This window comes from Amycolatopsis keratiniphila subsp. keratiniphila (assembly GCF_001620365.2).
GTDB lineage: Bacteria > Actinomycetota > Actinomycetes > Mycobacteriales > Pseudonocardiaceae > Amycolatopsis > Amycolatopsis keratiniphila.
On sequence record NZ_LQMT02000022.1, the window covers coordinates 232,186 to 288,877 of the forward strand.

Annotated in this window: 53 protein-coding genes and 1 tRNA gene (1 of these 54 cut by a window edge); 22 read left to right on the forward strand and 32 right to left on the reverse strand. The window is 68.0% G+C overall.

What is annotated here, in order from left to right; genetic code table 11:
• The 4 genes from AVR91_RS23605 to AVR91_RS23620 all read left to right on the forward strand — a co-directional run.
• On the forward strand, positions 1-528 hold the 3' portion of the coding sequence (locus tag AVR91_RS23605; protein WP_063277252.1) for a pYEATS domain-containing protein. Its footprint begins 42 nt before the window's first position; the window shows 528 of its 570 coding nt (coding positions 43-570); the start codon falls outside the window, past its left edge; its stop codon occupies positions 526-528.
• 73 nt (positions 529-601) lie between these two features.
• Entirely contained in the window at positions 602-940 is a 339-nt protein-coding gene (locus AVR91_RS23610) for a hypothetical protein (protein ID WP_037333240.1), read from the forward strand.
• A gap of 202 nt (positions 941-1,142) precedes the next feature.
• On the forward strand, positions 1,143-2,075 hold the full coding sequence (locus AVR91_RS23615; RefSeq protein ID WP_063277251.1) for a TauD/TfdA dioxygenase family protein: 933 nt from the start codon (positions 1,143-1,145) through the stop codon (positions 2,073-2,075).
• 61 nt (positions 2,076-2,136) lie between these two features.
• Positions 2,137-2,364, forward strand: a complete 228-nt coding sequence (locus AVR91_RS23620) for an antitoxin (protein WP_016330787.1) — start codon at positions 2,137-2,139, stop codon at positions 2,362-2,364.
• A 72-nt stretch (positions 2,365-2,436) separates the two neighbouring features.
• Here AVR91_RS23620 and AVR91_RS23625 read toward each other — a convergent pair whose 3' ends face one another.
• The 5 genes from AVR91_RS23625 to AVR91_RS23645 form a co-directional block, all read right to left on the reverse strand.
• Positions 2,437-3,414, reverse strand: coding sequence for a prephenate dehydrogenase (locus tag AVR91_RS23625; RefSeq protein ID WP_267284131.1), 978 nt, complete (start codon positions 3,412-3,414; stop codon positions 2,437-2,439).
• Positions 3,415-3,613: 199 nt separating this feature from the next.
• Complete coding sequence (locus tag AVR91_RS23630) at positions 3,614-5,632, reverse strand: NADPH-dependent 2,4-dienoyl-CoA reductase (protein WP_063277249.1); 2,019 nt, start codon at positions 5,630-5,632, stop codon at positions 3,614-3,616.
• 9 nt (positions 5,633-5,641) lie between these two features.
• On the reverse strand, positions 5,642-6,178 hold the full coding sequence (locus tag AVR91_RS23635) for a PadR family transcriptional regulator (protein WP_063277248.1): 537 nt from the start codon (positions 6,176-6,178) through the stop codon (positions 5,642-5,644).
• A 116-nt stretch (positions 6,179-6,294) separates the two neighbouring features.
• Complete coding sequence (locus AVR91_RS23640) at positions 6,295-7,143, reverse strand: SAM-dependent methyltransferase (protein ID WP_172843546.1); 849 nt, start codon at positions 7,141-7,143, stop codon at positions 6,295-6,297.
• Positions 7,144-7,170: 27 nt separating this feature from the next.
• The gene (locus AVR91_RS23645; protein WP_037333227.1) at positions 7,171-7,638 is read right to left on the reverse strand and encodes a MarR family winged helix-turn-helix transcriptional regulator; all 468 of its coding nucleotides are present in this window, start codon (positions 7,636-7,638) and stop codon (positions 7,171-7,173) included.
• Between the two features lie 144 nt (positions 7,639-7,782).
• Between AVR91_RS23645 and AVR91_RS23650 the strand changes: the two genes are divergently transcribed.
• Positions 7,783-8,733: an alpha/beta hydrolase gene (locus tag AVR91_RS23650; RefSeq protein WP_063277247.1), complete on the forward strand. Its 951-nt coding sequence runs from the start codon at positions 7,783-7,785 to the stop codon at positions 8,731-8,733.
• A 131-nt stretch (positions 8,734-8,864) separates the two neighbouring features.
• Positions 8,865-10,082, forward strand: a complete 1,218-nt coding sequence (locus AVR91_RS23655) for an alpha/beta hydrolase (protein ID WP_063277246.1) — start codon at positions 8,865-8,867, stop codon at positions 10,080-10,082.
• Here the strand turns inward: AVR91_RS23655 and AVR91_RS23660 are convergent.
• Positions 10,062-10,913 (reverse strand): oxygenase MpaB family protein, encoded by an 852-nt coding sequence (locus AVR91_RS23660; protein WP_063277245.1) that lies wholly within the window; start codon positions 10,911-10,913, stop codon positions 10,062-10,064. The two genes, AVR91_RS23655 and AVR91_RS23660, sit on opposite strands and share 21 nt — an antisense overlap.
• 44 nt (positions 10,914-10,957) lie before the next feature.
• Positions 10,958-11,857, reverse strand: a complete 900-nt coding sequence (locus tag AVR91_RS23665; protein WP_063277244.1) for a serine hydrolase — start codon at positions 11,855-11,857, stop codon at positions 10,958-10,960.
• 132 nt (positions 11,858-11,989) lie between these two features.
• Between AVR91_RS23665 and AVR91_RS23670 the strand changes: the two genes are divergently transcribed.
• Positions 11,990-12,586, forward strand: a complete 597-nt coding sequence (locus AVR91_RS23670) for a DUF4383 domain-containing protein (protein ID WP_063277243.1) — start codon at positions 11,990-11,992, stop codon at positions 12,584-12,586.
• A 3-nt stretch (positions 12,587-12,589) separates the two neighbouring features.
• Here the strand turns inward: AVR91_RS23670 and AVR91_RS23675 are convergent, their stop codons facing one another.
• The 3 genes from AVR91_RS23675 to AVR91_RS23685 form a co-directional block, all read right to left on the reverse strand.
• On the reverse strand, positions 12,590-13,570 hold the full coding sequence (locus tag AVR91_RS23675) for an SCO0930 family lipoprotein (RefSeq protein WP_063277242.1): 981 nt from the start codon (positions 13,568-13,570) through the stop codon (positions 12,590-12,592).
• A gap of 82 nt (positions 13,571-13,652) precedes the next feature.
• Positions 13,653-15,026 carry a 3-carboxy-cis,cis-muconate cycloisomerase gene (pcaB, locus tag AVR91_RS23680; protein WP_063277241.1) on the reverse strand — a complete coding sequence of 458 codons (1,374 nt, stop codon included), beginning with the start codon at positions 15,024-15,026 and terminating at the stop codon, positions 13,653-13,655.
• 25 nt (positions 15,027-15,051) lie between these two features.
• Positions 15,052-15,591: a DinB family protein gene (locus AVR91_RS23685; protein WP_063277335.1), complete on the reverse strand. Its 540-nt coding sequence runs from the start codon at positions 15,589-15,591 to the stop codon at positions 15,052-15,054.
• A 99-nt stretch (positions 15,592-15,690) separates the two neighbouring features.
• On the opposite strand from AVR91_RS23685, the gene AVR91_RS23690 reads away from it, so the two are divergent.
• Positions 15,691-15,763: transfer RNA gene (locus tag AVR91_RS23690), tRNA-Lys, on the forward strand.
• A 56-nt stretch (positions 15,764-15,819) separates the two neighbouring features.
• Here the strand turns inward: AVR91_RS23690 and AVR91_RS23695 are convergent.
• The 13 genes from AVR91_RS23695 to AVR91_RS42860 form a co-directional block, all read right to left on the reverse strand.
• Positions 15,820-16,977, reverse strand: a complete 1,158-nt coding sequence (locus tag AVR91_RS23695; protein WP_063277240.1) for a tyrosine-type recombinase/integrase — start codon at positions 16,975-16,977, stop codon at positions 15,820-15,822.
• Positions 16,977-17,174, reverse strand: coding sequence for a helix-turn-helix transcriptional regulator (locus AVR91_RS23700; protein WP_063277239.1), 198 nt, complete (start codon positions 17,172-17,174; stop codon positions 16,977-16,979). Before AVR91_RS23700 ends, AVR91_RS23695 begins: the two co-directional genes overlap by 1 nt.
• 10 nt (positions 17,175-17,184) lie before the next feature.
• Positions 17,185-18,750 (reverse strand): replication initiator, encoded by a 1,566-nt coding sequence (locus AVR91_RS23705; protein WP_063277334.1) that lies wholly within the window; start codon positions 18,748-18,750, stop codon positions 17,185-17,187.
• A gap of 53 nt (positions 18,751-18,803) precedes the next feature.
• Positions 18,804-19,190: a hypothetical protein gene (locus tag AVR91_RS23710; protein WP_063277238.1), complete on the reverse strand. Its 387-nt coding sequence runs from the start codon at positions 19,188-19,190 to the stop codon at positions 18,804-18,806.
• Complete coding sequence (locus AVR91_RS23715; protein ID WP_063277237.1) at positions 19,187-20,749, reverse strand: FtsK/SpoIIIE domain-containing protein; 1,563 nt, start codon at positions 20,747-20,749, stop codon at positions 19,187-19,189. The genes AVR91_RS23710 and AVR91_RS23715 overlap by 4 nt, the downstream gene beginning before the upstream one ends.
• A gap of 308 nt (positions 20,750-21,057) precedes the next feature.
• Entirely contained in the window at positions 21,058-21,312 is a 255-nt protein-coding gene (locus AVR91_RS23720) for an AMED_5909 family protein (RefSeq protein WP_063277333.1), read from the reverse strand.
• Entirely contained in the window at positions 21,290-21,538 is a 249-nt protein-coding gene (locus AVR91_RS23725; RefSeq protein ID WP_063277236.1) for a hypothetical protein, read from the reverse strand. The genes AVR91_RS23720 and AVR91_RS23725 overlap by 23 nt, the downstream gene beginning before the upstream one ends.
• A 294-nt stretch (positions 21,539-21,832) precedes the next feature.
• A complete protein-coding gene (locus AVR91_RS23730; RefSeq protein ID WP_063277235.1) occupies positions 21,833-22,294 on the reverse strand; it encodes a hypothetical protein in 462 nt (153 codons plus the stop codon).
• A gap of 23 nt (positions 22,295-22,317) precedes the next feature.
• Positions 22,318-22,614, reverse strand: a complete 297-nt coding sequence (locus AVR91_RS23735; protein WP_044854568.1) for a hypothetical protein — start codon at positions 22,612-22,614, stop codon at positions 22,318-22,320.
• A 105-nt stretch (positions 22,615-22,719) separates the two neighbouring features.
• Positions 22,720-23,280, reverse strand: coding sequence for a flavoprotein (locus tag AVR91_RS23740; protein WP_063277234.1), 561 nt, complete (start codon positions 23,278-23,280; stop codon positions 22,720-22,722).
• Positions 23,281-23,285: 5 nt separating this feature from the next.
• On the reverse strand, positions 23,286-24,524 hold the full coding sequence (locus AVR91_RS23745) for a helix-turn-helix domain-containing protein (protein WP_063277233.1): 1,239 nt from the start codon (positions 24,522-24,524) through the stop codon (positions 23,286-23,288).
• Between the two features lie 67 nt (positions 24,525-24,591).
• Entirely contained in the window at positions 24,592-25,965 is a 1,374-nt protein-coding gene (locus AVR91_RS23750; RefSeq protein ID WP_211282762.1) for an ATP-binding protein, read from the reverse strand.
• 210 nt (positions 25,966-26,175) lie between these two features.
• A complete protein-coding gene (locus AVR91_RS42860) occupies positions 26,176-26,901 on the reverse strand; it encodes a hypothetical protein (RefSeq protein WP_143254073.1) in 726 nt (241 codons plus the stop codon).
• Positions 26,902-27,745: 844 nt separating this feature from the next.
• Here AVR91_RS42860 and AVR91_RS23755 point away from each other — a divergent pair.
• The 6 genes from AVR91_RS23755 to AVR91_RS23780 all read left to right on the forward strand — a co-directional run bounded on the left by AVR91_RS23755 (position 27,746) and on the right by AVR91_RS23780 (position 35,086).
• The gene (locus AVR91_RS23755) at positions 27,746-28,948 is read left to right on the forward strand and encodes an efflux RND transporter periplasmic adaptor subunit (protein WP_063277231.1); all 1,203 of its coding nucleotides are present in this window, start codon (positions 27,746-27,748) and stop codon (positions 28,946-28,948) included.
• The gene (locus tag AVR91_RS23760) at positions 28,945-29,634 is read left to right on the forward strand and encodes an ABC transporter ATP-binding protein (protein WP_063277230.1); all 690 of its coding nucleotides are present in this window, start codon (positions 28,945-28,947) and stop codon (positions 29,632-29,634) included. Before AVR91_RS23755 ends, AVR91_RS23760 begins: the two co-directional genes overlap by 4 nt.
• The gene (locus AVR91_RS23765) at positions 29,631-30,857 is read left to right on the forward strand and encodes an ABC transporter permease (RefSeq protein ID WP_063277229.1); all 1,227 of its coding nucleotides are present in this window, start codon (positions 29,631-29,633) and stop codon (positions 30,855-30,857) included. The genes AVR91_RS23760 and AVR91_RS23765 overlap by 4 nt, the downstream gene beginning before the upstream one ends.
• A gap of 31 nt (positions 30,858-30,888) precedes the next feature.
• Complete coding sequence (locus AVR91_RS23770) at positions 30,889-31,701, forward strand: DUF5666 domain-containing protein (RefSeq protein ID WP_143254074.1); 813 nt, start codon at positions 30,889-30,891, stop codon at positions 31,699-31,701.
• 2 nt (positions 31,702-31,703) lie between these two features.
• Entirely contained in the window at positions 31,704-33,365 is a 1,662-nt protein-coding gene (locus tag AVR91_RS23775; RefSeq protein ID WP_063277227.1) for an efflux RND transporter periplasmic adaptor subunit, read from the forward strand.
• Positions 33,366-34,288: 923 nt separating this feature from the next.
• A complete protein-coding gene (locus AVR91_RS23780) occupies positions 34,289-35,086 on the forward strand; it encodes a hypothetical protein (protein WP_063823227.1) in 798 nt (265 codons plus the stop codon).
• Positions 35,087-35,185: 99 nt separating this feature from the next.
• Here the strand turns inward: AVR91_RS23780 and AVR91_RS23785 are convergent, their stop codons facing one another.
• The 4 genes from AVR91_RS23785 to AVR91_RS23805 form a co-directional block, all read right to left on the reverse strand.
• Positions 35,186-36,154: a variant leucine-rich repeat-containing protein gene (locus tag AVR91_RS23785; RefSeq protein ID WP_143254075.1), complete on the reverse strand. Its 969-nt coding sequence runs from the start codon at positions 36,152-36,154 to the stop codon at positions 35,186-35,188.
• Positions 36,155-36,275: 121 nt separating this feature from the next.
• Entirely contained in the window at positions 36,276-37,004 is a 729-nt protein-coding gene (locus AVR91_RS23790; protein ID WP_063277224.1) for a dienelactone hydrolase family protein, read from the reverse strand.
• 411 nt (positions 37,005-37,415) lie between these two features.
• Positions 37,416-38,627, reverse strand: coding sequence for an amidohydrolase family protein (locus AVR91_RS23800; RefSeq protein ID WP_063277223.1), 1,212 nt, complete (start codon positions 38,625-38,627; stop codon positions 37,416-37,418).
• Positions 38,628-38,687: 60 nt separating this feature from the next.
• Entirely contained in the window at positions 38,688-43,121 is a 4,434-nt protein-coding gene (locus AVR91_RS23805; RefSeq protein WP_063277222.1) for a DUF6531 domain-containing protein, read from the reverse strand.
• A gap of 212 nt (positions 43,122-43,333) precedes the next feature.
• On the opposite strand from AVR91_RS23805, the gene AVR91_RS23810 reads away from it, so the two are divergent.
• The 4 genes from AVR91_RS23810 (at position 43,334) to AVR91_RS23825 (ending at position 47,351) form a co-directional block, all read left to right on the forward strand.
• Positions 43,334-44,860 (forward strand): nucleobase:cation symporter-2 family protein, encoded by a 1,527-nt coding sequence (locus AVR91_RS23810; RefSeq protein ID WP_063277221.1) that lies wholly within the window; start codon positions 43,334-43,336, stop codon positions 44,858-44,860.
• Positions 44,861-44,898: 38 nt separating this feature from the next.
• Positions 44,899-45,807: a trypsin-like serine peptidase gene (locus tag AVR91_RS23815; RefSeq protein ID WP_063277220.1), complete on the forward strand. Its 909-nt coding sequence runs from the start codon at positions 44,899-44,901 to the stop codon at positions 45,805-45,807.
• A 592-nt stretch (positions 45,808-46,399) separates the two neighbouring features.
• Positions 46,400-46,603, forward strand: coding sequence for a cold-shock protein (locus AVR91_RS23820; RefSeq protein ID WP_016330817.1), 204 nt, complete (start codon positions 46,400-46,402; stop codon positions 46,601-46,603).
• A 103-nt stretch (positions 46,604-46,706) separates the two neighbouring features.
• Positions 46,707-47,351 (forward strand): GNAT family N-acetyltransferase, encoded by a 645-nt coding sequence (locus AVR91_RS23825; protein ID WP_063277219.1) that lies wholly within the window; start codon positions 46,707-46,709, stop codon positions 47,349-47,351.
• On the opposite strand, the gene AVR91_RS23830 is transcribed toward AVR91_RS23825, so the two are convergent.
• Both AVR91_RS23830 and AVR91_RS23835 read right to left on the reverse strand, forming a co-directional pair.
• Positions 47,341-47,988, reverse strand: coding sequence for a response regulator (locus AVR91_RS23830; protein WP_063277218.1), 648 nt, complete (start codon positions 47,986-47,988; stop codon positions 47,341-47,343). The genes AVR91_RS23825 and AVR91_RS23830 overlap by 11 nt on opposite strands.
• Positions 47,985-49,181, reverse strand: coding sequence for a sensor histidine kinase (locus AVR91_RS23835; RefSeq protein ID WP_063277217.1), 1,197 nt, complete (start codon positions 49,179-49,181; stop codon positions 47,985-47,987). Before AVR91_RS23835 ends, AVR91_RS23830 begins: the two co-directional genes overlap by 4 nt.
• A 141-nt stretch (positions 49,182-49,322) precedes the next feature.
• Here AVR91_RS23835 and AVR91_RS23840 point away from each other — a divergent pair, with 141 nt between their 5' ends.
• The gene (locus tag AVR91_RS23840) at positions 49,323-50,411 is read left to right on the forward strand and encodes an alpha/beta hydrolase family protein (protein ID WP_063277216.1); all 1,089 of its coding nucleotides are present in this window, start codon (positions 49,323-49,325) and stop codon (positions 50,409-50,411) included.
• Here AVR91_RS23840 and AVR91_RS23845 read toward each other — a convergent pair.
• Positions 50,408-51,364: an SDR family NAD(P)-dependent oxidoreductase gene (locus AVR91_RS23845; protein WP_063277215.1), complete on the reverse strand. Its 957-nt coding sequence runs from the start codon at positions 51,362-51,364 to the stop codon at positions 50,408-50,410. The two genes, AVR91_RS23840 and AVR91_RS23845, sit on opposite strands and share 4 nt — an antisense overlap.
• Positions 51,365-51,420: 56 nt before the next feature.
• Between AVR91_RS23845 and AVR91_RS23850 the strand changes: the two genes are divergently transcribed.
• The gene (locus AVR91_RS23850) at positions 51,421-51,813 is read left to right on the forward strand and encodes a MerR family transcriptional regulator (protein ID WP_063277214.1); all 393 of its coding nucleotides are present in this window, start codon (positions 51,421-51,423) and stop codon (positions 51,811-51,813) included.
• Between the two features lie 106 nt (positions 51,814-51,919).
• A complete protein-coding gene (locus AVR91_RS23855; protein ID WP_063277213.1) occupies positions 51,920-52,906 on the forward strand; it encodes an MCE family protein in 987 nt (328 codons plus the stop codon).
• Positions 52,907-52,916: 10 nt separating this feature from the next.
• Here AVR91_RS23855 and AVR91_RS23860 read toward each other — a convergent pair whose 3' ends face one another.
• A complete protein-coding gene (locus tag AVR91_RS23860) occupies positions 52,917-53,339 on the reverse strand; it encodes a hypothetical protein (RefSeq protein WP_172843542.1) in 423 nt (140 codons plus the stop codon).
• Positions 53,332-53,697, reverse strand: coding sequence for a hypothetical protein (locus tag AVR91_RS23865; RefSeq protein ID WP_016330826.1), 366 nt, complete (start codon positions 53,695-53,697; stop codon positions 53,332-53,334). Before AVR91_RS23865 ends, AVR91_RS23860 begins: the two co-directional genes overlap by 8 nt.
• Before the next feature lie 426 nt (positions 53,698-54,123).
• On the opposite strand from AVR91_RS23865, the gene lanKC reads away from it, so the two are divergent.
• The gene (lanKC, locus tag AVR91_RS23870) at positions 54,124-56,664 is read left to right on the forward strand and encodes a class III lanthionine synthetase LanKC (RefSeq protein WP_063277212.1); all 2,541 of its coding nucleotides are present in this window, start codon (positions 54,124-54,126) and stop codon (positions 56,662-56,664) included.
• The last annotated feature ends 28 nt before the right edge of the window (positions 56,665-56,692 follow it).

The window sequence follows — 56,692 nt, forward strand, 5'->3', positions numbered from 1 at the left end:
GTGCTCATCGTGGGCCTGGTGATCAAGTTCCGGTCGTCGCTCCACCGGCTCGCCGACACGATCACGAGCCGGGTGAGCCAGGGCGCTTCCTTCGAGGCCGGCGCCTCGGGGGTCAGGCTCGGACCCGCCTCGCCGCAGACTCCCTCCGGCCCCGAACCGGAACCCGGCGCGCAGCCGTTGCTGGACGCGGCGTCCGCGTCGGCCGAACCCCGGCCGGACACGACCAGGGCCAACACGATCCACCTCGTCCACACGGCGCGCCGGGAGAAGCAGCTGGACCGGGGCAACTACCAGTACCACGGCATCCACGCCTTCCTCGTGGGAGACGACGACCGCGATCTCGACCGCGTCACCAAGGTCGTCTACCACCTCCATCCGACCTTCTACGAGCCGAACCGGATCGTCACGGACCGGAAGACGGACTTCGCGTTGAGGACCGCGGGCTGGGGGATGTTCAACCTCACGGCCGACGTCCACCTCGAAGACCGGGCGACGCCGCTACGGCTCGAGCGGTACATCAACTTCTGACCACCCCACCCGAACGGGGGATGGGTGAGCATCATCTCGAACTAATGTTCGAGTTTTCACGCATAATCGACGCATGCTCGACACTGGTGACACGCTGCCGCCGGGGCCGCGTCACCTGCACATGGTCCGGCCCAACCAGCCCGTTTGGGTCGATCTCACGCTGGTGTACCCCGTCGGCGCGGTGAAGACCCGCCTGCCCGACGGCCTGGACCTGACCGCCACCGTCCCCGGACTGCTGGGGATGTGGCGGGCCACGACGACGGGGCATTGGGTCGGCTGGGTCACCTTCCAGCTCGGCCCGGTCGGCCGGGGCGGCACGACGCATTCGCAGTGGGTGCTGGCCGAGGCACTGCGGCCACGCGAGCACCGGAACACGTGGTCGGGCAGCTTCCCCTCCGAGCGGAGACGATGACCGTCCCGGCCCGTGGACGGTATTGACCGCATGCCAAAACACGCCCACGATGGCCACGTGTCCGCCATCCTGGAGTCCTCGCCGATCCGCTCGGTGGGCGAAGGTGCCGTCGCGCTGTTCCTGCGCCGTGGACGTTTGGGCTCTCCGCCCGCGTAGCTCCTCATCTCGCCAAGTCGTCCGACGGTGAATCAAGGGAGCCCCCATGTCCATCGAACTGCCCGACCGTGTCCGTCTCCGCCCCGCGACCGTCCCCGACGGCGGAATCCTCGAAGGGCCGCGCCTGCTGCGGCGCTTGCCGGAAGGTGCCGAGGAGCGCCCGTACGAACTTTTCCCGCTACGCCCGCTGGGAAGGGTGATCGGCGCCGAGATCGGCGGCGTCGACCTCGCCCGGCCGCTGACGCCGGAGCTCCACGCCGAGCTGAACCGCGCGCTGCTGGAGTGGAAGGTGCTGTTCTTCCGCGATCAGGACATCACTTCGGCGCACCAGCGCGCGTTCGCCGCCAACTGGGGCGAACTGGAGACGAACCCGTTCATCCCGACGGGGGAGACCGAGGACACCACGCGGTTCGCCCGGTCCGCCACCATGCCCGCGTTCGAGAACATCTGGCACGTGGACGTCACGTTCCGGCCCGCGCCGGCGCTCGGTTCGGTCCTGCGGCTGATCGAGGTCCCGCCGGTGGGCGGCGACACGATGTGGGCCGACATGGCCGCCGCCTACGACAACCTGCCCGAAGACGTCCGCGAACGCGTCGACGGGTTGACCGCGGTGCACGACTTCATCCCCGGCTTCGACCGCTTCTCCGATCCGGAACTCCTGCTGTGCCACCAAGACGCGTTCCCGCCGGTCGAGCATCCGGTCGTCCGCACGCATCCGGAGACCGGACGCCGCACCCTCTTCGTGAACCAGGCCTTCACGACGCACATCGTCGGCATCGACCGCGACGAGAGCGACAGGCTCCTGCGGTACCTGTTCAGTCGGGCGCATATCCCGGAGTTCCAGGTGCGCTTCGCCTGGCGGCCGGGTTCGGTGGCCTTCTGGGACAACCGCGCCACCCAGCATTACGCCGTCAACGACTACCACCCGTACGCGCGGGTGGCCGAACGCGTCGCCATCGCGGGCGACCGGCCGTTCTGAGCGTCCCCATGACGGGTGATCGTCGAGGCGTGTTCACTCGTACCTGTGTGACGATGTGGCCATGGGCATCAACTTCGATGAATTGAAGAACAAGGCCACCGACGCTCTCCGCGAGCACAACGACAAGATCGAGGGCGGCCTGGACAAGGCGGCCGACTTCGCCAAGTCGAAGTTCTCCGGTCACGACTCCCAGATCGACTCGGGTGTCGAGAAGGCGAAGGGGTTCATCAACAAGTTCGACGACACCCCCGACAACCCCCAGCCCCAGAACCCGCCGCAGGGCCAGTAACCCCCTCCCGCATTTCGTCCTCTGAACGCGGTACTTGCACACGCAAGGACCGCATTCAGAGGACGAAACGCGTCAGGAGACCTCGCCGATCGCGGTGTCACCCTCGATGGCCGTGATCCGGCCGCCGCGCTCGCCGAGCGCGATCAGGCCGTCGCGCGCGTCCGGGGCGCTCAGGCTGACCCGCACCCCCGCGCGTTCCGCGTCCTTGCTGGCCGCAAACGCTTGCGCGCCCTCGTGACCCGCGTTGACCGTCACCGCGAGACCACCTGTCGACGCCAGCGAACCCCGCGCGGCGCCCAGCCGCCCGAGCGCCTCGTCGACGATCGGCAGCAGCGCGTCCCGGTTGCCCTCGGTCATCGCCCGCACCAGCGCCGGGCTCGACCCGGCCACCCGCGTGCCGTCCGTATAGGACCCGGCGGCCAGCGACATCGCCAGCGGCCCGCCCTGCGCGCCGATCGTGGCCAGGATGGCCGCGAAGATATGCGGCAGATGCGAGATCCGCGCGACCGTCTCGTCGTGCGAGTCCGCGGGCAGCGGCACGACGTGCGCGCCGACGTCCAACACGAGCTGGGCGACCTCCGCCCACGCGGTCAGATCGGTGTCGTGTTCGACGCCCAGCACCCACGCCGCGCCGCCGAACAACGCCGGATTGCTCGCCTTCCAGCCGGAGTTCGCCGTCCCGGCCATCGGATGCCCGCCGACGAACTTCGCGTACGGCGCGCGGCGCCGGACCGAGTCGAGCACCGGCCCCTTCACGCTGGTCACGTCGGTGAGCACGCAATGCCCGGCGACCCGCGAAACGGTACGAAGCACCTCTTCGACCGCGGGCAGCGGCACCGCGAGCACGATCATCGCGTCCCGCTCAGCCGCCTTGCTCAGCGCCGCTTCGACCTGCGTGGTGACGTCGAAACCCGCTCTGCTGGCGGCGTCCGCGTCAGCTTCGGAGGTCGTCGCCCCGAACGTGGTGCGGCCGATCGAATGCGCCGCGCGCAGCAGCGAACCACCGATCAACCCGAGCCCGATCACGCATACGTCCCGCACAAGGCTCATCCTGCCATCTAGGTGGCCACTCGTCAGAGCTTGTGGGCGGAGCTGGAGCCGCATGTCCAACGCACACGACGCGTGAACCCGCCCTGGCCGAAGGCCTCGCTATCGCGGCGGCAGGGCGCCCTGTCCACCTTCGTGAGGGTGGTTGATCAGGGAGCGCCCTGTCGACGTCGATCGCGAACGCGGGTTCACCGCCGGAAATTCAGAGAGCGGCGGCCAGGCGGGTTCCCTGATCGATCGCCCGTTTGGCGTCCAGTTCGGCCGCGACGTCCGCGCCGCCGATCAGGTGCACCGGCAATCCGGCCGCCCGTAGGTCGTCGACGAGGTCGCGCACCGGCTCCTGTCCCGCGCAGACGACGACGGTGTCGACGTCGAGCACACGCGGCTTGTCACCGACGGTGATGTGCAGGCCGTCGTCGTCGATACGCTCGTAGGCGACCCCGGTGAGCTGCTCGACGCGTTTGGCCTTCAGCGCGGCCCGGTGGACCCAGCCGCTGGTCTTGCCCAGCCCCGCGCCGATCCCGGACTTCTTGCGCTGCAGGAGGAACACCTGCCGTGGTGACGGCTCGACCTTCCGCTCGGTCAGCCCGCCCGCGGCCCGCTCGGGATCGGTGACGCCCCATTCGGCCATCCACGCGTCCAGATCGAGCGCGGGGGAGGTGGCGTGCGTCAGGAACTCGCTGACGTCCACGCCGATCCCGCCCGCGCCGATCACGGCGACCTTGCCGCCCACCGGTTTCCCGTGCCGGACGACGTCCACATAGGACAGAACCTTGGGGTGGTCGATGCCGGGGAGCGACGGCACCCGCGGTTTCACGCCGGTGGCCAGCACGACCTCGTCGAACCCGGCGTCGATCAGGTCGGCGGCGGCGACGCGCGTGCCGAGACGCACCTTGACACCGGTGACCTCCAGTCGCCGCGTGTAGTACCGGATGGTCTCCGCGAACTCTTCCTTGCCCGGGATCTTGCGCGCGATCCCGAACTGGCCGCCGATCTCGTCGTCGGCTTCGAAGAGTTCGACCGCGTGCCCGCGTTCGGCGAGGCCGGTCGCGGCCGCGAGCCCGGCAGGACCGGCGCCGACGACGGCGACGCGTTTGGTCTTGCGGGTGGGCGAAAGCGTCAGCGTGGTCTCGTGGCCCGCGCGGGGATTCACCATGCAGGACACCAGCTTCCGCTTGAAAGCGTGATCGAGGCAGGCCTGGTTGCACGCGATGCAGGTGTTGATCTCGTCCTCGCGCCCGGTCTCGGCCTTGCGGATCCACTCCGGGTCGGCGAGGAACGGCCGCGCCATCGACACCAGGTCGGCGTCGCCGCTCGCCAGCGCCTCCTCGGCGACCTCGGGCATGTTGATCCGGTTCGACGTGACCACCGGGATCCCGACGTGCGGCTTGAGCTTCCCGGTCACCCAGGTGAAGGCCGCGCGCGGCACGGACGTCACGATCGTCGGCACCCGCGCCTCGTGCCAGCCGATACCGGTGTTGATGATCGTCGCGCCCGCCTCTTCGACCTCCTTGGCCAAAGCGACGACGTCTTCCCAGCTTTGCCCGCCCTCGACGAGGTCCAACATGGACAACCGATAGATGATGATGAAGTCCTCGCCAACCGCTTCCCGCGTGCGGCGCACGATCTCGACCGCGATCCGCCGCCGGTTTTCCGCGCTGCCGCCCCATTTGTCGGTGCGTTTGTTGGTCCGCTCGGCGAGGAACTGGTTGATGAAATAACCCTCCGAGCCCATGATTTCGACGCCGTCGTAACCCGCTTCCTTGGCCAGGAAGGCACAATCGGCGAACGCGCGGATCTGGCGCAGCACACCGTATCCGGAAAGGGCCCGCGGTTTGAAGGGGTTGATCGGCGCCTTGATGCCGGACGCGGAAACGCTCAGCGGGTGATAGGAATACCGGCCGGCGTGCAGGATCTGGAGCGCGATCTTGCCGCCCGCCTCGTGCACCGGATCGGTGAGTTGCTTGTGCGCCTTGGCTTCCGCGCGCGTCGACAGCTTCGACGCCAGCGGCAGGAGCCAGCCCGTCCGGTTCGGCGCGAAGCCACCGGTGACGATCAGCCCGACGCCGCCGCGGGCGCGTTCGGCGTAGTACTCGGCCAGTTGCGGGAAGTGTGCTTCCTTGTCCTCGAGGCCGGTGTGCATCGAGCCCATGATCACCCTGTTGCGCAGGGTGGTGAAGCCGAGATCGAGGGGGGACAGCAGGTTCGGGTACGGGCTCATCGCTGGTCCTTACGCATCGTGGTGGAATGCCCGGAGTACTTCCTCGAGCCACTCGACGTGGCCTTGTTCGGTTCGGATTCCTCCGCGCAGCACGAGGAACTGGTGCAACGACTGTCCACTGAGGACGCTGGGGTCGGGGAAGTCGCGCTTCTCGATCAGCAGGTACGCGTCGAGCTGTGCCGCGTGCGCGTCGCGATGCCGGGTGACCTCGGCGGCGACGGCGGCCGGATCGCCGAGGGTCGCGCCGCGGATCTTCACGGCGAGCTCCCTGGCGGTGGCCGACGGATCGGGTTCGGCGAGCCAGCGGGCGAGCTCGGTCCGCCCCGCGTCGCCGACGGTGTACACCTTCTTGTCGGGTTTCCCGGACTGCGCGACCTGGTCGACGGTGACCCAGCCCGCGTCCTCCATTCGCTTGAGGACGCGGTAGATCTGCTGGTGGGTGGCGCTCCACCACAGCCCGATGGACTTCTCGAAGCGGCGCGTCAGCTCGTAGCCCGAGCCGGACCGCTCGGACAGGGAGACCAGGATCGCGTGCTCCAGTGCCATGCACCTAGTTTCATATGCACCTAGTTGCACGGCAAGGCGACGCGCGTCACAAAGCGCGTGAAGGCCCCCTTCGATGCGCCTAACGCAATGAAGGGGGCCTTCACGTACTTACAGGGTCACGGCTTGCGGGCGATACCCCCGATGACGCGCGACTCCGACGGCGAAGCGGCGAAGATCGTCTTCTCGTCCGGGTGCCACGCCGGCGCGTAGACCAGGCCCGGCTCCAGCAGAGGCCAGCCGCCGAAGAAGCGCCGGAACTCGTCCATGGTGCGCAGGAAACCGGGGTTCGTCGTGGTCTCGTAGTACTCGAGGATGTCCAGCAGTGCTTGCCGTTCCTCGTCGTTGGCCGGGTTCTCGTTGGTCATCTGCGAGAGCACCAGCAGCGAACCCGGCGCGAGCCGGTCGCGGTAGAAGTCCAGCAGCCCGTCCGGGTCCTGCTCGTCCTTGATGAAGTGCATGACCGCGTTGATCACCAGCGCGATCGGCTCGCGGACGTCGATGATGCCGGAGTCCATCACCCGGGCCCAGAGGTCCTCGGGATCGAACAGATCCGCCGCGATCGCGTGGTGGCGGTCCGGGTCGGCGGTGTCGGCGAGCAGCAGTGTCGAATGCGCGAGCGCGATCGGCTCGTTGTCGATGTAGAGGACGTGCGTGTCCTCCTGCGGCCGCGCCTCGTCGGCGACCTCGTGCACGTTGCCCGCGGTCGGCAGCCCGGAGCCGATGTCGACGAACTGCTTGATGCCCTGTTCGGCGCAGTGCCGCACGGCCCGGCCGAGGAACTGCCTGCTGGTCTTGCAGTAGTCGCCCATGAGCGGCAGGCGCTCACGCACCTTTTCGGCGAAGTTGCGGTCGATGGCGTAGTGCGTGTCGCCGCCGATGAAGTAGTCGTAGACGCGGGCCGCGGACGGCCGGTCCAAGCTGTTCTCGACGGCCTTGAGCGCCGCGTCGTGATCGATCATCGTCATCCCTTTGTCCGCGCCGGAAATCCCATGCTAACCGGCCGGGACGTAGGCCTCGCGGTAGGCGTTGACGGATTCGGTCAAGCGATCGAGCTCCGCGCGGGTGCGGGCGAGACCGGCCGCGTCGAGCCCCATCGCGTCGCCGATGATCTTCGGGATCCCGCTCGCGCGTTCCCTGAGCGCGGCGCCGTCCCCGGTCAGGCTGATGCGCACGGACCGCTCGTCGTCGGCCTGCCGGACGCGCTGGACCAGTCCGGACTTCTCCAGCCGCTTGAGCAGCGGGGACAGCGTGCCGGAGTCGAGGTTCAGCACGGTGCCGAGCTCCTTGACCAGCCGCTCGTCCTCCTCCCAGAGCGCGAGCATCACCAGATACTGCGGATAGGTCAGGCCCAGATCGTCGAGCACCACGCGATAAAGCGCGGTCACGGCCCGCGATGCCGCGTAGAGCCCGAAGCACAGCTGATCGTCCAGGCACAGCGAGCCGGTGTTGTCCGTGGGCATCGGTCCTCCTCGTCCCCATGGTGCGTCGATCATGCCGCAGATCGCCACTTGAGTGGGCTAAATCTCCTTGAGTACATTTTAGTTGTGCACAACTGAGTTGCGAGCTACCTTTGCCGTATCGACTTCGGAACCCAGGAGGCAGAAATGACCGCCAACCCGCACAACCTGGCCCTCGAACCGGCCGCGCAGGCCTTCGTCGAGGCCACCGCCACGCCGCCGTTCCTCTTCCAGCTGCCGCCGGAGGAAGGACGCAAGGCCGTCGACGAGGTCCAGGGCGGCGACGTCGAGCTGCCCGCCGCGGACGTCGAGACCACGCACGTGGACGGCGTCGAGGTCCGCATCGTGCGGCCGCAAGGCGTGACCGGGCCGCTGCCGGTGATCGTCTACATCCACGGCGCAGGCTGGGTCTTCGGGAACTTCCACACCCACGAGCGCCTGGTCCGCGAACTCGCCGTCGGCGCGGGCGCGGCCGTCGTCTTCCCCGAATACGACCGCTCGCCGGAGGCGCGCTATCCGGTCGCCATCGAGCAGAACTACGCCGTGGCGAAGTGGGTCGCCGAGCACGGCGCCGAAAACGGGCTGGACGGCACGAAGATCGCGATCGCCGGAGACTCCGTCGGCGGGAACATGACCGCGGCGCTCACCTTGCTCGCCAAGCAGCGCGGCGACGTCGCCTTCCGTCAGCAGGTGCTCTTCTACCCGGTCACCGACGCGAGCTTCGAGACCGAGTCCTACCAGCGGTTCGCCGAGGGCTACTTCCTCGCCCTCGACGGCATGAAGTGGTTCTGGGACCAGTACACGACCGATCCGGCGCAGCGCGCGGAAATCACCGCGTCGCCGCTGCGGGCGAGCCTCGACGAGCTGGCCGGGCTCCCGCCCGCGCTGGTGATCACCGCGGAGGCCGACGTCCTGCGCGACGAAGGCGAGGCGTACGCCGCGAAGCTGCGTCAGGCCGGTGTGCCGGTGACGGCCGTGCGGTACCAGGGCATCGTCCACGACTTCGTCATGCTCAACACGTTGCGCGGCACGCATGCCGCGGAAGCCGCGATCAAGCAGGCGATCGGCGTGCTGCGCACAGCTCTCGAGTCTGAGTAGTCAGGAACCTGGTTTGTCCAGGGTGACACGCGTCACCCTGGACAACACTTTCCGGTGGTCGCACGTCTCTTGATCCAGTTGTGGGAATGCGGTGCGGGGGCGTGCCGCGGCCGGAGAGGGACACGATCGCCATGGGACTGGGACTGAGTGCCATCCGGCTCGATTCGACACTGAACCTCGTCATCGTCCTGGTGCTGACGCTGCTCGCGATCATCGCCGTCCCGTTCTTCTGGGAACGCTGGCGCCGCAAGGTGGTCGGCCGCAGCGGCACGATCCTCGTCGCGGTGGTGCTGATCGTGGTCAGCACCGGGATGGGCGGCAACATGATCGGCGGGTTCTTCCCGACGGTCGGCGCCCTGTTCGGCACGGGCGTGTACTCGGGAGAGAGCGTCGACGCCGTCGCCGGGCAGAACGGTTCGGACCTCGACAAACTGCGCGACGCCGGGGCGATGCGGGCCAAGGAGGGCAAGGGTTCCGTCGTGCACATGACGGTGACCGGCAAGCGCACCGGCCTCACCCGCGACGTCTCGGTGTACTTCCCGCCCCAGTACTACGATCCCGCGTTCCGGTCGCTCAAGTTCCCGGTCATCGAGTGGATCCCGAACTACCCCTCCGGACCCGAAGTGGTCACCGGTCCGTACGAACTGCCGGCCAGGCTCGACGCGGCCATCGCGAAGCACGTGCTCCCGCCGACCCTGGTGATCATCCCGGACCCGACCGGGAAACCGAAGGTCGGCCACGACACCGAATGCATCGACGAGGTCAACGGCACCGCCAACGACACCTACCTGACCGCCGACATCCGCGACTGGGCGATCGAGAAACTCGGCGCCAACCCGCAGCGGAAGGCGTGGACGATGGCGGGCTGGTCGTCGGGCGGGTACTGCGCGATGAACCTGGTGACCCGGCACCCGCAGTGGTACGGCCAGGCGGCGAGCGTCAGTGGCTACTACAAGGCTTCGGTGGACGCGGAGACGGAGAACCTGTTCAAGGGCAGGCAGGACATCGCCGACGCGAACACGATCACGGTGAACCTGCAGAAGCATCCGTCGCCCGTCGACATCCTCGCGATCGCGGGGGACAAGGAAAGCTTCGAGAGCTTCTCGATCGATCAGATCCAGGCGGCCGTCCGCGCGCCCGCGACCCTCTCGTCGTGGCGGATCCCGGACGCCGGACACAACATGAACACCTTCAAGGCACAAGTGCCCGACGTGCTGGCGTGGATCGGCGCGCGGACCGTGCCGCCGTGCGCGCCGCAGGACAAGAAGATCATCACCAACGGCGGGGTCGCGCCGTGGCCCCTGCCCAACACCGGCGCCAAGGGTGCCTTAGTGGACGTCGTCGAGTAGCTTGGCGCGATAAGCCTTGGGGTACAAGCGGATCCGGTCTGGAACCCGTTTCCCGGCCACCCTCGTGAGCGTTCCGAGGCGCCGGAGACGACGTTCGTCGCCGTCTGTCCACTTGAGACTCAAGCGATCGCGCAAGGTCTCCGGGAGCAGGCCGATCGCGCACAGCGTCAGCACGTTCCCGCCCGCCGGCCGGACGGGGCGCCACAGGGCTTCCGGCAAGAACCACCACGGGGGCGGTGGCGTGTCGCGCATGGTGATCGAAAGGAGCAGTTCCCGGACCGTGTGGTTGTCTTCGAGCCGGTTCGCGACGACGTCGTCGAAGTAGGCCTCGAATCCTTCGAGATCCTCCGGCATGTGATGCTCACGGAGGCCGAGCAGCAGGCCGACGCGCCGCCATTCCGCGTAGAACCGGCGCTTTTCCGTGTCGGACAACGGATGGACGAAGACCTCGTGCATGCGGACGGTCGTCCAGAACGTCGAGCCGTGCACCCACCAGTACGCCTCGGGATTCAGCGCGTGATAGCGCTCGCCGTGGTGGTCGACGCCCTTGATCGCCTTGTGCAGCTCGCGGAGCCGCTCGGCCTCCGCGACCGCTTCCCTGCCGCCGAAAACCTGGCTCAGCAAGGAATCGATGGTCCGGTCGAGGCGACCCCACGGATCCTGGGTGTAGTTCGAATGGTCGTGGACGCCGGCGCCGACCACCGGATGCGCGACCTGCAACAGCAACGCCGTTCCCGCGCCGAGCAGCAGTCTCCGGTCGCCGACCACCTGCCAGGCAACGGAATCCGGGCCGAGCGGGGTCACGGCGGGCAGGCGGGCTTCGGTGCTCATGGCGACCTCCCGAAGAGCGACGTATCGCCACTGTCCCACCTTGTTTACATGTCGTCAATAGCGGGAAGCAGTGCCTTGACCACCTCCGTCACTCGTCTACCCGCACTTGCGTAGGTGGTCGACAACGGCTGTGAGCTCAGGACGACGACGAGGTAGCGGTCGTCCTCGCCGACCGCGCCCGAGCTGTGCAGGATCCGCGAGCCGCGGCAGCACGCCCAGCCCTGTTTGATCGACCAGGGAAGGGAACCGACGGCGTCCGGGATGCCGAAGTACTGCCGGACCCCGTCGGAGCCGTTCTCCGTCGCGCCGCTCAACGCCCGCATGATCGTCGTGCGCGGCCCGGCGCCCGCCTGGTCGAGCAGGTAGCGGTAGATCTTCACGACGTCCGCGGCGGTGATCCGGGTGTCACCCCAGCGGCCGGGATCCTCGGGTGGACGCGTACCGGCGAGACCGATCTTGTTCGCCCACCGGGTGACGATGAGGGGACCGCCGAGGGCCGTCCACAGCCTGCTGGCGATGTCGTCGTCGCTGACCGACAGCATCCGCTGCACGGTGCTCGGCGGTGTGCCCGCCTGAAGCGCTTCCAGCGCGATGAGGAGTTTCACGAGCGACGCCGAGGTGTAGGACCGGTCCGCCTTGAGGGAAACGGTGTTCTTCTTGGCGGTGCGGTCGTAGACGACCACGCTGACCTGCCCGCCGGGGACGAGGTCCGCGAGCGCCTGGCTGTCGACGGACTTCGGCGGTGGGTCCGGCGCGGCCGACGACGAGGGCGTCGGTGACACGACCGGATCCTCCGGTTCGGCTTCGACGGCCGGTGCCGTGGTGCTCGGCGCCGCCTCCGCGACCGCCACCGGACCGGGTCGCGACGGCGGGATCAGGACCATCGCGAGGATGGCGCCCAGGCACAGCCCCACCAGGAGGAAGACTCCGCTCACCTTGCCCACATGACCTGTTGCCAGTGTCACCCGTTCGTGTTCACGGGTAGCCCGTTCGGCCCGACGCTGTTTGTCCGGAAGGGCAGCGGGGTATCCGGGGCCCAGCGTGAAATCAGGTCGCCAACTCTGGGAGGCGGAGCAATGGCACGTGCACAACGCGCTCGTATCCGGACGGCGGGGCTTCAGCCCGCGCAGGTCCTCGCCGGGCTGTCGAGCCTGGCGTTCCTGGTGTTCGGGATCGTGGGCTTCACCAGGACCGGGTTCGCCGACTTCGCAGGCCGCAGCGACGCGACCGTGCTGGGATTCTCGGTGAACCCGCTCTACAACCTCGGTTTCGTCGTACTGGGCGCGATCGGTCTGCTGCTGACCTTCGGGTCGGGGCGGTCCCGGGTCTTCGGTTTCCTGACGTTCGCCGCCTTCGGGGCGCTGTTCGTCTGGGGGCTCATGATCGTGGGCACCGTTTCGACGAACCCGGTCTCAGAGGCCGGAAACCCGTTCAACCTCAACGGGCCGGACAACTGGCTGCATCTCGGCCTCGCCGCGCTCGGGCTGGTGATCGCGTTCCTGCCCGCACGGCACAAGGTGCTGCTGCCGGAGGACGAAGAAGAGACCGTGGTCGCGGACCGGGCCGACAGCGCCACGGCCGTCGAACCCCTTCCGGACACTTCGCGGCGGCCGAAGCACGGAAAAGGCCCGACCGCCGCTCGGGAAGAGCGACCGCCGGGCCTCGCCCACTAGCGCTCAGTAGCCGGACTCCTGGGCGGGAGCGTCTTCCTCCTTCTTGGGGGCGGCGTTCCCGCTCTGGGCGGCCTTGTCCTTCACCGGCGCGGTGCTCTTGCAGCCCGCGGGCTCGATGACGAACCAGGTGCCGCCGACGCCGTGACCGTTGGCCTGACCGGCTTCCGTGTCCTTGGCGTAGCGATAGACGGCCCACCCGCCGACGGTGACCTGCATGGTGCCGTCCGCGCGCTTCACCTTGCCGAGCAGCTTCTGGTCGATGCCTTCGAGCTGGACGTCGCCCTCGGCGAGTACCGGCGGCCAGGCCTTCGCGCAGTCACCGTTGCAGGTCGGCTGCTTGTTCTTCTTGTCCTTGGTGAACATGTACAGGGTGAAGCCGTCCTGGTCCACAATGGCCGGTCCGATGCCGTCGACGTTGCTCGCGACGAGCTTCGCTTCGCCGTCCTTCTGTTCGGCCGGAGCTTCCTTCGCGGCCTGGCCCGCTTTGCCGCCCTTGGCGTTCGCGGCGTACCAGGTGCTGCCGACGCCCTGCCCCTTCGCTTCGCCCGCCTTGGCATCCTTGGCGTAGCGGTAAAGCGCCCATCCGCCCACGGTGACCTGCTTGCGTCCGTCAGCACGGGTCACTTCGCCGACCAGGGCCTGATCCACGCCTTCGATCTGGACTTCACCCTCGGCCAGCACCGGCGGCCAGGCCTTCGCGCAGTCACCGTCGCAATTGGACTTCGGCGGTTTCGCGCTGTCCTTGTCGAAGCGGTACAAGGTGAAGCCGTCCTTGTCGACGAGCACCTGGCCGAGATTCCCGGCTTCGGCCACGGCCACCTTGGTCTCGCCCTTGGCCGCGGGGGCGTTCCCGCCCGCCCCGGCCACCGCCGCGGCGGGAGCGACGGCGGGCGCGGCCGCCTCGGTGCCGCCGGAGCAGGCCGACAGCACCACCAGGCCCGCGGCCGCGGACGCCGCTGCGACGACGAAACGCTTGCGAAGCATGGGATTTCTCCTTGTTCGTAGGGGTTCCGCGGCTTGGCGCGGTGAGCTTGTACCCCCTACACGGAGCCGGCTGAGGACCGGTTCAAGGAGTTTTCGGTTTTTCTTCGCGAGCCTCCAGCGCGGCGTCGACGAGCACCCCGGCCGAGCCGGTGTAGTGCGCGGGATCCAGCAGGTCGGCCAAAGATTCGGCGGGAAGCACTCCGGTTACCTCCGGCAGGCCGGAAAGAACCTCGACGAGGGCCTTGTCCTGTGCGAGGGCGAGCTTGGCCGCCTGCCCGAGAACCTCCTTGGCCCGTTTCTTGCCGAGCAGCGGGGCGAGCACGGTCGAAAGCCGCTCGGAGACGATCTGGCCGTGCGTGAGGCCGAGGTTCTCGCGCATGCGTTCGTCGTCGACGACCAGACCCCGGGCGAGCTCGGCCGCCGTATGCGCGGCGCCGCCGGTCAGGCGCAGGCACTCGCGCAGCAGCTGCCACTCGGCGTGCCACGCGCCCGCGGACCGTTCGTCCTCGGAGACCAGGGCCTGGGTGACGCCGGTGGCCAGCACCGGCACCTGGAGCGCGGCCGACCGGATCAGCGTCGCGAGCACCGGATTGCGTTTGTGCGGCATCGCCGAAGACCCGCCACGGCCCTCACCCGCCGGCTCCGAGACCTCCCCGACCTCGGTCCGCGTCAGGAACTGGACGTCGACCGCGATCTTCCCGAGCGCGGCGGCGGTGAAGGAGAGCGCGGCCGCGAGGTCGGCCGTCGGCGTGCGGAGGGTGTGCCAGGGGAGCGCGGTCTCGGCGAGCCCGGTCTCCTCGGCGAAGGCTGTCTGGAGGCGCTGCGGATAGCCGTCGGGCAGGTCGGCGAGGCGCGCGTACTCGGCATACGCGGCCCTCGTGCCCGCGGCGCCCCCGAGCGAGACCGGCAGAACGACCCGGTTCAACCTGTCGAGCGCGTCGAGCGTCAGCTGACGCCAGCCCGCCGCCTTGAGCCCGAACGTCGTCGGCACCGCGTGCGCGGTGAGGGTGCGCCCGGCCATGGTCGTGTCGCGATGCGCGCGGGCGAGATCCGCCAGCGCCTCCGCCGTCGACTCGAGATCCGCGGTGAGGAGCACCCGTGTCCGCGAGGCGACCAGCATCATCGCGGTGTCGAAGATGTCCTGGCTGGTGGAGCCGCGATGGACGTACTCCGTCCCGGCGGCCTCGGTCAGCTCCTTGATCAGCCCCACGACCGGGTTCGCCGTCTCACGGGCCGCCCTCGCCAACGCGACCACGTCGATCTCGGCGGCCGCGGCCGCCTCGGTGATCGCCGCCGCGGCGTCCTGCGGGATCAGCCCGGTGCGGGCCTGCGCCCTGGCGAGCGCAGCTTCCGCGTCCAACAGGGCCCGCAACCAGGCGAGATCACCCGTCGCCGCCTCGGCGGGCGTGCCGGCGCGGACCGGGGACAGGAGGCCGGAATCGGGATCGGCGTTCATCGGCCCAGCATCGCATTTCAAGGTTTCAGTGGCCTGTCCTCCCGTCGATGCGCTCGCGAAGCAAGTCGGCGTGGCCTGCGTGGCGGGCGTACTCGGCGATGTGATGGGTCAGCAGCCACCGCAACGAGAACGGCTTCCCGTCGCGACGACCCGTGCCCGTGTCGTCGAGCGACGAGGCCGCCACGATCTCCCGCGCCCGCGCGCACTCCGCACGCCACGCCGCCCACGCCTCCTCGACATCGCCGCCCAGATCCTCGAAGTCCTGCTCGGGCCACTCGTCGGAGTAATAGAGCAACGGGACGTCCTCGCCCGCGAACTGCAGGCGGAACCACCAGCGCTCGACGCCCGTGAGGTGCCTGAGCAGCCCGTGCAGTGACAAACCCGACGGCTCGATCGGCCGCTGGGCCATCTGCTCCGGCGTCAGCCCCTGGCACTTCAGCTCGAAGGTGCGGCGATGCCAATCGAGCGTGGACGTCAGGATCTCGCGCTCGCTCGCCACGCGCGGCGGCTCCAGGCGCTCGCCCTCCCAGCTCGCCGCGTAGTTCTCGTCGGGGATCGTGTCCATGCCCACGACCATGGCAGAGACCCCCGACAATTCCGTGGCGCTCCGGCGGCGGCCCCGCCATCCTGGTGGTCGACGGCGGTCTACTAGACTCGGCCGCACGGGCCGTTAGCTCAATTGGTAGAGCTGCGGACTTTTAATCCGTAGGTTCTGGGTTCGAGCCCCAGGCGGCCCACTCTTTCGCCTGGTCCACGCGTTGTGGCTATCCCGGCTCAAGATCATCTCCCCGGTTTATCCCCGGTTTTGGAGTCGGACGGGTTTATCCAAGAGCCCTTCCAGGGCCTTCGCCGTGGCCGGGTCGACCGTCTTCCGCTCCAGGTAGTTGTCCTGCGTCATCGACACCCGCGAGTGGCCGAGTTGGTCCGCGATCAGCCTCGTCGGCACCCCCGCGTCGTCCAGCGCGGTCGCCGTCGTCTTCCGGAACGTGTGCGAGGTGACCCAGAGGAAGTGGTCACCACCGCGGATTTCCCGGATGACCCGCAGGACGTTGTTCGGGTCGCGCATCCCGCCCGTCGTGCTGGGGAAGATGGGGCCGGTTGCCGCCGCCCGCTTCGTCAGCAGCTCCACGGCCCAGGTAGGGAGCGGGAGCGCGCGTTTGCTCGACTCGCTCTTCGGGCGAGGCTTGCGGAGCAGCCCTTTGCCCTTGATCCGAACCACGGTGTGCGTGATGTCGACGGTGCCCGCCACCAGGTCGACGTCCTCCCAGTACGTCGCGAGCGCTTCACCGACCCGGACGCCGGTCGCCATCATGAACCGGGACAAGTCGGGCAGGTCCCAGCGAACGGCCTTCTCATTCGCCTCCAGCCGCGCCAGCCACCCGGCGCGCTCGTCCGCGTCCAGAGCGCGAGGCTTCTTCTTCGCAGTCGGGATGCGCCGGGTGTCCCGAGTCGGGTTGCCGTCGATCGCGTCGTACCGAGCCGCCAGCCCGAGCATTCCCGAAAGGACGGTCCGCGCCGTCTTCGCCGTCGACGCTCCGACGTTGAGCTGAATAGTCCCAAGGAAGCGATCCAGCCGCATCACGGTGGCTTCTCGTATCCGCAGCTCCCCGAGGCCCGGCACGACGTGAGCGTTCAAGACCGATTCGTACGCGGTCTCGGTGGTCGGCGACTTCTTGCCGTCCTCGACGTCCTGCCGCACCTGGTCCATCCAGACTTCAGCCAGCACCTTCAGGTGCGTCTCCCGGGTGATCTCGCCAGTCGTCGACCCGGTCCATTCGCGGAACACGTCCTTGAGTCGCTGCGCAGCCTTGCCCTTCGTCTTCCCGGTCCGCTCCACCTCCCGCGTCTTGCCGTCGAAGTCGCGGAACAACGCACGAGCCCGGTACCCGCCCGGAACAGGCGAATACCGGATCTCCCCGTACGTTCCGATCTCCAGTTGAGGCCGAGGCATCAGGCCACCTCGACGGCCAACTGATCAACCCACGCCCGGACGTCCTCAGGGCGGTACCGCACGTATCGGCCCATGCGACGGCCAGCAGGGCCGTAACCCTTGCTGCGCCACTGGTACAGCGTCCCGACGGGAACGCCGAGGTAGGCAGAGACGTCCTCTACTGTCCAGAGTGGATCGACGTCGTGCACGTTGTTCATGTGATCCCCCTTAGGCCGCGAGTGGAGTTGCCGAAAGATTGGGTGGACTCTGTGCGGCTAGTAGTGCCTTGTCGTACTCGGCTTTCCAGGTGATCCGTTCGGAGATGGCGTGCATCACCAGGTGGTCCCGAGGTGGCACGGACGGGTCGCCGGAGTCGACCTTGCGCCAGACCAGCCGCGCCGGGTCCGGTGCCGGTTTCTCGATCCCGACCGCCGCCAGCGCTTGCAGGACGAACGCTTTCCGGTCCGCCTTGTGGTCGACGAGCGTCTTGCCGGACCACTTGCGCGACACCAGAACTCGCCGCCCAGGCAGGCCGAGCGTGGTCCGCCGATGCGCCCGTCCTTTGCAGTGCCCTGGCGTGGTCTTTCCGTTGGCACCCTTGGGATTGACGCCGTACAGCAGCCACACCGCGCAGCGAGGCGAACAGGGTGTCACCGACAGCTCAGCGTGCAACCGGTCGTGGTGATCGCGCTGCCTCTCCGTGTCGGCTTCGACCGCCTCACCGGTGGACTTGGTGAGGTACTTGGTCAGGTAGCCGATATGCCGCCCGGCTTCTTCGGTGCCGCCGAGGATGCCCTTGGAGTGCACCTGGCGGCCGAAGGTGACCACGTGCGCCGGGTGCTCTACGGCTTCTATCGCGTCGTCCCAGTCGGTCAGCGGTTCGCGGGTGTCCGGGTCAACGAAGACCCGACGGTCGCCGTCCCAGAGCGGCATCCGGTCGACGTAGACCACTTCGTCGTGCGCAGGCCACCAGACCTGGTGATAGGTCGCTTCCGTGACCTGTCGGATCACGTCATGCGGCACCGATCCCCGAATCGCCGCGTGGAGATGGGGTGCCGCACGTCGTTGGGGTTCGACGGTGGCGAAGTACTGCGCGTCCCAGCCGATTACGCGCCGCAGGTTCTGCCACCACCTGTCCACTAGGGCCGAGAAGTGCACCGCGTCCCGAGCGGCCCGCCGGTAGTCATAGGTCGAGGGGTCGACTGGGGCGCCGTCGGAGCGGACGGGGCCGTAGGTGTCGCAGGTGAGCGTGACGAACATCGACGGCCGGAACCGCCCCGCGTACTCCCGGCCCACGGTGGTCTTGGCGACCTTCCGGCGGGGAAGGTTCGGCGCGTCCTGCCGCCGCTTCGTCGACCGCTTCACCGCCTTCTTCGTGGGCAGGTCGATCGAGGGGAGACGGCCGCGCATCCCGAGTTGCCGAAGTTCTTCGTCGACTCCCTGGATCTCCTCCCGCAGCTCCTCCGCTTCGGCCTGGTCCGTCTCTTGCCGGTAGGCGGCGACGAGGTCAGCCCGGAACGCCAGTAGCTCCGTCTGGACCTCAGTCGGTGGCTCTGAGGTGAAGTCCGGTTCGGCGTCCATGTGCCAGCCCTCACGGCACTGGACTTGTCTGAGCGCCTTGGCCTTGCGAGCACAGGGCAGGCACACCGATTCGACGGTGGAGCCACACGGGACGGGGACGTAGCGGAGTTCGCCGGTGTCTGTGTCGCCGACTTCCATCGTGAACGGCCGGACACAGACCCCGTGCTTCTCAGCGGTCGCCTTGACCACGTCCGAGGCGAGGGGCTCCCGCATCCGGGCGGCCCGGGTTTTGGCCGGCGGGGTCACCGCGGCTTCCTTGGCGCTCGTCACGCTGCCACCTCCCCAGGCGTGTCCCATTGCCGCAGCACGAACACCGGCATCTCCTGCCGCATACCGGAAGGCAGGTCCGGGAACGTGGCTTCGTCGAACCAGACGCCGCCGTAGACCACCACGGGGATGCCGCAGGGAGTCCGGCCGCTGAGTTCCAGGTGCACCGACCCGCCGCCCGCAGGACGCCACAGCGATGCCGTCACGTCGTCGAGCGAGGCAGCCCAGGTGAGCAGTCCGCTGGCGACGTCCTCAAGACGGTCGGAGTCGAGTTGCACCGTGATCGGATCAGGACCCACCCCAACTCGGACCGAGGCGGCCGGAGGCAGGGCGAACGAGTCGAGGTGATCGCGGATCGCGTCGAGGAAGACCATCAGCCGGTTCATGCCGCCCTCCCCTCGGAGACGATGTGAGCGCCGCCGTTGGTCACGTAGGTCTCCAGGGCCTTGATCTCCTCGTCGGCGACCCACCCGGCACGGACGCGCAGGGGTTCGCGGACGCCTTCGCCCCAGACGTAGCCGACACCGGCTTCGGAATCGCCGATCCGGTTCGCCCACGCGCCCCGTTCGTACGCGCCGTCGCCGAGCACCATCCCGACGTGGGTCTTCGAGGTCACCCGCAGACACACGCGGCGCGGGAACAGCTCACGAACCGGGACGGTGTCCTTGGTGGGTTCCTGGACGTAGCCGCGCACCGTGATTCCCAAGGCCCGGCCCTGCGTGGTGAGGAGCGCGACCTTCTCCACGATCGCGTCACGGGTCTTGCGGTCGGTGTACTTGGTCAGCGCGCCGATCTCGTCGAACTCCAGAACCTCTAGCGGGTGCTCGACGCTGATCGGGATCATGCGCACGCGTCCGGCGAACTCGTGCTTGCGGGCTTCCATCTCCTCAAGCAGGCCGTCGAGGAGTTCGAGCGCCTGCTTGCCGGTCACCGCGTACCGGGCGAAGATCCCGCGCCCGTAGGCGAGTTCCATCCCCTTGGGATCGATACCGGACACCCGGACCACACCGGACCGGATCGCGGGTGCGGCCGACACCAGCGGGCACCACATCACCGAGTTCTTGCCCGATCCGGTCGCGCCAGCGGTCAGGCAGTGCGCGCCCGAGCCGACCAGCGGAATCCGCCAGTCCGAGCCGTACTCCGTAGTCCCGGACCACACATGCCGCAGATCCACGCCGAGCCCATCGGGTGCCACCAGGTCAGGAACCGGCAGCGAGGTCACCGCGGACTTGAGTAGGTCACGGCGCTGGAAGTCGATGGAGACCACGTTGGGCTCCAGCTCCCGCACCTGGCATCGCTTGACCTTGCGCGCCACCGCCAGCGCCCGCGCGGCCTCGTCGAAGTCCTCGGGCTTCTGCCCCGGAACGAGTTGCACCCGCACCTCATCCCACGACGGCCCAGACCGGACCTTGAGCACTTTCGGTACCTGCACAGCGCGAGACGCCGACGCCGCCTTGCGGGAGAGCAGACGTCGACGGCCGACCAGGTTCACCGTCACTTCCACCGGCAGCGTCTCGTCCCGGATGCTCAGCCCGCAGGCGTGCAGCCAGGCCGGGAGCTTGCGCGCGTAGACCGCCCAGCGCATCCACCACGAGCGCAGAAGCCGCCCGCAGTACTGGTCATAGGACACAACATCGATCAGCCGCCACATCACCAGCACGGCGACAACCGAGGCCGTCACGATCGCCAGGGACAGCCAGCCGAGCCACTGCCACCACGTCACGAGCGCCACCACGGCGAGGCTGGTCCGCCAGCGCGTGACGACTTGCTTCCCCAGCCACAACAACGATTTCAGCAGCCACCAGAGGGCGATGAACACCAGTGCGGCCGCCGCCAGGACTTCCAAGATTGTGGCGAGCGCGCGACCGATCTTGTGCAGCAGCCACACCACCACACCGAGTACTCCGCCGCCGACGAGAAGGACACCGATCCCGTTCGCGTTCATCGGCGACCACCGCCGGTCAGATCCAGCGGCAGCATTCCCCGGCAGGGAGCACATTCCTTCTCACCGGGCAGCAGCTTGGCGAACCGCTTACAGAGTGCGCAGCGCGTTCGGGTGACCCCGTCTAGCGGACGCTTGTTGCCATCGTTTAGCGTTGTCATTGTTCACTTCCAGAGGTTGTGGACAGCGCAGGAGCGGCAAGGTTGGTAGCCGGATTCCGCTTCTGCGCCTTACAGGACAAGAAAAGCGTTTGAGGACGTGTTTGTACGCCGCACGTCCCCACGTGCGTTTTTCGCTCTGTCATTCAGTCTCTAGCTGGCTTGCGACTTCTCCTTCTGGATCTGGGCGGCCACCTCCTCCGCCTTGCGCTCCTCATAGCCCACCCAGTAACGGAGTTCGTGGTGGTGACCTCGGTCCACATCGGACACGGCGCGATACATGCGCGCGTTCTCCCTGTGGAATTTCAGCCACGTCGACAGGTTCGAACCGGGTTTCGGGCGACGAGCGGAAGCAACGGCGTGTGCGTCCGCCAGCGTCTGCGGCTCATTCCGGCCGGGCGTTGTCATCACGCACCGCCTTGTGCTTGTCGAGAAACACGGCCAGTTCGTCCGCGCTGTCGCGGACTTGGCGAAGGAGCCGGATGAATTCCGGCCACGCGGCCGGGTCGGACGGCGGCAGGATCGCCAGGCTGTCCGGATCGAGGTAGATCACCAGGGCCGGGTTCGCCGAACCATTGCCCTGCATCCCCGCGACCGCCTGCGGCCCCGGCTTCCACATCGCGTTGAACGCCACGGCCCTGCTCCTCCTCACTGTGAGCGCGGATCTCCCACGACCGCGCGTTCTCCTCGAATCCCTCAGCCGCCGCTGTCACGGCCGCGAGCACCCACCACGGCAACTGGCTTTCCGAAGCGAGGTCCCGCCAGGCCGACGCCACCGCGAAGGAAGCAACGGCTAGGTCATGCGCCGCTACGGAGTCGACCGCGTGCGCCCTCAGTGCGCTGTAGTGGTGGTAGGCCATCTCCCACGCCTGGACTAGGTGCGGAGGAACCACGGCCACACGGTGGCTCCCCGGCACCCCGCCCGGCATCACGCAGCCTTGGGCGTCGACTCAGCGGAACCCGAGGCCCGGCCCGACTTCGACGCCCCGCCAGCGGCCGCAGCCTTGAAGCCGGTCGCGCGGAACGTATACGACTGGTACTTGAACTCGCCCTGACCAGCCACCTTCGGCTCAGCCGTCAGGCCCTCCAGTTCGATCGGCCGCATACCCGGCAGCACCTCCGACGTCGTCGGCACCGGCTGCACATCGGCCAACAGCGTGATCTCGAACGACGCGCGCTTCGCCTTGACCTCGTCCGGGTCGGTCACGGTGACCTTCCACTGACGCTTGCCCGTCACCTCGTCGACCCGCTGCCGAGCCGGACGACCAGCGGCCTGGTCCTCGCGCGACTGGTACTCGTTGTCCGGCGACACCTCGCCGACCATGACCAAGCCCTGTCCGAATGCCTCGTCGAAGTCGATGGGGAACCGGAAACCCTTGTAGATAGCCATTTGTTGCTCCTAGGTGCGTGTGATCAGTCGTTCTTGCGCGTGACGGTTTCGTCGGCAGCGTCGGACCATTGGTCATGGAAGGAGGAGGAATGCGAGCGCGTGCGGTGCTGGGTTTCGCACCACTCGCTGAACTCGCTGGCAGCGGCCGCGAGACTCTGCGCGAACCGTGCGGTGTCCATCAGGCCGCCGATACGGGCGGGCACCTGGACGATGAAGGAGGTTTCTTCGCTTCCGGCGACGAGCTGACGAACGCCAGGAGATGGTGAAACCACCGCCGCGCCGTAGCCGACGAGGGGCTGAATCACCACGTGAATGCCCATGTGTGCTCTCCCGGTGTCTCGGTCTCGGCGAGCCCGGTCGGGCGCGCTGGACACAGGAGACACCCAGTGAGGAGCCTCACCCCGGACAAACTGTCCGGGTAGGGACTAGCGGGGAAGAGGAACGGCCTCGTTCACTGCGGAAAGCACCGCTGACCAGGGCAGCTCACGGCCCGGAGCGCTCCGCGGTTCGTGTAGCGGCCAGACGTCGTCCCCGTACACGAGACGCACGCCAGCACGCCGAAGCGCGTCGATGTGGGTTTCCCAGGACGGGTGACGAGCATGCGCGGCGTTCACGCGCGGGAAGACGACGACCGGCAGGTTGAGCGTGCCGATGGCCTCGTTGACCTGCGTCAGGGCCTGATTGTCGGCGATGCCCATCGCGAGCTTGGCGACCATGTTCGCCGAGGCGGGCGCGACCAGGTAGCAGTCCGGGGCCGGATGCGGGCTGGTTTCGGCCGGCGAGCGAGGCTCGACCCGGGCCGGGAACCCAGTGGCCTCCTCGATCTCGGCGCGGCCGCCGTTCTCGTCCAGCCACCGGCCCGCAGTCGGGGTCAAGGTCACCGCGACCGTCCAGCCGTCCGCCTGGAGAGGCCGGATCACGCGCGGAAGAAGGTCCTCAACACCACCAGCACCCGAGCCCACCAGGCCCAGAACACGCGACGCCACCCGACCTACCTCACCGCGCCGCAGCGCTCAGCCAACGCCAACAACGGCGAGGACTTCTTACCAGCCGTCGCCGGAGCACGGCGATACATCGACCGCACGACCTCCCGCACCGCCGTACTGTGCCGGACGATCCCCGGCGCTTTCTGCTCCGCCGTGAGCAGCGCCGACAACGCCTCGTCATCCTTCGCGACCAGGCTCAACGCCCGCGCGAAGTCGATCAGGTGTGTGACCTGGCGTTCCACGGGGAGGTGGTCGACGCTGATTCTGGGAGCCGACTCGATCACCTGCGAAATGTCGCCCAGATCCAGGGCCGCCGACAGGCGGTGTAGCTCGACGTTGGCCGGGCCGAACCCGGTCTGCCAGTGGTTGGCGTCCACGCCGAGCTGATCAGCCGCGCGGCCCGCGTGAGACAGCAGTTCGTTGGCCGTCGAGCGGTCCTGTTGCCGAGCAGCGGCGACGGCCGTCCGTAGGTAGAGCATCCCGTAGAGACTCAACGCTGCCGGATCACCATCGCGCATCCTCGGGACCAGCCACTTCGCGGCCACGTCACCCAGCTCAAGCGCATCGTCGAACCGGCCGACCGCCAGCAGAGCGTGAGTGCCGGAACGGGCAGCCGAAGCCAGCACCAGCGGATCATCAGCTTCGTCGGCTGCCTGCATGGCGCGCTCTGCCGCGATCCACGCGAGGTCGGCTTCACCGATCTTGCTCAGCGTCGTCGCGGCCAGGTGGTGAACGCGGGCCGACACCGCAGCACAGGCCCGCCTGTAGGCCGCGTCATCGGCCGAGGCGGACTCCATGCCCTGACTGGTCTTGATCAGGCCCGGCAGCGCGGCCACGACACGGCCGAGATCGCCCTTCTGATAGCTGGACCAGGCACCCTCCACCAGCTGAGCCACCGGGACCGGGTCGATGTACTCGGGCGACATGGCCGAAGAGAACAGCGTGCGGGACAGACGACGGGGTGCCATGAGCGCGTCTCGGATGGCCGGGACGTCGTCGTTCTTGTCCTCATCCTCCATCAGCACCGGTTCGCCAAGGAGATCTCCCAGCGTCACCCGCAGGCCCCGCGCTACGTCGGCCAGCACATCCAGCCGCCGGATCTCACGTTCACCGCGCTCGATCTTGCTCAGCCAATCCTCAGACCGGCCCACCAAGTCAGCAAGAACCGCCTGCGACAGACCACGCCGCCGCCGGTAGAAGGCAATACGCTCCCCGATGCTGAGCTGATCACCCGCACCACGCATACCCCCACACTAACAGCGACGAGTCCGTCGTGTCGGCAGCTGATCAGCCCGACTCTGTATAGTCACATCAGGATATATCTCCTGTATATTTGCGCCATGCGGCTGCCCCGCCCCCTTTGCCGGGGACTCGTTCTATCTGTTTCCGGTCAGCCAACCTAATGAAGATAAACTTCACCTTGTTTTCGGAGCCGATCCCGGTAAGCTCGCGGACTCTTTTGTTGGTGATTTCCGGGAAGTTCTCCAAATATTCCATGATCATTTGCTCGGGCGAGGCGAGTCTTTGATGGCGCACTTCGACCACGACCGAGTGGTCGGTTTCGCGAATGACTGGGTCCTTCAGCTTAAGCTTCTTCATGGCGGCAAATGCAGTGTTCAATCCCTCGCCAACATCCTTGTTGGGGGGATCCGGAAACCTGTTTATCCATCTAACGATGTTGCCATTACGCGAGTAGCGTTCGCGGAGAATATTTTGCGCGGTGATATGCGCAGGAAGTCTTCCGGGGCTTTCGATCTCAACTCGATTGTCGAAGATTCGAATGTGCACGTCATCGGCAACGCCGTAGTCGCGATGCAAAACTGCGTTAGTAATAATTTCATGGAGTGTCTCAATCGGGTATTTGATCTGTTCAAGTCCCGATGAGCCTAGATACTGAATCTCTTCGATGACTTCAATTACTTTGGCGACGGCACCATAGATTTGGCGATACGCCCCGCCTTCGATGGTGATGGGATTGAAGGCAAGGTTTTCTCGCGACCCCTCGGCATCAGTCGTCTTGTAGCGGTATACCTTGATTGCGGAGCGTTTTGGAAGTGCCGCCTGGGGTTCGTCACTAAATAGAAGTATGGCTGCGACGGTTGGCTTCTCGTCGTCTATGAGGAGTTGTTTGCGAAGGAAGTTGTAAGGCTCGACTATCGGGACGAGCGAAAGCATAAATTCGATCATTGCTTCCGAGTTGGTAACAAAGTCGAGAGGAGCCTTAACGGTTTCGGTCTCGAACGAAGTGATGCCCTTGTTGCGCCTCAGGATGTCAAGAGCTTCTTCTGTCTTGACTGCAATGTTTTGTGCACCTCGCCGGACGTAAGGATGTCCATCCGTTGCGCGTTTGATATCTCGCGACTTTTGAATATTGACATGCAGAACGTAGCCGTCTCGGCCGGATTCCCGCTGCAAGAATTCGTACGAGAAGTACTGCCCCAGAGGGAATATCGATTCAAATGCCTGAATGTGACCGTTGGCGTCTTCGGTCCTGCTGAACCCGCGCCAGGTCCTACGGTCGCGGTCGGAGGACTCGTCGACGCCAATATAGAGTTCACCGCCATCTGCATTGGCGAAAGCTGAGATTGACTTGCTTAGTTTGGCGGGCGCGACTTCGATGGCCTTCAAATCTGCGAAGTGGCCTTCGTCTAGGTCTAGTATCTTCTTGATTTCGTCCGCGCTCACAGATGCAATTCGAATCGACACCCATGTATTATGTCAGTAAATGTGTGCTTTGTCACGTGGATCGCGCATAATGATGTGTCAGTTTGGTTCTCATGGAGACAAGCTACGTGTCCATGATTGCCGAACTTGGCTCTATGGGATCAAGATGGGCGCGAGCGCGCCCGCGCAGGATTCGCCAGCCGCCGCTCCGCTCTGGCCGGCGCCCCTGCGCTAGGGCGAGTCGCCCTCCGCGGCCGCTCCAGCGGACCGCAACGTTTCGATGCACAGTCGACCAAAGTCTGTGACTACCCACGGTATGCCGTCCCAGGCGAGGCCTCCGGCATCTGGCCTTGTTATGAGTCCCTGTTGGGACAGACGGGCCACGACATGGTCTATTACCGATTCAGCTTCCGGAAACTCTTCAGCGATGGCATGGTGATGTGAGTTGTCATCCGTACGAAGTATGTGCCACGTGCCGCCTGAGGTGTGCATTCGTTCGAGAACTTTGACATCGATCGGATCGAGGCTAGCCAGGGTCGACACAATCCGAAGAGACTCGTCCACTTTCGCGTCATCGGTAGCTAGTACACCGGTAGCGAGGGCGCGACCAAGAGCGCAGATGGTCGCGGAGTCGCTAGACAGCGCAGCTGCCTGAACTGCGCGCCCGACGATCTCCAGTCGGCGGTCATCCTCGGATGCAATCTCGATTAGCTCCTCGAAGCTCCTGTTTGCGAACTTGGCAGCGGCGTCTACTGCTTCCTGAGTCCGCCCGAGTCGCCGACGAATCACGCGTTCGAGAGCTTTTGCTCCGTCGGTTAGCAGTGGAGATGTGGCACCAGCTACAAGCGCGCCGATCGGTCCGAAGAGCAGGGTTCCAACAAGGCCGAGTGTCGCGGCGCTCACGCCTCCGGCTGTCCTTGCCACAAGGTCCTTCGGCTCCTCGGGCTCGTTGGTCATTTCGTTGCTCTCCCAGCCGTAGCGCCCGGCTGCCTTCTTGGCCAGGTGTCTAGCTGGCTGTGTCCGCCGGGAAGTTTGAGGGAAGGTCGTTCGTCGATCGGCGGACGTTACGTCTTGTCGGTGTCTCCTCCACCCCGACGCCTGATCGTGACAACGGCCGGTAACGCCGCGTCAAGGCTGGAAAGCGTGCCTTGACCCGACGCCACCGGCCGCGTGCTGGCTTCGTATCGGGATGAAGGGGGAGATGCGGGCAGTAGAATGGCGTCACGCGAACGTGCGCGAGACCAGGGCGAGAAGCATGATCATCTCCCCGGTTTATCCCCGGGAAACGACCGCAGACGACACCTAACGATCACGGACCATGATCGTTAGCAGTCAGAGTTCGTGCAGGTGAGGGTAGTTGTCGGCAGCTGATGGCAGACGTCCGCAGACCCCGCCCAAGATTCCGTAGGTTCTGGGTTCGAGCCCCAGGCGGCCCACTCGTTCCACATCCCTGTCGGGATGTCGATTTTCTATGGCGCGTGCACCTCGGCGTTGATCGCGATCGGGTTCCGTTTCGTCTCTGTTCGTCCTGCTGCGGCTCTGTTGTGTGCCTGCGTGGGCATGCGCCGAAACGACCGCGCGGCTGGTCATTTGTCCTCGAACGTGGGCTCGACATCATCCTCGGTCACCGTGACATCCAGCTCCCGACGGTGATGCCTTGACCTCGCGCTGTGTACCGAGCGCGGTCTCCCCGCCCATACACAGGTTGCTCACAGGTGACTCGAAGGATCCCGACAGCTTCGTTGACGACTGTCGTGCATCCAGGGTTCGCCGTGCCACGTTGAGCGCGAGGAGTAATTGGGTGCGTTCTTGGTTTTCCCGCAAGAAGAAGCGATGGCTGGTGGTAGCTGTCGCGGTGGTTCTCGCGGCGGGTGGTGCGGGGGCGTGGTTGCTTCTCACCCCTTCGGAGGGCGCCGCGGAGATGATGACGGCGACCGCCTCGGTCGGTAGCCAACGACAGACGGTCTCGGCATCGGGCACCATCGAACCGGCCGATCGGGCCGACCTCTCGTTCACCGTCAGCGGGAAGGTCGTCAGCGTCGACGTCGCGGAGGGAGACACCGTCACCGAGGGGCAAATGCTCGCGACCATCGACGATGCGTTGCTCCAGGCCACTGTGGACGCCGCGCAGTCCTCGCTCGACGCAGCCAAGGCCCAGCTCGACGAGGACACGGCCGATGGCGCCTCGGACAACCGGATCGCCGCCGACAGGGCAGGCATCGTACGGGCGGAGAGCGAGCTGTCCTCGGCGCAGTCGTCACTCAAGCAAGCTCAGCTCCGCGCCCCTATCGCGGGAACGGTCGCCTCGCTCGATCTGAGGGTCGGCGACGAGGTCTCCGCCGGGAGCGGGCCGACCAACGGGGCGAACGGCGGCTCGGACACGGACGCCACGGGCAAGGAACCGGCCCCCCGCTCGTCCGGCGCGGCTCAGGGCTCCACGGCCGCCACCGGCTCTTCGGCTCAGGTCACCATCGTGTCGACCAACCGTTTCGTCGTCGAGGCGAACGTGGGGAGCTCGGCCGTCGCGAGCGTCAAGGCCGGCCTGCAGGCCGAGATCACGCCGGTCGGCGCGACCAAGGCGGTGTACGGCACGGTGAAATCGGTGGGCAAGGTCGCCTCCGCGGACAGTTCCGGCGCGGCCGCGTTCCCGGTCACGATCGAGGTCACGGGGGAGCGCGACGACCTCTACGCCGGATCGTCGGCCACTGTCTCGATCATCGTCAAACAGCGCAACGACGTGCTGACCGTGCCGAGCCAGGCCCTGCACAACGAAGGGACCGCGACGTACGTCAATCGGGTCGTCAACGGCGAACGCGTACGCACCGACGTCGAGATCGGTACCGCCTACGGAGCTCAGACCGAGGTCGTTTCCGGCCTTTCCGAGGGCGACGAGGTGGAGATCACCGGCTTCACCCGCACACCAGGTGGTGGCGGCGAGCGCCAGGTTCAGCGCGGCGGTCAGCTCCCCGGTGGTGCGCGGTTCCCGGGCGGTGGGGGCCGATGACCGCGCCGATCATCGAGATGGAGGACGTGCGCAAGACCTACGCCACCGGTGCGGTCGAGGTCCAGGCGGTGCGCGGGGTATCTGTCCGGATCGAGTCCGGTGAGTACGTCGCGATCATCGGGCCGTCCGGATCGGGCAAGTCGACGTTGATGCACATCCTCGGCTGTCTCGACGTGCCGACCTCCGGTGTCTACCGGCTGGCGGGCGAGGACGTCGGGGACCTGTCCGAAAGCCGGCTGGCGCTCATCCGCAACCGGCGAATCGGTTTCGTCTTCCAGCAGTACAACCTGCTGCCGAGCATGACGGCCTGCCGCAACGTCGAGCTACCACTGGCGTATGCGGGCGTGCCTGCCGCGGAACGGCGCGAACGCGCGGTGCGTGCGCTGGAACGAGTCGGTCTCGGTGAACGCTTCGAGCATCGCCCGGGCGAGTTGTCCGGCGGTCAGCAACAGCGTGTCGCCGTGGCCCGTGCACTGGTGACCGACCCGGCGCTGATCCTCGCCGACGAGCCGACCGGGAACCTCGACTCCTCCTCCACGGCCGACGTGCTCGGCTTGTTCGCCGAGCTCCACGCGGCGGGTCGCACGATCGTGTTGATCACGCACGAGCAAGACGTTGCCGAGCAGGCCGAGCGCACGCTGGTCATCCGCGACGGCGTCCTGTCGGACCGGGTGCCGGCCTCATGAACTGGACAGAGACTTTCCGAAGTGGCATCGAGGCGATCCGCTCCCGACGGCTCCGCTCGGTGCTGACGATGCTGGGCGTCGTCATCGGCATCGCCTCGGTCATCTTGACCGTCGGCCTCGGCCTCGGTGCCCAGGAGGAGGTGCGCAAGCAGATCGACGCGCTGGGCAGCAACCTGCTGATCGTGTCGCCGGGCAGCAGCACCTCCCAGTCGGGAGCGCGGGGCGGGTTCGGCTCCGCGTCGACGCTCACCCTCGACGACGCGAACGCCATGGCCGCGGAGTCGGTGGCACCGGATGTCGCCGCCGTCGCGCCGGTCGTCACGAGCTCGTTGTCGCTTACTGCCGGCACCACGAACTGGACGACGAGCATGGTGGGGACCACGACCTCGTGGCAGTCGGTGCGCAACAGGGCACTGTCCTCGGGCCGGTTCTTCAACCAGGACGAGGTCGACGGGGCCGCCGGCGTCGTCGTGCTCGGCGCGGACACCGCGAGCGAACTGTTCGCCGTCGGCAACCCGATCGGCCAGCGGGTCACCGTGGGCGGCACGATGATGACCGTCATCGGGGTCCTGGAGGCCGGTGGCGGATCGTCGAGCACGTCCAGCGACGACGACATGGCCGTCGTTCCGATCGGCACGGCCAAGCGGGTGTCAGGCTCGGCCACCGCGTCGGTGTCCACGATCTACGTGCAGGCCGACTCGGCCGAGTCGTTGAGCGCCGCGCACCAGGAGATCACCTCGTTGCTGCTGAACCTGCACGACGTCGACGCCGCGCTCGCCGACTTCTCCATCTCGACCCAGGAGTCGCTGCTGGAGACGGCGAACGCGACCAACGAGACCCTGACGATCCTGCTCGGTGGCGTCGCCGCGATCTCGTTGCTCGTCGGCGGGCTCGGTGTCATGAACATCATGCTCGTCGCGGTCACCGAGAGGGTCAGGGAAATCGGCCTGCGCAAGGCGCTCGGCGCCACGCCGCGGGCGATCCGCCGCCAGTTCCTCGTCGAGGCCGGTGTGCTCGGTGCCGTCGGTGGCGTTGTCGGTATCGGCGTCGGCGTCGGCGGCGCCTACGTCCTTCCCAGCCTGATCGATCAGCCGGTGAGCGTGTCACTGGCCGCGACTCTCGCCGCGCTCGGCGTCGCACTCGCGATCGGGCTCGGCTTCGGCGTCTACCCGGCCGGCCGCGCCGCCCGTCTCACTCCGATCGACGCGCTGCGCAGCGAATGAGCACTTTCCCCCACGAAGAGAGACCGATTCCATGATTCGTATCCAGCATGTGCTTCTGGCCGCCACCACGACCGTGATCCTGACGGTCACCGCGTGCGGCTCGGACGACTCCGGCGCCGCCGGCCAGGGCACCGAGCAGGGCGCGGCCGGCCAGGGAAACCGGGGCGGCGGTCCTGGCGACGGCAGGGGAGTCCCCGGTGCCACCGGGAAGATCGCCGCCATCTCCGGTGCCATGATGCAGGTGCAGAACGCGCAGAACGGGCAAGTCTCGGTCACCTACACCGACACGACCACGTTCACCCAGCAGGTCACGGCGACGCTCGCCGATCTGAAGGTCGAGGACTGCGTCCGGGTCACGGCCGAGGCGCCGGTGAACGACTCCGGTGATTCGGTGACGGCCGCGACGGTCTCGATCAGCAAGCCGGTCGACGGAGCGTGTGGAACGCGAGGCTCGGGCCGGGGCACGCCGAGCGGCGGAATGGCGCCGCCCAGCAGGGAACGACCGTCGATGCCCAGCGGTGCGCCGTCAGCGCCGGGTGGGCGTGACCGAGGGCAACTCGGCGGTACCTTCGGGAAGGTCACCGCCGTCACCGCCAACGGCTTCACAGTCGAGTCGACCGTCCCGGGATCGCAGGACACAAGGACGGTCGCAGCCACGGTGTCCGCCGGAACCACCTGGAAGACCAACGCCGCCGCAACCGCGGCGGCCCTCGAGGTCGGCCGCTGTGTGACGGCCACCGGGAAACCCGACGACACCGGGGCCGTGACCGCTACCGACATCACCATCACCGACCCCGTGGACGGCGAATGCGCCGGCATGTTCGGGCGAGGCGGAGGATCCTGATCATGCGTTCGCTACTCAGCTCCCGCGTGGCGCGATGGGTCGTCGCCGTGGTCGCGGTGGGACTCGTCGGCGCGGTCGGCGCGGTCAGTGCCGCCGACGGCGACACCTCCACGCAGTACCGGCTCGCCACCGCGAGCACCGGCGACGTCCAGCAGACCGTGTCCACCAGCGGGACGGTCGACCTCGTCAACCGGGCGGACGTCACGTTCGGGATCGACGGCACGCTCGCCGACCTGGTCGTCGCGGTGGGCGACCACGTCACGGCCGGGCAGCCGCTGGGCGCCCTGGACACCAAAGCCCTGCAGGCCGCGGTGGATGCCGCCGAGGCCGAACTCGCCGATGCGACAGCCGCAATCGAGGCCGACGAGCAGGAGCAGGTGAACACCGCCCAGGAAGCCGTAAAGGCCGAGTCCGCGACCAACCCATCGACGGCCCAGTCCGGCGCGACGGCCTCCGCACAACGGTCCGGCCAGCCTGCCGACTCCGCGCGCGCCGACCTGGCCGCCCAGGTGACGAAGCAACAGCAGGCCGTGCGCACGGCTCAGACCACGGCCACCGAGGCCATCACCGCGGCGAAGTCGGCGTTGGCCACGCAGACCGAGAAGTGCGCCGACGCCTACCAGCCGGGCTCCGCAGCGCCCACCGAACCCACCGCGTCCGAACCGGCCACAGTCGGACCGTCGGCTCGGAACGCCGCTTGCGCGGAAGCGCTCAACGCCGTGACAGCCGCGCAGGACGCGGTCTCCAAGGCCCAGAGCGCTTTGCAAAGCACCATCAACGATCTGGCCGGATCGCTCGACCGGGCCGTGGCCGAGGCGCAGAAGTCCACGAGCTCCTCCGGCGCCGCCCAGCCCAGCAGCAGCGATGCTGAACGTAGCGGGAACCAGACGCAAAACGGTGGCCAGTCCCAGAACGGTGTCGCGACCTCCGGTTCCTCCAGCGCCGGAGGCATCGCGGCCGGCCAAGCGCGAATCGACCGCGCCAAAGCGGACCTGATGGCGGCCGAGCAGTCCCTCGCCCACGCGAACCTGACCGCGCCGATCGCGGGCGAGGTGGCGTCGGTCGAAATGACCGAAGGTGGCAAAGTGACCGCGGGCGACACCGCGGTCGTGCTGATCGGCAGCGGCGCCGCCGTGATCGAGACGACGGTCCCCGTGGAGCGGATCAGCGACATCGACGTAGGCATGGAAGCCACGGTGACCCCGTCCGGCGCGAACGAAAAAGTCGCGGGCAAGGTGACACGCATCGGCCGTCTACCCGACACCGCGTCCGACTCGGTCGCGTACCCGGTGACCGTGACCGTCGACCAGCCCACCGTCACGATGCCGGCCGGGAGCACGGCGAGCGTGTCCATCGCGGTGTCCACCATCGCCAACGTGGTCACCGTACCGACATCGGCCCTGACCCGTGGCGGCCGCGACACGGTCACCGTGTACGCAGACGGCCAGACCTCCACGAGACAAGTCACCGTCGGCGCAGTCGGCCCCCTCCGCACCGAGATCCAGAAAGGCCTGACAGCCGGCGAACAAGTGGTCCTGGCTGATCTCGACAAATCCCTGCCCAGCGCCAAGGAGCCCGCAGGCGGCGGCCCGGGTCGCGGCCCAGGCGGCGGTCTCGGTGGCGTACCCGGAGGCGGGCCCATGGGACGTCCGGCCGGCCGGTGATCCCGTGCCAGGGAAACGAAAAGACTCGGTCCCCGGCCACCGGTCGGCACCCGCAGTGGTTGCACCGTTCGCCAGTCACGCGGCGTAACGGGATCCCGTTGGCCGACCAGACGATCTGCGGCAGGGGAGCAGTCGGCTGCCGGGAGAGCCCGCGCGCCTGCCGGCGACGGGTGCTGCCGAAAGGACGGGCACGTCGCCTCCGATTGGGCTCCGTCGCCGACGTAGAGCCCGGCACGAGTCGGCACCGGGACGGCACTCGTCCCCGACGAAGGCTGGGCGTTGACCCGCACAAACTGCCAGTATTCGACACTGAACGTCAGTAGGTGGCATGGCTGGGCTGCTGACGTTCGATCCGCGGGTTCTGGGTTCGAGCCCCAGGTTGCCCACTCTTCGACATGCCCGCCGGCCGGCGGGCATGTTCTCGTCTGTGGATCTCGCGGTCGTCGGCGTGATCTCGGCCGGGCTCGGTGTTGAGCGGGTGCTTCGGCCCGGGGGCGTTCCCTTTCGTTGGGGGCTGTTGTGGCTCGTCTGCCCGCGTCGTCGAGGACGAGGCGGTTGGTTTGAAACGCTTGCGCAGACTTCCGCTGTTGCCGGTGATGTCGTGCTGCTCATGTTCGAACGGGTCAGGGAGTGTGGTGACGAATCCGGTCGGTTCGGTCTCGGCTCCCGCTCCGAGCTGGGCCCCGGGGAAGCGGCGATGTGGTGCCGGAACGAGGACCTCGACACCCTGGCCGTGACCGTGAAGCGAAGCCACAGCGAGGCCCGGAGCGTTGCCGCGGATGGTCGAAACCTGACGCTTCGCCGCACTGCCTGGCAAGCGGCAGTTTTGGCCAGAAGGGGTCACAACCGCGCCGCATTCTGTGACACTTTGACGGGCTGTGTCCCGTTGTGACAGTGCGAGAAGGGAATCTGCTGTGTCCGGAATGCTCAACAGACGCAAGGCGCTCGCTCTCGGTGGTGGTGCCGCGCTCGGCGCCATGGTCGCCGGTGCCGGTACGGCTTCCGCCGCGACGGGATGGATCCGGCTGCCGATCGTCACCGCCAACATCGGCCGCGACAACCTCGGGGCGCGCGAGGCCGCGATCGACGCCGTCCGCAACTGTGACTCCCTGGTGCGGCCTCTGGTCGGCTGGCAGGAGATCAACGAGGGCGACACCGGTGAGCCCGCGATGATCGACCACTACTTCGGGCCCCTGTACAAAAACGCGTTCCTGCGGCACAACACGTCGTTCCGGATCCCGATCTCGATCCCGCAGCCGTGGGAGGTGGCGAGCTCGAAGACCACGTATGTACACGGCGGCATCACCGGGGTGACCCCGCCGCGCTGGATCAACGAGGTCGTGGTGCGCCACCAGAGCCACCCGACGCTCCAGTTCGCGCTGATCAACTCGCACTACATCGCGAACGCGTACAACGGCGACCAGCGCGCCGACCTGCGCGACGAGTGGAACGAGCACAAGAGGATCCACGCCAGTCGCGTGCTCGCGCACCACAACGTCGGGCGCCTGGTCTTCTGGACCGCGGATACCAACAACCCGAACTACTACAAGGCCACCAGCCTGGAATCGGAGCGCCGGTGCTTCGGCACCGGGATCGACCGCATCAACTGGCTGGCGGGCAACGGTGTCGTCCAGGAGCAGTTCATCGACACCAAGACCGTGGACATGCGCGTGGACGGGCATGACGCCCGGGTCGCCGTGTTCCAGGTCCGCCTGGCCTGACGGCACGCACGGGCCGGGCGGCGCCCCGTCCGGCCCGTGATCCGCCGGTTTCGGGGGCGACTCGGTCCGGCCAGCCGCCATGAGCATCGTCGGCTTCATTCACTCGCCCGAAGATCGCTTCCCCACCATGACGATGTCAACGATCAGGCGCTCCATCACTTCGACCGGGAGTGACGGGTTGGCGGCCGCGCACCCGGCCAGCCCCGGGTCTTCCACGAGTCCGATCAGGACGTCGGCCGGCAGGTTCGGGTGCGCCGCGGCCCACCGTCGCGCGACATCGTCCCCGAGGCAGAGCAGCAGGGTTTCCCCGCGCGTGTTCGGGTGTTCGGCGACCGCGCGGTAGGTCCGGCGTGCGGTGGCGTTGCGTGCCATGTGATGCAGCAGGTCCGGGTCGCAGTTGGGGTTCGTCGCGAGCCTGCGGTACAGGCTCGGCCCGTGCCGTTCGGCGAGTGCCCACAGCCGGTCCGCCGACAGCGCGGGGTGTGGCGCGATTCCTTTGGCGACACGGATGTCGTCGTCCGTCACGAGCAGTTCGAAGACGTCCGCGGGCAACGCGGTGCGCTCGGCGACCAGCATGCGGACCCGTGCGGACGGCGATGCCGCGAGAAGACGCAGTTCGTCGTCTGTCGCCGTCGTGACACGAGGCACCAGGTTCGGCCCGATCCGGATCGAGTCTGCCAAGTGGGTGAGGACGTCCAGCGGGACGGACGGATTGTGCGCGACGCTTCGCCGAACGTCCTCGTGCTCGTCGTTCGCCAGTCCGCGCAGGATCGGCGCCGACACCACGGCGGGATTGGCGGCGAGATCCGCACGGACACCGGGGACGGGATCGGCGGCCAGCCGCTCGTGGATCTCGCCGGGCAGGTCCGGACGACCGGCGAGGGTCCACCGGACCAGCGCGCTGTCGTGGTCCGGCAACGCGAGCACCTCGTCCGGAGGTGTGGCCGGATCGGCTGCCCGCGCGACGTCCGGATCGACGTCGTGCCAGGTCGTGTCCGGTGGCGTCGCCTCAGGCCGAGCGGGCAGGAGCGCGCGCAGGTGACCGGGCAAAGCCGGGTTCGTCCTCAAGCCGCACAAGATGTCTCGGGCTCGTTCGTCCACTCCGCACTCCGGTCGGATCGTCGCGGTTCCGCTCAAGATACGGTCTGAGGCCGCGGCGGCACGGCCCGTCCCGCCGCGGCCCCGGACCTCACCTCAGGTGCCGGGCGAGGAACCGGCCCGCGGCTTCCCCCGCGAACCAGGGGACGCCCGTGTGCCCGCCCATGTTGGCGTTCAACGTCTTCTCCTTGGAACCGAAGGCGTCGAACAGATCCAGCGCCTGCCGCCGGTCGTTTCCTTCGTCGTCCCACTGCAGCAGGACATGCAGCGGGATGGTGACCTGCCTGGCTTCTTCGAGGATGCTGCGCGGCACATAGCTCCCGGCGAACAGGACGGCGGCTTCGAGGCGTGGTTCGACCACCGCCAGCCGGGTGCCGATGGCGATCACCCCGCCCGAAAGCCCGACCGGGCCGCGGATCCCGGGCAGCGCGAGGAGTGCGTCGAGGGTGGTCCGCCATTCCGGGACGGCCGTTTCGACCAGCGGGAGGACGAGCCGGTCGATGATGTCGTCGGTGACCGGCTCGCCGGCCTTCAGCACGCGCCGCAGATCGGCGCGGGCCTCGTCGACGACGGGGAACCGCGGCCGGTCACCGGCTCCGGGGAGTTCGATGGCGGCCGAGGCGTAGCCCTCCGCCGCGCAACCCAGGGCCCTGGCCACGAGCCGCGGGTGCATCCCGCCCAGCCCGCCGGGGTGGCCCATCAGGATCAGCGGGACCGGCGCCGCGGATTCCGGCGTCCACAGGATGCCGGGGATCTCGCCGAGGGTGAATTCGCGCTCCAAGACCCCGTTTTCGAGGTGCTTTTCGGAAGTGAAGTGCATGGTCGTGCCTTTCGGGAGTGCTCGTGAAACGGCGCTCCCGGACGACCTATCGCCCGACCGTGACCCCTGAGGGGAGCACCCATGTCTCGATGTTCACGGGTACCACCTCCTCGTTCGCTCGCACGGCCTCCGGCAAGGTAGCAGCGGCCGCGATCGGACGCCAACGCGTTATTGAGGGGTAACGACTCAAGGTCGCCTTCGCGTGTCCGGTTTGGGTGTTCATGTGGGGGTCGTGAGTGATATTGGCCGTTCTAACGTTCTTTATCACTCACGACCCCGCCTCGGAACCGGACATATCAGGATCAATCAGCTAGCCAATCGGCTTTGAATGTCCCTTGTGGACACTCGGAGACCTCTTGGTCGATCCGAACCTGCGCGACAGGGCTCACAGCACGACACGTTTGCCTTGCCTCAATAACCCACCACCGAAAGCCCGTCCGCCACGACGACGCCGTCGTGCAGCACCGTGCGGTCCTTGCCGCGGTCCATCACCGCGCTCGTCGGCGTCTCGCCGTCCACCAGCACAAGGTCGGCGCGGTCGCCGACGGCCACGCCCGGACGGTCGGCGATGCCCGCCAGCCGCGGCACGTCGTGGCTCATGATCGACGCGCCGCCCATCGTGGCGACGGCCAGCGCCATCTCGATCAGGTCGTCGCGGCGGAAGCCGTTCGTGAAGGCGAGTTGCCACGTGCGGTCGAGCAGGTCGCAGTTGCCGTACGGGCTCCAGTAGTCCCGCTGTCCGTCCTCTCCGAGGCCGACGCGCACGCCCGCGGTCGTGAGGTCCGCGAGCGACAGCTGGCCGTCGGTCGACGGCGCGACGGTCGCCATCGCGATGTCCAGTTCCGCGAACGTGTCGATCAGGCGACGGCTCACCGATTCCGAGATCGAGCCCAGTTCGTACGCGTGCGACATGGTGACCTTGCCGCGCATGTCCAGCGCGCGGACCCGCTCGATCACCAGATCGGTGGAGAACACGCCGAGGTGTCCGGGTTCGTGCAGGTGGATGTCGACCTCGACGCCGTACTTCTCGGCGAGCCCGAACACGACGTCGAGATGCCCCTTGGGGTCCTTGTCCAGCGAGCACGGGTCGATCCCGCCGACGACCGTGGCGCCCGAGCGCAGCGACGCCTCCAGCACGTCCACGGTGCCGGGTTCGCGCAGGATCCCGGCCTGCGGGAACGCCATGATCTCGACATCCGCGTGCTTGGCGAAGCGCTCTTTCGCGGCGAGGACGGCGTCGAGCTTCTCGAGCCGGCAATCGACGTCCACCTGCGCGTAGGTGCGCACGCGGGTGGTGCCGTTGGCGATCATCCGCTCCAGCGTCCCGGCGACGCGTTCGGGCAGCGGGACCTCGGCGTTCCGCCAGTTCTCGCGGTCGTTCAGCATCATCGCCCACACGCCCGGCGCGCCGGTGTGCGGCCGGAACGGCAGGCCGATCCGCGTCGAGTCCAGGTGGACGTGCACGTCGCTGAAGGACGGGAACAGCAGCCGCCCGCGCCCGTCGACGGTGTCCGGCGCCGTCGCGGCGGCGGGATCGTGCGGCCGTACCGCGGTGATCCGGCCATCGGCCACTTCGACGTCGCTGCGCTGTCCACCCCAGGGGCGGACGTCACGGATCAACAAGGGAGCACCTTTCTCGACAAGCTCCCTTTGGTATACCAAATCGTCCGGCCAGGGGCAACGTCACTTCGTGTGCCGGTACGGGCGCGTGTGCCCGGTTTCCGCGTTGTGCTTGGTGATGTGGTCGATTCCCATCGACTCGAGCCTCGGGTACTCGGTCACGTCGAACACGTTGTCCTCGCGGCGATGCGGATAGACGTCGTGTCCCTTACCCGGCCAGTAGGGGAAGACCACGTGTGTGTCCTTGTTGGAGTTCTTGGCGAAGGTTTCGGAGACGTAGTCCCACTTCTCCTGGACGAGCGGCCTCCTCGGGTCGTTGGGATCGTTGATCCACCCGGGCATCTTGATGTTGTTGTCCTTGAGGGTGCCCTCGAGGGTGTTGCCGCCGTTCTGCTTCGCGATCTTGGTGGCCTTCTCCTCGATCGAGCCGAGGTACTCGTCCTCTTCGCCGCGTTTGCGTTTCTTGGTACCGCCGGACCAGAAGAAGTGCTTGTCCGCCTTCAGGATCTCGTCGAGTTTCGGCTTGAACTTCTCGAACTCCTCCTTCGACATCTTGTCGACGTCGATGGGAGGTTTCCGCGGGCTCCTCCGCAACGGCTGGGGCTGCCCGCTGGGCCCGACCGGCTGAGGCCGCGGCTGGCTGCCAGGCCCGTTCTTGCCGCAGGTGCCGGCGAGGCCCAGCGGGTCGCCGACGAGCAGCGGTTGATCGACGTAGCCGACGGGGTTCGGCGCGGCCGCGAGGCCGAGCGGGTCCTGGCTGAGGTAGCGCGACGTCCGCGGGTCGTAGTAGCGGAAAACGTTGTAGTGCAGCCCGGTTTCCTCGTCGCGGTGCTGGCCGGGGAAGGCCAGCGGCATCGACGCGGGGTCCGCGCCGGGCAGCGGCACACCCCAGAGACTGCTGCGGTCCTGCCAGACCAGCGTGCCGCGTTCGTCGAGCATCTCGGTCGGCGTGCCCGCCGGCGACGTGATCACGGCGCGGAACGACACGTCATCGCCGGTGCGCTCGATCTGCACGACGGGACGGTCGTCGTCGTAGCGTTCCCAGGTGAAGAGCCGGTAGGACTCGTCGGCGGGGTCGTAGTCCATGCGCTCGACCACGGTCATCCCGCTCCACAGGAAGCGGACGTCGTGCGTCAGCTCGGCCTCGCCGTCCTGATCGATCAGCCAGCGGCGTTTGGCGAACCGCCGCCCGAGCGGGTCGTAGTGATACGTCCAGAGCGCGCCGTCGGGAGTGCGCACCGAGCGCAGCCGGTCGAGATGGTCCCACTCGTAGGCACAGGACCGGTCGGCGGTGACGCGTCCTCGCTCGTCGGAGTCGTAGACACCCTCGTCGTGGGTGAGGTTGCCCGCCGCGTCGTGGGTGAACCGCTCGACCCCCGCGGGGCCGCGCGCCTCGCTGACCCGGCCCGCGGCGTCGAAGCCGAGCCGCCACGGCCGGATCGCGTCGTCGACGGCGGCGAGCCTGCCGTCCGGGCGGTAGCCGTACACGCGTGTCCCGACGCCCGCGATCTCCTCTTCGGCGAGCCGGTCTTCCGCGTCGAAGCGCCGCCGCAGCACCAAGGTGCCGTCGACGCCGCGCGTGATCTCGCGTTCGGCGTGGTCGTAGCCGAATTCGATCTCGTGCCCGGCGATCTTCAGCGACCGCGGCAGCCCCGATTCGGTGAACCGCCACTCACTGTCCACACCGGACGAAGTCCGGCGGACGAGCACGTCCCCGTCGTACCGCCAGCACACCCCGAGCCCGTTGATCGTGTCGACGACGACCTGATCCCCGTCGTGCACCATCTCGACCCGCGACTCGACGTTCTCGGCGACGGTCATCCTGCCGAGCGCGTCGTATTCGTACTGCGTGACGTCGTCCGGGGTGCGCCGCGCCACGACGTTGCCCTGGAGGTCGTAGAAGTACTCGGTCGCGTCGCCCGTACTGCTGGTCATGCGGAGCAGCTGCCCCGCGGCGTCGTAGGTGTAGCCGGTCCGGCGGCCGTCGTAGTCGGTCTCCTCGACGAGCCTCCCCGCGGCGTCGCGGACATAGCGCCAGGTGCGACCGTTCGGATTCGTCACCGAGGTGAGCCGTAGTTCGCCGTCGTAGGTGAACAGCGTGCGCGCGCCCGCCGCGTCGGTCTCCTCCAGGACGAGGCCGAACGGGCCGTACTTGCGGCGCCGCGCGGCACCGGTCGCGTCACGGTGCTCGACGACGTGGCCTTCCGCGTCGTGCACCCACGTCTCGCGGCCGCCGTCCGGGCCGAGCCGCCACGCGCGCCGGCCGTCGGCCGTCCAGCCGAGTTTCGCCGCGCCGCCGGACGCCGTGTACGCGAGCCGCGGGCGGCCGAACAGGTCGCGATCGCCGGGGCGATCCGTCACGGGGGCGTCGGTGAGCGGGTCGGGCGCGTCCGGGATCTCGACCGGCAGCCCGGTGCCGGTGAGGGTGGTGGCCGGATCGAACGCGGCAACCGTCCGCCGGGCGTCTCCCGCCGAGAGCCTGACTTCGCCCGCGGCGTGCACCAGCGACACTGTGTCCCCGCCGGGACGGTGGACGGCCACGAGTTCGCCGTCTTCGTTGTACTCGTAGCCGGTCTCCCGGCCGAGTTCGTCCACTGTGGACAGGAGTTCGTCGCGCCGGTTCCAGTGGTAGCGCTGGGAGTTGCCCAGCGGATCGATCCGTTCGATCAGCTGCTTGGCGTCGTTGAGGCGGTACGTCCACGTGTGGCCGACGGCGTCGGTGTGCCTGGTCGTGCCGGGCTCGTAGGCGAACGTCGCGTTGTAGTAACCACTCGCGCCCACGGCGCGGACGCAGCGCCCGGCGTCGTCGTAGACGTAGCGGTACCAGGTTCCCGTGCGGTCCTTCCAGCCGACGAGCCGGTGCCTGAAGTCGTAGTCGAGTGTCATCGGGCGGCCGGCGTAGTCCGTGACGGTGCTCAGCTGGCCGTGCCGGTTGTAGGCGAAACGCACGAGCGGCGACTGCCCCGGAGCGCCGAGTGCGACGATCCGCCCGTTCGCGGTGCCGATCGCGAGTTCGACGCCGTCGTCACGGCGGAGCCCCACGGGCGTGCCGTCGGCCGCGTACGCGAACTCGGTCCGTCCGCCGTTCTGCTCGATCGCCACGAGCGGCAGGATCCGGCCCGCACCGGCGAAACGCAGTTCGCGATCGCCCATCGACAGCCGATAGCCGTCCGCCGCGCGGCGCAGCCGATGCCGCGGACCCTGCGCCGGCAGCACGGGCGTACCCGTCGGAACGGGATAGGTGAGCACCATGCCGTCTTCGGCGTAGAACAGGACGCGGTCGCTCGCCAACACCAGCCTTTGGTCCATTGTGGACGTCCAAGAAGGACCGAACCAGCGTCCCGCGGTGTAGGACGACAGATGTGTGCGGGAGAGCTCCAGCTCCGCCGCGTCGCCGGGCAACGTGACGTCGACCTGCTTCATGACGACCTCGCCGGTCGCGACGTCGACGGGGTCGCCGCAGTAGTTCTTGGAATCCGAGGACGTCGAGCGGTCGTCGTTGCCGTCCTTCTTGGTGGTGTCGGTGCTGCCGCCCCGGTCCCGGGTGCCTCCGCCGCCGGTGCCGCTGCTGTTCGTCTGATCGTTGTCGCTCTTGGTGTCGATGCTCCTGTCGTTGGAGTTGCCGCCGCCACCACCACCACCACCGTTGTTGCCACCGCCGGCGCTCGAACTGGTGGTGCCCTCGTCGAGCCCGCGCTCGTTGCCGCCCTTGGTCTTGGGCGGCGGCGGGGTGTCGACCTTCCCGCCCTGCAGCTTGCGCAGGGCCTTGGCCGCGTCGTCGAAGAGCGAGTCGGCCCGCTTGAGCAGCGGCATCAGGCCCTTGAGTGCCTTGACGAGCTTGGTGGTGATGTCGGCGATCTTCGCGGCGGTCTTGGCGACCGCGGTCACCACCTGCGGCACCACCCAGGTCAGCCCGATGCCGAGGGTGAACAGCACCTGCAGTGCCCAGCTGATGAGGTGGCCGACGAGTTCGGCGATGATGTCGCGGACGAGGGTGCGGACGGCGGCGACGACCTCGCCCGCGGTCTTGACCCCGCTGGACGCTCCTTCGCAGCCCTTCTGCGCGGCCATGAGGACGTTGACGGTGTCTACTGAGCGCTCGCGGTAGCGGTCCGCCGCGTCTCCGGCCCAGGCCTGCAGGTCGGCCTTGACCAGGTCGGTCAGCTCCGTGCCGACGGCGCCGAGTTCCTTGGCGATGTTGGTCCAGGTTTCGGCCTGCGCCTTGATCTGGTCGGCGTCGCCGGTCAGGGCGTCGAGCGCGTCGGAGAGCGGGCCGACGTGTTCGAGCAGCCAGCCGACGCCCGCGGCGAGGATCGACCCGAACGGATCCATGGCCATCGACAGCGCGTCGAGAGCCGTCCCGACGGCACCCATCGCGACGGCGGCCCAGTCGCCCTTCTCGATGCCTTCTTTGAGGTCGTTCGCCGATTCCAGCAGCGGCACGCCGGAGTGCCCCTTGGTGGAGTCCTCGCGTTCAGCGACCAGCGGATTCGCCATATGTGCCGTCTTCCTGCCTCGGGATCCTCGCCGACTGGGCCAGGCGATTTCTACCATCGCCGCGCCCAGGAACCCGGTGTGGGAAAGGATCTTTGTCCGCGCGCCGGAAGGTCGACCCGTACGGGCAGGTCTTGCGAGTTCTGCCATGCGGAAGTTAACCTCCGCAGATTGAAATTGCCCGGCATCGCTCGCTTCTACCGAGAGGCGGATCCATGGTGAAGAGGACGCAGGCCGAAACGGCCGCGAGCGGCAGGCCCGAGGACGAACGGCTCGGGATCGGCAAGAGTTTCACTTACGGCATCCAGCACGTCCTGACGATGTACGGCGGGATCATCGCGCCGCCCCTGATCATCGGCGGTGCCGCGGGCGTTTCGACGGCGGAAATCGGGCTGCTCGTCGCGTCGTGCCTGTTCATCGGCGGACTGGCGACGATCCTGCAGTCGTTCGGCATCCCCTTCTTCGGCTCCCGGCTGCCGCTGGTCCAGGGCACTTCCTTCGCGGGTGTGGCGACGATGACCGCGATCGTCGCGGACGGCGGACTGCCCGCCGTCTTCGGCTCGGTGATCGCCTCCGCCGCGCTCGGCCTGCTCATCACGCCGGTGTTCTCGCGGCTGGTGAAGTACTTCCCGCCGGTCGTCACCGGGACGGTCATCACCGTGATCGGGCTCAGCCTGATGCCGGTCGCGGCCCAGTGGGCGATGGGCAACAACACCAAATCGCCGGAATTCGGTTCGGTCTCCAACGTCGGGCTGGCCGCGATGACGCTGGCGATCGTGCTGCTGCTCAGCAAGGTCGCGATCCCGGCGATCTCCCGGCTCTCGATCCTCCTGTCGATCGTGGTGGGCACCGTACTGGCCGCCGTGCTGGGCAAGGCCGATTTCTCCAAGGTCTGGGACGGCCCGATCTTCGCGGTACCGACCCCGTTCGCCTTCGGGATGCCGACCTTCGACGTCGCCGCGATCGTGTCGATGTTCATCGTCGTGCTGGTGACCCTCACGGAGACCACGGCCGACATCCTCGCGGTCGGCGAGATCGTCGACACGCGGGTCGGCAAACGCCGGATCGGCGACGGGCTGCGCGCCGACATGGCGTCCTCGGCGATCGCGCCGGTGTTCAACGGGTTCATGCAGAGCGCGTTCGCCCAGAACGTCGGTCTCGTCGCGATCACCGGGATCAGGAGCCGGTTCGTGGTGACCGCGGGCGGCGTGATCCTGCTGATCCTCGGCATGCTCCCGGTGCTCGGCCGCGTGGTGGCGGCGATCCCGTACCCGGTATTGGGCGGTGCCGGTCTCGTGCTGTTCGGCACGGTCGCCGCGTCCGGTATCAAGACATTGTCCAAAGTGGACTACAACGGGAACATGAACCTGGTGATCGTCGCGGCGTCGGTCGGGATGGGCATGATCCCGATCGCGGCGCCGGAGTTCTATCACCACTTCCCGGCGTGGGTCGGCACGATCTTCCACTCGGGGATCAGCTCCGCCGCGCTCACGGCCGTCTTGCTGAACCTGTTGTTCAACCACCTCAAGCCCGCCAAGGCGGGCAGTGATCCGTCGGTGTTCGCGACGGCGACCAGGGTGATCGACTACTCCGACCTGAAAGCCTTCTCCCGGCTCGAAAACGGCGACAAGATCGTCGACGGCAAAATCGTGGACGCCGACGGCAAGCCGGTCGAGGTGCGGGACGAAGAAGGCAGGCCCGTGTCCTACCGGATCGGCTCGGAGCCCGACACGCACGGGTGAGTGAACAACCTTCCCGGCGGCAGGAACGTCCATTTTGTATGGACTTGAAGCACGCAGTTCGCCGGATCGCCGCCCTGTCGGCCGCCTTCGGTGCCGCGACGGTGGCCGTCGCCGCTCCGGCCACGGCCGACGACCAGGTCGTCACCGTGGTGAGCGAGGCCGACCGGGCGGCGGCCCTGGCCCACTGGACGCCGGAGCGGATGCGGCAGTGGGTGGGCGACGAGGATCTGCCGCCCGCGGAGAAGATCGGCCGCGCATGGGAGGGGCCGGTCCCGCCGGGCGTCGGACGGTTGTTCTTCACCGCCGAGCCCGGCGTCGACGGATCCTGCACGGCGACGGTGGTTCCCAGTGTCAGTAAGGATGTCGCGTTCACCGCCGGGCACTGCGTGAACGGGGGACTGGACCGGTTCGACCGGCCGATCAAGATCGTCAACGTCGTGTTCGTCCCGGGCTACGACCGCGGCGCCGCACCGCACGGGGTCTTCCCGGCACGGTCTTTCGCCTGGTCCAGTACGTACGCGGGGCCGATGAGCGGGTCGGACGACGACGCGGTGATCGCGCTGGACCCGGTCGGCGGCCGTCACGTCGCGGACGTCGCGGGCACCCAGGACATCTCGTTCGAGGAGCTACCGTCCACTGTGGACACGACCATGTTCGGCTATCCCGTGTCGCGGGCGGCGGGCGGCGAGGCGTTGTTCTCCTGCGTCCGGCCCGCCACGCGCGAGGCGAACTCTGTCACCACGACGTGGAACACCGATTGCGATCTGGCCGGTGGCTCCAGTGGTGGCCCGTGGCTGCGGAACTTCGATCCCGCCAGTGGCAAGGGCACGATCTTCAGTGTCACGAGCCGGGGGACGATGACCGAGGACGGCGTGACCACGGACTTGAGCGGTGCCGCCTTCACCGAGCCCGTGCGGAAGCTGTACGAGCGGGCGGGCGAACTCTGAACGGCCGTCCGTGCTCGTCGTGAGTGGCAATTCAGGTGCCGGCGGAAGGTGGCGCGGGACGGGGCGCTCAGGAGGCCTGACGCTGGCCAGGTTGTCCACAAGGGACACGACCTCCCGCCAGAGTGTCTGATTTGGGCGCTTTCGCGGGGGTCGTGAGTGGCAATGATCGTTCTAACCCTCTTTTTCACTCACGACCCCCACCTGAAACTACGCATATGGACATCAATCGGACATTCAGTCGCCGTGCAGTGCCCCTGTGGACAGGCGCGGCTTCCGCGGCCCGCGCTCGGCGAGCAGCAGCGGAGCGGCGGCGACCAGGTCCTCCACGTCGCGGCGGTGCACCTCGGCGAGGAGGACCTCGGGCGGCGGACGGTGGGCAGGCGGCCGCCACGCGGGTGGACGTCACCGCTCCCGGCGACGTCGAAACCGGCGGTCCGACGATCCGGCCGACTCGCCAAGGTCGATGTTGACCTGGGGAAATGACCCGGTTCGGGACGGCAGCGTGTGCGAACGGGCAAGACCTGCGACAATGGACAGCGAGATCGGGGCATCGAATGGGCTCAGACTCGCTATGAAGAGCAGGTAAAAAAGTATGGCTCAGGGCAGCGTTAAGTGGTTCAACGGCGAAAAGGGCTTCGGCTTCATCGCTCAGGACGACGGCGGACCGGACGTTTTCGTGCACTACTCCGAGATTCAGGGCACCGGCTTCAAGTCCCTGGACGAGGGTCAGCGCGTCGAGTTCGAAATCGGCCAAGGTCAGAAGGGCCCGCAGGCCCAGCGCGTCGTCGCCATCTGACTTTCTCTCACGCCGAAGGCCTCCATCCGTACCGGGTGGGGGCCTTCGGGCGTTTCGGCTACCGATATCGTCGAGGCATGCTTGTGATCGTTCGTGAGCACACGTGCGGCCGGACACGGTGAGCCGCTCCGCCCTGGAGCCCGAGCAGGTCGGGCGGAAGGTGCGGTTGCGCGAGGTCGGCCTCCGGGACCGCCGCGTCCTGATGGGCTTCGACCGGGACATGGCCCGCGAGGCGACGCCGCTGATCGGCGGCGGGCACCGGCATTGGGCTTCGCACCGTTCGGGGTCCGCGGGCGACGACATCCACTTCGGCATCGAGACGGTGCGCGGCCGGATGCTGGTCGGCTCGGTCTGCACCATCGGCGCCGATCCGGCGACCGGCAAGTTCGGCTACGGCATCGGGATCGCCCCGCGTCACCAGCGCTGCGGCTACGCCACGGACGCCATCACCGTCCTGCTGGCGCATATGTTCGGGCAGCGCGGCTTCCGCAAATGCGAGGTCAGCGTGTACGGCGGCAACCTCGCGTCGCTCTCGCTGCACGGCGGCCTCGGCTTCCGCGAGGAGGGCAGGCTGGCCGACACCGAGGTGGTGCGCGGCGAGATCAAGTACCTGGTGCGGATGGGCATCACGGCCGAGGAGTTCGCCGCCCGGCCGCCGGCCGCCCTCGGCGACCTCGGCAGGCGTGGCCAGCACCGCCGGCCCCGCCGCGGCAAGCACTGGCGTACGCCCGCCGCGGTCAGCGGCTGATCAGCCCGGATTCGTAGGCGAACACCACCGCCTGGACGCGGTCGCGGAGGCCGAGTTTCGTGAGGATGCGGCCGACGTGCGTCTTCACCGTCCCCGGTGAGAGGAACAGCAGCTCGGCGATCTCGGCGTTCGACAGTCCCCGGGCCAGCTGCCGCAGCACCTCGTTTTCCCGCCCGGTGAGCAGGGCGAGCCGGTCGTCCGGCGGCGCCGCGGGCAGACCGGTGACGACGCGGTCGAGCAGCCGCCGGGTGACGGTGGGCGCGAGGGTGGCCTCGCCGGAGGCGACCACGCGGACGCCGGCGAGCAGATCTGGCGCCAGCGCGTCCTTGAGCAGGAAGCCGCTGGCCCCGGCCCGGAGCGCGGCGTAGACGTATTCGTCCAGGTCGAACGTGGTCAGCACCAGGACACGTGCCCGGTGGGCCGCGGCGATCGCGGCGGTGGCCTCGACGCCGTCCATCTCGGGCATCCGGATGTCCATGAGCACCACGTCCGGATCGAGGTCCGCCACCAGCGCGACGGCCTCCGCGCCGTCGCCCGCCTCGCCGACCACGTCGATGTCGTCGGCGTTGTCCAGGATCATCCGCAGGCCGGTGCGCACGAGCGACTGGTCGTCGGCGATGACCACCCGGATCGTCATGTCGGCAGGGTCGCGCGGACGGCGAAGCCGCGCTCGGGAAGCGGTCCCGCGTCGAAGGTGCCGCCCAGGACGTTCACCCGTTCCCGCATGCCCTCGAGGCCGTGCCCGGCGCCGGACGGCTCTTCCGCCGCGGTGCCGTCGTCGGTCACTTCGATCTCCAGCGTCTCGGGCTCATACCGCATCACGATAGTCACCGACGCCGCCCGGCCGGCGTGTTTCAGCACGTTCGTCAGCGCCTCCTGCACGATCCGGTACGCCGCGAGGTCCACTGTGGACGGAAGTGGCCGCGGTGCCCCTTCGACCCGGAACTCGACCGGAGTGCCCGCGGCACGGATGTCGGCCGCCAGCCGCGGCAGGCGTTCGGCGCCGGGCCGGGGCTCCCAATCCGGTTCGTCCTGGCCGAGCGCGCCGAGCAGCCGCCGGATCTCGGCCAACGCGGTCCGCCCGGTGCCGACGATGGCGTCCAGTGCCTCCCGCGTCCGTTCCGGCCGCCGCTCCAGTTCGGCTTGGGCGCCCTGTGCCTGCAACACCACCACCGAAAGCGCGTGCGCGACGACGTCGTGCAGCTCGCGGCTGATGCGGCCGCGTTCGGCGGCCACGGCCAGCGCGGCCTGGGTGTCCCGCTCGCGTTCGAGGTCGGCGGCCCGCTGTTCCAGCACCGAAAGGCGGATCCGGCGCTGCCGAGTGTTCAGCCCGGCGAGCCACGCCACCGCCAGCGACAACCCGATGCCGGCGAAACCGCCCCAATCCTGCACCTGGTCGTCCTTCGGCTCGGGAGGCGCCAGCCGATCGATGATGATGATCCGCGGTGGTATCGGATCCGGTTCGCGTGTATTAGCGTCGGCGGCGTGGATCGTCCACGCGCCGGCGACCAGCAGACTCGCCGCCAGCAGCGCGAACGAAAGCCGTCGAGAACCCCAAGCCGCGACCGAGAAGAGGCCGATCAACGCCACGACGTCGACCGGGCGGAGATCGTTGCCCATGGCCAAATGCAGGAGTGAGACGGTCGCACCGGCCACGAAGGTGATCGCGGGAGTGCGGTGCCGGACGAGCAGGGAAGCCAACGCCACCAAGGAGGTCAGCCACCAGTCGAAGCCCTCCGGATCATCGGCCGAGACCACAGTGGACAGTCCGATGAGCACGGTCAGCCCGATGTCCACGGCTTTCGGGTGGTTCCTGAGGAAGGAGAGCACCAGCCGAGCGTAATCCGGGGCCGGGGCCTCGCGGATCCCTCTCGCGGCAGACATCGGGATACGACCTGCGGCAGACGCGCGAATACGGCATCGGGTCTCAGGCTGGACGCCAGGAAGATCCCCGACAGAAACGGAATCCTCATGAGAAGGCTTCTCGTCGCACTGATCGCCCTCGCCGGCATGGTGTCGTTGGCGAGCCCGGCCGCGGCGGCTCCACGGCTGAAGTTGCCGCCGCCGACCGGTTCGCATCCCGTCGGCTCCACTGATCTGCATCTGACCGACTCTTCGCGCGAGGACCCCTGGGTGCCGACCGGGCCGCGCGAGCTGATGGTGTCGATGTTCTATCCCGCGCTGGTGCCGTTCGGCCAGAAACGGCCCTACCTCACCTCGGCCGAGGCGAAGGCGTTCCTGACCGAATCGGGCCTTCCCGACGTCGACCCCGCGCTGCTCTCCGGGCTCCGGACCAGCGCCAGGGTCGACGCCCCGCCGCTGCCGGGCAGGCACGCACTCGTGGTCCTGTCGCCGGGCTTCGGCAAACCGCGCACCACGCTCACCGGGCTGGCCGAAGACCTGGCGAGCAAGGGTTTCGTGGTCGCGCTGATCGGCCACAACTACGAGTCCCACGGCACCGCATTCCCCGACGGGCACGTCACCGAATGCGTCGCCTGCGGGGCGGAATCCACGTTGCTCCCGCCGATCCGCTCGGCGGACGCCTCCTTCGTCCTCGACACCCTGACCAGGCCTTCGTCGCGCTGGTCCTGGCTGATCGACCGGACGCGGATCGGGATGGCGGGGCATTCCATCGGCGGGTACAGCACGCCGACCGCGATGGTCGACGACCGGCGGATCCGGGCGGGCGTCGATATGGACGGCAGGCTGTGGTCGCCGATCCCCGCGTCCGGCATCGACCGGCCGTTCCTGCTGCTCGGGCGCGAAAGCGAGTACACCCCGGCCGGCCCGGACACGACCTGGGCGGGCAGCTGGCCGAACCTCACCGGCTGGAAGCGCTGGATCAGCGTCGCAACGGCCGGGCACGCGTCCTTCACCGACGTCGGCGTGCTGGGTGAGCAGCTCGGACTGAGCAAGCCCGGTCTGCTCGGTGGTGAGCGCGGGATGCAGCTGACCAGGGCTTATGTCTCGGCGTTCTTCGACGCGAACCTGCGCGGCGGGCACCAGCCGCTGCTCGACGGGCCGGTGGCGGAGAACCCCGAGATCAAGTTCTGGAACTAGCCGAGGGGGACCCCGGTGAGGCCGGCGGAGAACTTCCAGAGCCGCTCGGCCTCACCGGCGTCGATCGCGTAGGGGCGCACGCCGACCCACTCGCCCTCTTCGGCGGCGATCTCGGCGACGTCGCAGTCCTCGCAATAGAGCCCGCCCATCCCTTCGAGCTGCGGCGACGTCGCCGCCCAGACCTGGGTGGCCGCGCCCTGCTCCGGCGATTTGAAGTCCGGGTCGGCCTGGTTCCCGTGCTCGTCGATCCAGCCGCGTTCGACCATCTCCTCCCGCCGCAGATGGCGCTGCAGGGGAGTGAGGATGGCGCCCGGATGCAGGCTGAACGCGCGGATCCCGTGGTCGGCGCCGAGCCTGTCCAGGTGCACCGCGAACAGCACGTTCGCCGTCTTGGCCTGGCCGTAGGCGAGCCAGCGGTCGTAACCGCGCTCGAACTGGACGTCGTCCCAGCGCATCGGTGACGAGTGATGGCCGGACGAGGCCACCGTGACGACGCGGGCGCCGCCGCCGTCCTTCAGCGCTGGCCAAAGGCGGTTCACCAGGGCGTGGTGGCCGAGATGGCAGATCGCGAAATGCGACTCCCAGCCGGGGCCGACGCGCCGTTCCGGCGCGGCCATGATCCCGGCGTTCGCGATCAGGATGTCGATCGGGCGGCCGGTGCCGAGGAAGCGGCGGGCGAAGGCGTCGACGCTCGCCAGATCGGCGAGGTCGAGCTCGCCGACCTCGGTACCGGGGATCCCGGCGAGGGCGGCCTCGGCGTCGGCCGGACGGCGCGCGGGAACGACCACGTGCGCGCCGGCGTTCGCCAGCGCACGGGTGGTTTCCAGGCCCAGCCCCGAATAGCCGCCGGTGACGAGGGCGAGCCTGCCGGAGAGGTCGATGCCGTTCAGTACTTCTTCTGCGGTGCTGCGCGCGCCGAAACCGGAACCGATCTTGTGTTGTGCGGTGGTCATGAGGCGGACGCTAAGAGCTAGAGGGCCCTCTAGGTCAAGGCGCTATCGTCAGCCTGGTGACGGAACTCGCGATCGGCCAGGTCACCGAGCGGACGGGCCTCAGCGTGCACGCGCTTCGCTTCTACGAGAAGGAAGGGCTGCTCGCGGCGCCGGTGAAACGGGACGCGGCCGGGCGCCGCGTGTACACCGAACACGACGTCGAATGGCTGGTGAACTGCACGAAGTTCCGGGCGTCCGGAATGCCGCTCGCCGTCATCCGCGAATTCGCCGAACTCGTCCGCCAAGGGCCAGGAAACGAGGAAAAGCGGCTCGAACTGCTGCGGGAACATCGGAACACCGTCCGCGACCGGATCGCCGAGCTGGCCGATTGCCTGGAACTGATCAGCCGGAAGGTCGAGGTCTACGAGGAGCACGTCGCGCGGGGGACCGCGAACGAGCTCTGGCGCTAGAGTCCATAGTGGACAGACGTTGCCACCCGATCGGTGCAACGTTTCGCCTGGCGATGGGCAGGGGCGGCCCTTAAGCTTTGCCGCTCGTGACCTGCGAGGTGAGACGATGAGGTCCTTCGGCGCGGTGGATCCGGTCAAGGTGGCGCTCGCCGGGCTCACCACGATGGCCCTCGGGATGGCGGCGGCGCTCAACGCGGATGCCCTGCCGGTGATCGGCGGCGGCACCACGTATTCCGCCGAATTCTCCGACGCGGGCGGGCTGCGCGCCGACAACGACGTCCGGATCGCCGGGGTGAAGGTCGGCAAGGTGTCCGAGATCGACCTCGAAGGCGATCGCGTGCTCGTCTCCTTCCGGGTGAAGGACGCTTGGGTCGGCGACGCCACGAGCGCGTCCATCCAGATCAAGAACGTCCTCGGGCAGAAGTACTTGGCGCTCGACCCGCGCGGCGAAGCGATCCTTGACCCCGGAGAACCGATCCCGCTGCGGCGGACCACCGCGCCATACGACGTCCTTGAAGCGTTTCGGGATTTGTCGAAAACCGTCGACGCCATCGACGTCGGTCAATTGGCGAAAAGCTTCGACACGATTTCCGCGACTTTCGCCGATACGCCTGCCGACGTCCGCTCCGCGCTCGACGGCATCGCGAAGCTCTCCGGCACCATCGCCTCCCGGGACCGGCAGCTCCGGACGCTCGTCGCGAACACACGTCAGGTTTCGCAGACCCTCGTCGACCGCGACACCGAGGCCCAGCGGCTGATCGAGGACGGCAACGCGCTGCTGCGCGCGATCTCCACCCGGCAGCAGGCGATCAAAGACCTGCTCGACGGCTCGAAACGGCTCGCGACCGCGCTCGACGGCATCATCGCCGACAACGACGGGCAACTGGGCCCGGTGCTCGAACAGCTCGACCGGCTGACGTCGATGCTCCAGCGCAATCAGGATTCGCTGGCCAAGGGGATCGCCGCGTTCGCGCCGGCGATCCGGGTGCTCACCAACGTCGCTGGCAACGGCCGCTGGATCGACGGCTACCTGTGCGGGCTGGTCCTGCCCACGTTCGGACCGCTCAACGAAAAGGGCTGCTTCGAGAAGTGAGCGGCCTCCGTCAGGGCTTCGTCCGACGCAGCCAGAACAGCCCGATCACCGGAAGCACCAGCGGGATGAAGAGGTAGCCCTGCCCGTACACCGACCACACGGTGGCGTGCGGGAAGGCCTCGCGGTCGAAGAGGCTGAACGTGCCGACGGTCAGCACGCCGGCCAGCTCGACGCCGCAGGCGATCAGCGCGATCCGCCACCAGCCCGCGCCGCGGCGGGCCAGCGCCACGGTGGCCAGCAGGTAGACGACGGCCGCGAACGCGGAGAGGGCGTACGCCAGCGGGGCTTCGCCGAATTTGGTGCTGATCTGCACGGCGGCGCGTGAGGTCGCCGCCAGCGCGAAGATCGCGTACACGGCGACCAGGATCCGTCCCGGGCCGGAGGCCTTGTCCGTCGCGGTGTCCACCGTCTTCTCCTCGGTTTCTTCAGGCACTTGCGCCCGCCCAGACCTCGTGCAGCCGGAGCACCATCACCGGGATGGCGAGGCAGGCGATGCCGAGGATCGCGGTGCTCGCCCGGGTGCGCTCGGCCAGCGCCCAGAAGGTCCCGAGCGGGAGCACGACCAGGCAGCCGATCAGGTACGCGAGATAGGTGGCCATGCTGCCGGGGCGGCCGCCGCCGATCAGCAGGACGACCCCGATCACGAGCTGGGCCACCAGGAGGACTTCGAGCACGGCGAGGCCGGCGAGCAGCGCGTTGTCCGGCAGCTTCTTGCGTGCCGCCTGGACGAAACTCCACACCGCGACCAGCGCCGCGCAGATCGCGACGGTCACCGCGAACCCTGTGATCACGTCGGCCTCCTTACCCGCTCCACCGGCGACAACGTACCTCCGGGCGGATCACCGCCGACGGGCGACCGGTGGGCCGCGTGGCGGGCGCCACGGGCCGGGGCAGTGGTCCAGACCTCGGGTGAATAGATCACGAAACGCGGCGGATTGGCGCACTGTCAATTCCCTCGTGCGTTATTGCGTTCGGCGCCTCGACCTGGGATTACGACGCCGGTTCGTTCCTGTTACACACCGACCGGGTGGTTGGAATCCGAGTTGATCTCACGCTGGGTACCCCTACCATTCGGTAGTTTTCGAATTCACGTCCCTGAACAGCCCATCCGAACCCCCGATATGGCGGATTGGCCGTTCGGGGTCCGGCGGGTGGAATATTCTGCATCGCGATGGTGCACATGGCCCATCCGATTGGTGCCAAGGAGGGGCTGCTCGATGGACGTCCGGTACGAAGCGTATTGCTTCGCCGATCCACTGTTCTTCGATGAACAGCGGGAAACGGGGGACGCCGCCGACGATTTCGCCTCCCTGCTGCCCGCTCCCGGGGACGGTTGGCGCACCGGAGTGCGCGGAGTGTGGCGGTTGTTGCACCCTGTTGCTCGAAACCTTCCCTTGCAGGGCTGGAAAATCCACGTGTCGGCAGGTCTGGGCAACGCCGAGCGGGTGCTCGTGAAGGTGCACGAGCATTGTGTCGAGCACGCCGTGTCCTACAAGCATCTGCGTTCGCGGACGACTCTGCTTGCCAGGAATTCGAAATACGCCCCGCGTGACGGAAGCGGTAAGTTACTGACTCTTTATCCAGCTGACAACAACGAGCTCGAGCGTGTTCTCGCGGCGTTGTCGGCGAAGCTCGAGGGCGAACCAGGGGCGTACATTCTCAGTGATCTTCGGTATGGTGCCGGGCCGCTCTACGTCCGCTACGGCGGATTCGCCGAGCAATGGGTCGAACTCGACGGCAAGCGGGTTCTCGCGATACGCAAACCGGACGGGACGCTGGTCCCGGACAAGCGCGAACCGACCTTCTCCGTACCCGACTGGGTGACGATTCCGGAGTTCCTCGCGCCTCATCTCGCAGCTCGCAAGAGCGGCGGTGCGGATCAGTTCCCCTATCAGGTGAAAAGTTCTCTGCACTTCTCCAACGGCGGCGGCGTGTACCTCGCCGACCGGAAATCCGACGACGAACGTGTGGTCCTCAAGGAGGCCAGGCCGTTCGCCGGCCTGGACCGCGACGAGGTCGACGCCGTCGAGCGTCTCCGCCGTGAGCACGAGGTGCTGGAGCGCTTGAAGGGCATCGACGGCATCCCTACCGCCTACGACCGCTTCACCGTCTGGGAGCACCACTTCCTGGCGATGGAGTACATGCCCGGCGTCTCGCTCGGTAACTGGCTCGCCCGCAACTATCCGCTCACCCGGCGCGACACCACCGAGGCCGACATCGCCGCGTACACCCGACGCGCGCTGGCGCTGGTCCGGCGGGTGGAGGCGATGGTCGGCGAGGTGCACGGCCGCGGGATCGTCTTCGGCGACCTGCATTCGCTGAACATCCTGGTGGACGGGGACGACGACAACGTCTCCTTGATCGACTTCGAGATGGCGTCCGACATCGAAAGCGGCACCCGGCCCGCGCTCGGCGCGCCCGGCTTCCGCGCCCCGAGGGACCGGAACGGGTTCGAGGTCGACGAGTACGCGCTCGCCGTCCTGAAGCTGTGGATCTTCCTGCCGCTCACGACGCTCCTGGAGCTCGCCCCTGCGAAGCTGCGCGGGCTCGCGGACTTCGTCCAGCGGCGCTTCGACGTCCCGGAGGGCTACGCCGACTCGATCGTCGCGGAGCTCGCGCCCCGGAACGTGCCGCCGCTCACGAGCAGCACGGAGCTGGACCAGGAACGACCGGACTGGGCGCTGGTCCGCAAGCAGATCATCGAGGCGATCCTCGCCAGCGCGACCCCTGAGCGCACCGACCGGCTCTTCCCCGGCGACATCGAGCAGTTCCGCGTCGGCGGAGCGTGCTTCGGCTACGGCGCGGCCGGCGTCCTCCACGCCCTGCACGGGGCAGGCCATCGGCATCCCGCCCACGAGCGTTGGCTGCTGGACTCGATCCGCCGCGATCCGCCCGGACGGCCGGGGTTCTACGACGGCTCGTACGGAATCGCGTACGTCCTCGAAGAGCTCGGATACCGGGACGAGGCCACCAAGCTCTTGGCGGCGTCGGCGACGCTGGTCGAGCAGACCACCGACCACGGTCTGGAAGGCGGCTTGTCCGGGATCGGGCTCACCCAGCTGCACTTCGCGGTGGCGCGCAAGGACAACGAGTTCGGCAGGCAGGCGCTCGCCACCGCCGTCCGGCTCGCGGAAGCACTCGAGATCGCCGACCCGCCCGGCGACTTCGGCCGCGCCGGGCTGCTCAACGGCTGGTCCGGTCCGGCGCTGCTGTTCGTGCGGCTGTTCGAACGCACCCGCGAAGAGGGCTGGCTGTCCTTCGCCGACCAGGCGCTGGAGCGGGACATCGAGGAATGCGTCGAGTCCGACGACGGCTCGCTGCAGGTCCGCGACGGCGAGACCCGGACGTTGCCCTACGTGGGTGTCGGCAGCGCCGGGATCCTCATGGTCGCCGAGGAACTCGCGAAGCACCGTCCGGACGCGAAGGCGTTGAAGAGCCTTCCCGGCCTGCGTGAAGCGTGCCGCGGCGAGTTCGTCATCCATCCCGGGCTGTTGTTCGGGCGGGGCGGGCTGATGACCGCGCTGGCCATGGGCGCCGAACCGGATCAGCGCGTCCGCGACGCCATCGACCTGCATCTTTCCCGGCTGGCCTGGTACGCGGTGCCGTACAAGGGCGGTCTGGCGTTCCCGGGCAACCAGCTGCTGCGGCTGTCGATGGACGTCGTCACCGGCGGCGCGGGCGTCCTGCTCGCCTTGGCCGCCACCCTGGACGGGAAGGCCGCGCTGCCTTTCCTGTCCTCCCGAACTGCCGTCCGATGAGGACGGTGGACCAAGAGGTAACTAGTGA

What these genes read in the sequence shown, in the direction of transcription:
- AVR91_RS23810 (WP_063277221.1), top strand. Translation starts at nt 43,334, where the DNA reads ATGGTGAAGAGGACGCAGGCCGAAACGGCCGCGAGCGGCAGGCCCGAG.
- AVR91_RS23815 (WP_063277220.1), top strand. Translation starts at nt 44,899, where the DNA reads ATGGACTTGAAGCACGCAGTTCGCCGGATCGCCGCCCTGTCGGCCGCC.
- AVR91_RS23715 (WP_063277237.1), bottom strand. Translation starts at nt 20,749, where the DNA reads ATGAACGCGAACGGGATCGGTGTCCTTCTCGTCGGCGGCGGAGTACTC.
- AVR91_RS23610 (WP_037333240.1), top strand. Translation starts at nt 602, where the DNA reads ATGCTCGACACTGGTGACACGCTGCCGCCGGGGCCGCGTCACCTGCAC.
- AVR91_RS23765 (WP_063277229.1), top strand. Translation starts at nt 29,631, where the DNA reads ATGAACTGGACAGAGACTTTCCGAAGTGGCATCGAGGCGATCCGCTCC.
- AVR91_RS23845 (WP_063277215.1), bottom strand. Translation starts at nt 51,364, where the DNA reads ATGACCACCGCACAACACAAGATCGGTTCCGGTTTCGGCGCGCGCAGC.
- AVR91_RS23620 (WP_016330787.1), top strand. Translation starts at nt 2,137, where the DNA reads ATGGGCATCAACTTCGATGAATTGAAGAACAAGGCCACCGACGCTCTC.
- AVR91_RS23780 (WP_063823227.1), top strand. Translation starts at nt 34,289, where the DNA reads ATGCTCAACAGACGCAAGGCGCTCGCTCTCGGTGGTGGTGCCGCGCTC.
- AVR91_RS23625 (WP_267284131.1), bottom strand. Translation starts at nt 3,414, where the DNA reads ATGAGCCTTGTGCGGGACGTATGCGTGATCGGGCTCGGGTTGATCGGT.
- AVR91_RS23730 (WP_063277235.1), bottom strand. Translation starts at nt 22,294, where the DNA reads ATGGCTATCTACAAGGGTTTCCGGTTCCCCATCGACTTCGACGAGGCA.
- AVR91_RS23760 (WP_063277230.1), top strand. Translation starts at nt 28,945, where the DNA reads ATGACCGCGCCGATCATCGAGATGGAGGACGTGCGCAAGACCTACGCC.
- AVR91_RS23615 (WP_063277251.1), top strand. Translation starts at nt 1,143, where the DNA reads ATGTCCATCGAACTGCCCGACCGTGTCCGTCTCCGCCCCGCGACCGTC.
- AVR91_RS23655 (WP_063277246.1), top strand. Translation starts at nt 8,865, where the DNA reads ATGGGACTGGGACTGAGTGCCATCCGGCTCGATTCGACACTGAACCTC.
- AVR91_RS23700 (WP_063277239.1), bottom strand. Translation starts at nt 17,174, where the DNA reads ATGAACAACGTGCACGACGTCGATCCACTCTGGACAGTAGAGGACGTC.
- AVR91_RS23775 (WP_063277227.1), top strand. Translation starts at nt 31,704, where the DNA reads ATGCGTTCGCTACTCAGCTCCCGCGTGGCGCGATGGGTCGTCGCCGTG.
- AVR91_RS23855 (WP_063277213.1), top strand. Translation starts at nt 51,920, where the DNA reads ATGAGGTCCTTCGGCGCGGTGGATCCGGTCAAGGTGGCGCTCGCCGGG.
- AVR91_RS23635 (WP_063277248.1), bottom strand. Translation starts at nt 6,178, where the DNA reads ATGGCACTGGAGCACGCGATCCTGGTCTCCCTGTCCGAGCGGTCCGGC.
- AVR91_RS23820 (WP_016330817.1), top strand. Translation starts at nt 46,400, where the DNA reads ATGGCTCAGGGCAGCGTTAAGTGGTTCAACGGCGAAAAGGGCTTCGGC.
- AVR91_RS23645 (WP_037333227.1), bottom strand. Translation starts at nt 7,638, where the DNA reads ATGCCCACGGACAACACCGGCTCGCTGTGCCTGGACGATCAGCTGTGC.
- AVR91_RS23685 (WP_063277335.1), bottom strand. Translation starts at nt 15,591, where the DNA reads ATGGACACGATCCCCGACGAGAACTACGCGGCGAGCTGGGAGGGCGAG.
- AVR91_RS23675 (WP_063277242.1), bottom strand. Translation starts at nt 13,570, where the DNA reads ATGCTTCGCAAGCGTTTCGTCGTCGCAGCGGCGTCCGCGGCCGCGGGC.
- AVR91_RS23770 (WP_143254074.1), top strand. Translation starts at nt 30,889, where the DNA reads ATGATTCGTATCCAGCATGTGCTTCTGGCCGCCACCACGACCGTGATC.
- AVR91_RS23640 (WP_172843546.1), bottom strand. Translation starts at nt 7,143, where the DNA reads ATGACGATGATCGATCACGACGCGGCGCTCAAGGCCGTCGAGAACAGC.
- AVR91_RS23745 (WP_063277233.1), bottom strand. Translation starts at nt 24,524, where the DNA reads ATGCGTGGTGCGGGTGATCAGCTCAGCATCGGGGAGCGTATTGCCTTC.
- AVR91_RS23695 (WP_063277240.1), bottom strand. Translation starts at nt 16,977, where the DNA reads ATGCCTCGGCCTCAACTGGAGATCGGAACGTACGGGGAGATCCGGTAT.
- AVR91_RS23840 (WP_063277216.1), top strand. Translation starts at nt 49,323, where the DNA reads ATGAGAAGGCTTCTCGTCGCACTGATCGCCCTCGCCGGCATGGTGTCG.
- AVR91_RS23630 (WP_063277249.1), bottom strand. Translation starts at nt 5,632, where the DNA reads ATGAGCCCGTACCCGAACCTGCTGTCCCCCCTCGATCTCGGCTTCACC.
- AVR91_RS23830 (WP_063277218.1), bottom strand. Translation starts at nt 47,988, where the DNA reads ATGACGATCCGGGTGGTCATCGCCGACGACCAGTCGCTCGTGCGCACC.
- AVR91_RS23710 (WP_063277238.1), bottom strand. Translation starts at nt 19,190, where the DNA reads ATGAACCGGCTGATGGTCTTCCTCGACGCGATCCGCGATCACCTCGAC.
- AVR91_RS23805 (WP_063277222.1), bottom strand. Translation starts at nt 43,121, where the DNA reads ATGGCGAATCCGCTGGTCGCTGAACGCGAGGACTCCACCAAGGGGCAC.
- lanKC (WP_063277212.1), top strand. Translation starts at nt 54,124, where the DNA reads ATGGACGTCCGGTACGAAGCGTATTGCTTCGCCGATCCACTGTTCTTC.
- pcaB (WP_063277241.1), bottom strand. Translation starts at nt 15,026, where the DNA reads ATGAACGCCGATCCCGATTCCGGCCTCCTGTCCCCGGTCCGCGCCGGC.
- AVR91_RS23660 (WP_063277245.1), bottom strand. Translation starts at nt 10,913, where the DNA reads ATGAGCACCGAAGCCCGCCTGCCCGCCGTGACCCCGCTCGGCCCGGAT.
- AVR91_RS23670 (WP_063277243.1), top strand. Translation starts at nt 11,990, where the DNA reads ATGGCACGTGCACAACGCGCTCGTATCCGGACGGCGGGGCTTCAGCCC.
- AVR91_RS23650 (WP_063277247.1), top strand. Translation starts at nt 7,783, where the DNA reads ATGACCGCCAACCCGCACAACCTGGCCCTCGAACCGGCCGCGCAGGCC.
- AVR91_RS23735 (WP_044854568.1), bottom strand. Translation starts at nt 22,614, where the DNA reads ATGGGCATTCACGTGGTGATTCAGCCCCTCGTCGGCTACGGCGCGGCG.
- AVR91_RS23705 (WP_063277334.1), bottom strand. Translation starts at nt 18,750, where the DNA reads ATGCGGGAGCCCCTCGCCTCGGACGTGGTCAAGGCGACCGCTGAGAAG.
- AVR91_RS23720 (WP_063277333.1), bottom strand. Translation starts at nt 21,312, where the DNA reads ATGACAACGCCCGGCCGGAATGAGCCGCAGACGCTGGCGGACGCACAC.
- AVR91_RS23790 (WP_063277224.1), bottom strand. Translation starts at nt 37,004, where the DNA reads ATGCACTTCACTTCCGAAAAGCACCTCGAAAACGGGGTCTTGGAGCGC.
- AVR91_RS42860 (WP_143254073.1), bottom strand. Translation starts at nt 26,901, where the DNA reads ATGACCAACGAGCCCGAGGAGCCGAAGGACCTTGTGGCAAGGACAGCC.